Source organism: Saccharopolyspora soli (genome assembly GCF_022678645.1).
GTDB classification, from domain to species: domain Bacteria; phylum Actinomycetota; class Actinomycetes; order Mycobacteriales; family Pseudonocardiaceae; genus Saccharopolyspora; species Saccharopolyspora soli.
In genome coordinates this window covers 173,014-225,366 of the sequence record NZ_JALBWV010000005.1, presented here as the reverse complement: position 1 = coordinate 225,366, position 52,353 = coordinate 173,014, and the positions used below count along the sequence as shown (strand labels likewise).

Genomic DNA, 52,353 nt, shown 5'->3' with positions numbered 1-52,353 from the left:
GTTTAACCCCCCCCCCCCCCCCCCCCCCCGGGGGGGGGGCCCCCCCCCGGGGGGGGGGGGGCGCCCCCCCCCCCCCCCGACCCCGTTTGCAGCGGAGCGACCGGTGACGGGGTGCGCGACCCAGGGGCTGGGTGTGCGGTCACTTCCGGGTGGCGGTGATCAGGTGGCGTGCTCCTTGGCGGAGGAGGTCCGCGGCGACCCATGCGCCGAGGCTGGCCGGGTCGTCAGTGGGTCCCCAACTGTGGGAGCGGACCCATTGCGAGCCGTCGCGGTTGAAGACCATGCCGAAGAGGCTGAGCTGGTCGTCCGCCGTGGTGTGGGCGTGTCCGGCGATGGGGCTGTTGCAGTGGCCTCGGAGCATGTGCAGCATCGTTCGCTCGGCGGTGATGTGCTGGGCGGTGTCGGGGTCGTTGAGTTCGTCCAGCAGGGCCATGACCGGTTCGTCGGCGGTGCGAGCCTGGACCCCGATCACGGCCGCGCCCACGGCCGGGACCATCGCCGGGTTGTAGTCGTCGATCCACGCGGTGGGCAGGGTTTCGGTGATCCGGTGATCCAGGCCGACGCGTTGCAGTCCGGTGCGGGCCAGCAGGATTGCGTCGTATTCCCCGTCGTCGAGTTTCTTGATCCGGCTGTGCACGCTGCCCCGGATCCGTTCGATGATCAGGTCCGGGCGGAAGACGGACAGCTGGGCGCGTCGCCGGACAGCAGAGGTGCCGACTTTGGCACCGTCGGGCAGGTCGGCCAGCGGGCGGCCGTCGTGGGTGATCACGACGTCGTGGACGTCGCCGCGCGGTAGGTATGCGCCGAACGCGGTTCCCTTGGGCAGGGGCACGTCGCCGGGGACGTCCTTCATGGAGTGCACCGCGATATCGACTTTGCCGGAGATCAGCGCTCGGTCGATTTCCTTGGTGAAATTGCCTTTTCCGCCCAGCAGCGACAGGTCACCGGTCCACAGGTCGGCGGAGGTTTCGATCCCGACCGGTTCGATGGCCAGGTCGGGGACGTGGTGCTTGATGACGTCGGCGACCCGTTGGGTTTGCGCTTTTGCCAGCGGCGTCGTGCGGGTGCCGATGCGCAGCGGCGCGTCGGTGAACCGTTCCCGGATGTCGTCGATCATCATTCCAATTGCTGTGCTCATCGTGGTGGTGCGCTCCGATCGAAAAAGGCTGTGCGCATCTTCCCGCGCACTGGAAACACGTATTCACCGGGTAGTTGTTGGCAGTCCGGCCCGCAACGGTGGCTCTTGGCGTAATCGCGGACGGAGACCTCGACGCACTCCGCGCAGCCAGTGCGCGGCACCGGTCGGACGGCCAGGTTCGTGACCGGCTGTCCGCAGAAGGTGTTGTGGAGTCGAGGTGGGAAAGGAGGTGGAACCAACTCCCACCTCGTATCGACGGCCTGCCGTTGATCGATGGCTGCGCTGGTCAGGAGTCCAGCGGTCACGAGCAGGGAGACGCGAGGAGGAGTGATGGCACGTCAGTCGGAGGCGGTCATGGATCGGCGTCGTGCCCTCGGTGCAATGCTTGCGAAACAGCGGGAGTCTGCCGGTGTTCAGCAGAGCGAACTGGGCAGGAGGACTCACTACTCGCGAATTTCGATATCGCACATCGAAGCCGGTCGGCAGTTTCCGTCGCGCGACTTCTGGAAGACGGCGGACGAGACCTGCAAATGCGATGGGGCACTGCTTGCGGAGTACGATGCCGTTGTCGCGGAAGAGAATTCGAGCAAGATCGCGGACCTGATCGCCCGGCAGTCTTCGTCCCCCAGCTGCGGACGTCCCGTCGAACCACTGGCGAGCGCTGGAAGTCGTCAAGGCAGTGGAGTCGCGCCAACTCCGGGAGGCGCGTGATCTGCGCGAAGCCTACGAAGCGCTGCCGCGCCGTTAACTCGCGCCGTACTGCGCGCGACTATGCCCTGCGCAGGGCCTCCTCTGCGAAATGGCAGGCGGCGAGGCGGTTTTCAGTTCCGATTTCGCGCAGTGGTGGGGTTTCGTGGTTGCAGGTGTCCTGGGCCATCCAGCAGCGTGGGTTGAAACGGCAGCCGGTTGGCGGGTTCACCGGGGACGGCGGTTCGCCCGCCAGGATTCGGCGGTCCGCTAGCTGTCCCCGGTTCGATCTCTCCGATGGGGGCGCCGCCGACAGCAGGGCTTGCGTGTAGGGGTGGGCCGGGGCGTCGTAAATCGTTGCGGTGTCGCCGATTTCGGCGATGCGTCCGAGGTACATGACCGCTACCCGGTCGGCGATGTGGCGGACCACGGACAGGTCGTGCGCGATGAAGACGATGGTGACGCCCAGCCGCTTCTGCAGGTCGCTGAGCAGGTTGATGACCTGGGCCTGCACCGAGACGTCCAGCGCGGACACCGGTTCGTCGCAGACCAGGACGTCCGGGTGCAGTGCGAGGGCCCGCGCGATCCCGATGCGCTGCCGTTGACCGCCGGAGAACTGGTGCGGGTACCGGCTCATCATCTCCGTGGAAAGTCCCACCAACCCGAGTAATTCGGCAACCCGTTCCTGGCGTTCCGCGCGGGTTCCCGAGCCGGTGGCGGCGAGTGGCTCGGCGATGAGGTCCAGCACGGTCATCCGCGGGTCCAGCGAGGCGTACGGGTCCTGGAAGATCATCTGCACGCCCTCGCGCAGCCGCCGCCGATCGCGGCTCCGACCTGCCGTCACGTCCTCACCGCGGTAGATCAGTCGGCCGCGGTCCGGGCGTTCGAGGCCGACGAGCATGCGCGCCAGGGTCGACTTGCCGCAGCCGGATTCGCCGACGACGCCCAGCACTTCACCGCGTCGCAACCGCAGGCTGACGCCGTCGACGGCGGAAACCCGGCTCCGACGCGGGAACGAACCGACGGAGTAGGTGCGCGCGAGGTCTTCCGCCCGCAGGACGACGTCCTGGTCCTCCGCGACGGCTACGGGCGTTTTCCGGTCAACCGGCAGACTCACTGAGCATCACCTCCGACTGGTGGCACGCGGTGGCCCGCGCGGCACCGATGGGCACCAGGTCCGGCCGGATGGCCCGGCACTGGTCGACGACCCGGTGGCAGCGCGGGTGGAACGGGCAACCGGTTGGCACCCTGGTCGGGTTCGGCGGTGCACCGGGGATGGTGAGCAGGTCCTCGCCCCGGCGCTCGATCCGCGGGACCGAGTGCAGCAGCGCCTCGGTGTAGGGATGCGCCGGGTGGGTCAGCACCGCGTCCGCGTCGCCCTGCTCGACGATGCGGCCCGCGTACATCACCGCCAGCTCGTCCGCGACCTCGGTGACCACGGCCAGGTCGTGCGTGATCAGCAGCACGCCCATGTCCAGCCGCTCCCGCAACCGCCCCAGCAGGTCGAGGATCTGGGCCTGCACGGTGACGTCGAGCGCGGTCGTGGGTTCGTCGGCGATGAGCAGTTCCGGTTCGAGTGCGATCGCCATCGCGATCAGGATGCGTTGCCGCATGCCGCCGGAGAACTGGTGCGGGTAGTCGCCGACCCGGCGTCGCGGGGCGGGTATCCCGACCAATCCGAGCAGGTCCACCGCGCGGGCCGCGGCAGCCTTCCTGGATGCTCCACTGTGGACCCGGAACAACTCGCCGAGCTGGTCACCGATGGTCAGCACCGGGTTGAGCGCGGACAACGCGTCCTGCAACACCAGGCTCATTCGCTGTCCGCGCAGGTCGCGCAGCCGCCGTTCGCCGAGCTCGCGGAGATCGGTGCCGCCCAGCGAGATCTCGTCGGCATCGACCCGCGCGCCGGGGCCGCTGAGCCCCATGACGGCGCGTGCCGTCACCGACTTGCCCGAGCCCGACTCGCCCAGCAACGCGACGAGCTTGCCGCGGGCGACGTCGAGGTCCACCCCGCGCACTGCGGGTACTACGCCGCGCCCCGCGGTGAAGGAGACCGAGAGACCCCGGACCCGGAGCGCGGGTCGGGCCGGGGTGTCGTCACGACGGGTCGGCTGCGCTTGCACGGTGCCATCTCACATGACTCGTGTTGCCGATAAGTTTCATCTATTCGCCAAATCTGCCGTGATTGAACATAGTCGTTGACATCGGCGCCGAATAATGATGACACTCTGCGGGATCAAACCGGACTGAGTCAACCGCCGAGTCCCCCCGAAGCGTCGGCTCGCGGCACCGAGAACCGGTCCTCGCGAACACGAATGGAGAGCCACGTGCTCGAACCCGCCGCCCGATACACCGGCTACACGGCCTACGAGTACCTCGAAGCAGGCAAGGACTACCGCGAGTTCGCCTACGCCACGCAGATCGGCCGCGTCCCCGAGTACGCCGGTCTCGAACTCACCACCGAGCAGGCCGAGCGCACCCGCCGCCTGCTGCGGGAGGAAACGGTCATCTCGCTGCACGAGCACGTCCAGGTCTTCCCGGAAGACATGGGCGAACTGCGCGAGCACATCAAGCAGGGCCGCGAACCCACCGGGTACCAGGGGCTGTCCCGCTCCGGCCTGACCGCGGTGTTCGACAACGGGATGGACGGCACCTGCTGCATCAGCTCCGACGCGGGCTGGAAGTACCAGGACGTGCTGTTCGACCTCGGGGTGCGGATGGCCGACCTCGCGCACCAGGACTTCGTGATCAAGGCCGAGAGCGTCGCCGACATCGAGCACGCCCAGCAGACCGGTCGGATCGCGCACATCTTCGCGCTGGAGGCCGCGACGCCGATCGAGAACGAGATCGACCGGCTGGACGTGCTGTACGGCTTCGGCGTGCGGCAGATGGGCATCGCCTACTCCGAGGCGAACCTGCTCGGCAGCGGGCTGAAGGAACGCGGCGACGGCGGCCTGACCTACCTCGGCGATCGCGCCGTCGAGCGGATGAACAAGCTCGGCATCGCCATCGACATCTCGCACTCCGGCGACCGGACCGGCCTGGACGTGATCCGGCGGTCCAAGACACCGGTGTTCATCACCCACGCGGGCGCCCGTTCGGTGTGGCCGACCAACCGGATGAAGGACGACGAGACGATCAAGTCCTGCGCCGAACGCGGTGGCGTGATCGGCATCGAAGCGGCCCCGCACACCACGCTGTCCAAGCAGCACCCGCTGCACTCCATCGACTCGGTGATGGACCACTTCACCTACTGCGTGGAACTGGTCGGCATCGAGCACGTCAGCTTCGGGCCGGACACCCTCTTCGGCGACCACGTCGGTCTGCACGACGCGTTCGCGGCCAACCTCTCGCTCGGCCAGGCGCACGGGTCGGTGGAGTACCAGAAGGTGCCGTACGTGGACGGTTTGGAGAACCCGGCCGAGGGCTTCTACAACATCATCGGCTGGCTGGTGAAGCACGGCTACAGCGACGACGAGATCCGCCTGGTCGTCGGGGGCAACACGATGCGGGTCCTCAAGGAGGTCTGGGTCTGATGCCCCGGTTACCGATAGCGGCTCTCGCCGCGGCGGCGCTGGCGGGCGCACTGCTCGCGGGCTGCGCGCCCAGCAGGCCGGAGTCCGGTGGCCAGCCCGCCACCGACGCGACGATGACGATCGCCACCACCACCGACGTGGTCAACTACAACCCGCTGATCGGCAACAGCCGCAGCGACAACTGGATCACCAACCTGATGTACCCGCACCTGCTGAGCATCGGCGCGGACGGCAAGAAGGAGCCGCAGCTCGCGCAGCGCTGGGGGTACACCGATCCGACCACCGGCTACTACGAGATCCGACCGGACATGAAGTGGTCCGACGGCACCCCGCTGACCGCCAAGGACGTCGCGTACACGCTCAACGCGGTCAAGCGGGACGCGCCGTCCGGCACGCTGTACGGCCAGTTGACGAACCTCGCCGCGGCGACTGCGGTGTCCGACACCCGCGTCGAGGTCAAGCTCAGCCAGCCGGACTCCTCGCTCATCCCGGAAGTCGGCTTCTGGGGCAACATCGTCCCGCAGCACGTGTTCGAACCCGCCGGTTCGGTGGCGAAGTTCGCCAACGACGGCAGCGGCGGCGGCTGGGTGAGCGCGGGGCCGTACAAGCTCACCAACGTCCAACATGGACAGAGCTACACGCTGGACCGGGTCGACAACTACCCGTTGGTGCCCGGCGGCAAGCCGAAGTCGGCCAAGATCGTCTACCGGGTCTACCCCGACATCAACACCGAGATCCTGGCCCTGAAGAACGGCGACGTGGACGTGATCGCCAACGCGCTGCCACCGGCCCAGGTCAAGGAGCTGCAGAACACCTCCGGGATCAAGGTGGAACAGGTGCCCGGTCTCGGGTACGCGCAAATGGCCTACAACATGGACCGGCCCGACCTCGCCAAGAAGGACGTCCGGCTCGCGCTCGCGCACGCGGTCGACTACGACGCGATCCGCCGGGTGGTGTTGCAGGGCCAGGCCGTCTCCACCGGCTCCAACCAATTGATTCCGGTGCTCTCGGAGTTCCACGACAAGTCGATCACGGAGTACGAGCACAACCCGGAGCTGTCCCGCCAGCTGCTGACCGGAGCCGGGTACCAGGCCGACGCCGCGGGCAACTTCCCGCTGCGCTTCCGGCTCATCTACTCGTTGCAGGATCCGGTCACCGCGCAGTGGGCGACGCTGGTCAAGGACGGCGCGGCCAAGGCGGGGATCACGATCGACCTGCAGGGCCTGGAGCGCAACACCTACCTGTCCATGCGGGACAAGGGGGACTACGACATCTACGCCGGGAACTTCGCGATCATGGACGATCCGGCGACGAACATGGCGCTGGCCTACCTGCCGGACGGGTCGATCAACTACGGCCACGTGGACGATCCGCGGCTGACCGACTTGATCAACAAGCTGCGGGTGACCTTCGACCAGCAGGCGCAGATCCCCATCGCGCGGCAGGCCGCGAAGCTGGTCCGCGACGAGGTGTACGACAACATCATGTACACCCAGAACCTCTTCGTGGCGCATCGCGCCAACTGGCAGGGCTTCAGCGTCGAGCCCAGCGAGCTGCTGTCCATCGTCAACCCGGTGTCGGTCGCCTCGGCGACCAAGGTCGGCTAGTCGGGAGGCGCCCGGATGTCGCTGTCGTTGTTCGTGCTCAAGAGGTTGGGCCGGGGTGTTCTCACCATCTGGTTCGCGGTGACCGTGACGTTCCTGATGCTTCGGTTGCTGCCCGGTGACCCGGCACTGGCACTGGCGAGCCCGAACATGACACCCGAGATCCGGGCGACCATCCTCGCCCAGTACGGGCTGGACCAGCCGCTGCCGGTGCAGTACGTGGACTACCTGGGCCAGCTGGTGCAGGGCAACCTCGGGACGTCGTTCACCCAGGGCGTTCCGGTACTCGGCGTATTGCTGGACCGGCTGCCTTGGACGTTGTTGCTGGCCGGATCGTCGTTGCTGGTCACAGTGCTGCTCGGGATTCCGCTCGGGGTGCTGGCGGCGGCCCGGTCCGGCGGGTTGTGGGATCGGGCCGTGCAGGTCGTCTCGGTCACCGGGCAGTCGCTGTTCATCCCGAGCCTGGGCATCCTGCTGCTCTACGTGCTCGGCCTGCGGCTCGGTTGGTTCCCCATCGGGGGCGCTTTCACCGACGGCACCTACGAGATGGAGTGGTACCTGAGCGTGCTCCAGCACCTCGTGCTGCCCTGCCTGTCGCTGGTGGCCGCGCAACTGGGCGCTTACGTCCTGACGATGCGCTCCACGCTGATCGAATCGCTCGGCGCGGACTACGTCGTCCTCGCCCGCGCGAACGGTCTGCCCTACCGGCGGGTGCTGTGGAAGCACGCGCTGCGCAACGCCCTGCTGCCGACCACCACGCTGGTGGGCCTGCAACTGGGCTTCCTGGTCGGTGGCGCGGTGCTCATCGAGACGGTCTACGCCTATCCCGGAATCGGGCGCGGCATCTACGAAGCGGTCACGCAACTGGACTTCCCCGTGCTGCAGGGCGCTTTCCTGCTGCTCGCGGCGACGGTCGTGGCCGCCAACATGATCACCGACATCGTCTACGGCGTGCTTGATCCCAGGGTGAAGACGTCGTGAGGGGTGCAGAGATGACAACCTCCGAACCCGTGTCCGCGGACGCACCGCAACAGCAGGCGGCGGCTGGCGATATGCCCCGCGCCGCGCTGGCCACCTGGCGCGGTTTCCGCCGGGAGCCGCTGGGCCTGGTCGCCCTCGCCGTGCTCGTCCTGCTGGTGGTCGTGGCGCTCGCGGCGCCGCTGCTGGCCACCTATCCGGCCGGATACGGCGATGTCGTCCTCTCGCCGCCTTCCGCCCAGCACTGGTTCGGCACCGACAGCCTCGGACTGGACGTGTACGCCGAGGTGGTCTGGGGAGCCCGGCAGAGCCTGCTGGTGGCCGCGGCGGCTTCGCTGATCGCCATCCTGGTCGGCACGCTGCTGGCGGTCGTGGGCGCCTACTTCCCCCGGCTCGACGGGGCGATCGGGATGCTCGTCGACCTGATCCTGTCCCTGCCGATCCTGCCGCTGATGATCCTGGTCGCGGCGCTGGTCGGGCCGAGCACGATGACCATCATCGTGGTGATCGCGGCGTTCTCCTGGCCCGAGGTCACCAGGGTGGTGCGGTCGCAGGCCCTCGCCGTCGTGCGGCTGCCCTACGTGGACGCCGCGCGCCTGATGACGAACTCGCCGGTGTGGATCATCACGCGGCACATCGTTCCGGCGGTGACCCCGCTGATCCTGGTGTCGGTGGTGCTCACCGCGTCACGAGCCGTGCTGTCCGCCGCCGGGTTGGCTTTCCTGGGACTCGGTGACCCGAACACGTGGTCGTGGGGGCGTATCCTCTACGAGACGCAGCAGGCTGGTGCGATGTCCACCGCGTGGTGGCTGCCGCTGTTCCCGTCCCTGGCGATCTTCCTGCTGGTGCTCGCCTCGACCCTGCTTTCGACGGCGTACAACGACGCCCGAAACCCGCAGACCAGGCGTTGACCGGATGAGACTGTCTTCCGAACTCGTTTTGAGTTGCGGTGCGGGTAGCGGAACGTCAGACACCGTCTCGCTGTGGGATCCCCGACATCATGAATGCCAATTCACCACGTCGGGGCGGCTTCGCCGCTTCAAGAACAAGAGCAAAGACAGGCACTCGGACGAATCGGGAGCATGAATGTCCACACAGGACGGTTCGAAGGACGGGGTGTCGCCGGAGTTCGCCGCCGCCGACACGACCGCGCAGTTCGTCGAGATCAACGGCAACCGGCTGGCGGTCGAAGTGCTCGGCCCCGAGGACGCACCCGTGCTGATCGCGCACCACGGGGCGCCGGGTCTGGGGTCCCGAGCGGAGCCGCGGGCCAGCTTCGGCCGGCTCGCCGACACCTACCGGGTGGTGGTGTTCGACGCCCGCGGTTCCGGCGAGAGCGAAGGCAACGGGCCGTACAGCCACGAGCAGTGGGCCGCCGACATCGACGCGCTGCGCGAATGGATCGGGGCCGAGCAGATCATCATGGCCGGTGGCTCCTACGGCGGCTTCATGGCGATGGAGTACGCCACGCGCTATCCGCACCGGGTGCGTGCCCTGGTGTTGCGGGACACCTCTCCGGACAACTCGCACGAGGAGCAGGCGCGGGCCAACGCGCTCGCCTCCGCACGGGTGCAGGTCGACCAGGAGAAGCTGGACCGGATCTTCGAGGGGCAGGTCCGGGACGACGACGACCTCCGCGACTGCTGGCGCGAAATCCTCCCGCTGTACGACTTCCACTACGACCCGGCCACGGTCGAACAGCGGGTCCAGGCAACGCCGTACCGTTACGAGGCCCACAACTACGCGTTCTCGGTGAACATTCCGCAATACGATCTCAAACCGGTGCTCCCGTCCGTCACCTGTCCGACGTTGATCACCGTTGGCAGGACGGACTGGATCACCCCGGTGGCGTGCAGCGAGGCAATCGCCGGACTGGTACCCGGCGCCCGGCTGGTGGTCTTCGAGAAGTCGGGGCATTCACCGCAGATCGAGGAGGCGGAAACGTGGACGAGGACGGTGCGGGAATTCCTGGCCGAGGTCTGCCCGGTCCCGCCCGCCGCGAATCCCGCAAGTTGACCGGGCTCGACACGGTCGACGACCTCAGCAGGCGAATCGTCGTGGCGCTCCAGCAGGACGGGCGGGCGAGCTGGACGGCGATCGCCGCCGCCTGCGGCACCTCGGTGCCGACGGTGGCCCGGCGGGTCCAGCAGCTGGTCGCCGACGGGGTGGTCCGGGTCGCGGTGATGCCCAGGCTCGGCAGCACCGGTCCGGTGGAGACGTTCTTCGTCCGGATCGGTTGCCGACCCGGCACCCAGCTGGAGGTCGCCGCGCAGCTGGTGGCGCGCGACGACGTCCGGTGGGCGGCGCTGATCACCGGGCCGTACGACATCGCGGTCGAGCTGGTGGTCGACGCCGGGCCGACCCGGTACCCGAAGACCATGCTGGAGCTCCAGACGATTCCGGGGGTCGAGCGCTGGTACAGCGATCTGCTGTTGCACGTCTACAAGGTGTCGCACGACTGGAGCCGCCAGCTGCTCGGCGACGAGACCGGCGGCGGGTCCCAGGTCGCCGAGCCGACGTTGTGCGAGCCGTCGCACCTGGACCAGATCGACTGGGCGATCCTGGCCGTGCTGCGGGAGAACGGGCGGGCCAGCTTCAAATCCGTCGCGGACGTCCTGGAGCTCAACGAGAGCACCGTGCGGCGGCGGTTCGAACGGATGACCGGCGACGGCTGCGCCACGGTGGTCACCATCGTCCCGGCTGCGGCCCTCGGGCTGGAGGCCGAGACGGTGCTGACGGTGAGCGTCGAACCGGCCAAGCTCAACGAGGTCGCCGACGCCATGCGGCGGCACCGGTCCGTCCGCTACCTCGCCGCGACGCTGGACGGCAACTCGTTGCTCTGCGAGGTCATCGCCACCTCGACCAAGGGGCTGTTCGAATTCACCACCTCCACCCTGGCCAACCTGCCGGGTGTGGTCGGGTGGAGCGCGTCGGTGGAACTGCTGTCGCTGAAGCGGGGCTTCGTGGAGACGCCGTGGTGGCGCGACCAACTGGCCGAGCACCTGGCCGACGATGTCGCCTTCGAGGGGTTCGGCGTCGGATCGGCTGGCGCCGAGGTCGGGCCGCGCGGTCAGCGGGGCTGGTAGAGCGCGCTGCCCTTGACGTAGTCGTCCCACGGGATGGTCCAGTCGGCGATGTCGCCATCCGCCGGGGTCAGCGGCCGTTCCGAACCGATGATCTCCACCGGATCGCCCATCTGCACGAAGTCGAAGTACCACTTGCCGTTGGCCGGTGAGAGGTTGATACATCCGTGCGAAACGTTGGCCTCGCCCTGCACGCCGACGGTTGCCGGGTTGACGTGCACGAACTCCCCGTTGTTCGAGATCCGCACGGCGTGCGGGAGAACTTCGTCGTAGTAACCGGGTTGGCCCTTCTGCGGCCCGCCCCAGGTGTCCGAGCGCATCCGCACCGAGGTGTGCTTCTCGAAGGCCACGTGGATGCCGTACTGGGTCGGGTAGACGCTGCGGCCGTAGGAGGCGGGGAACTGCTGGACCTGCTGGCCGTCCTGGAAGACGGTGAACATGTGGGTGTTCACGTCGCCGACCGCGCGCTGGTCCCGCCCGATGACGAAGTTGGTCTCGTGGTCGGCGGTTCCCATCACGCCGCCACCGGTGTCCACGCCGTACAACTTCGCGCGCACGCGGACCTTGGTGCCCGGTTTCCAGTACTCCTTGGGACGCCAGTTGACCTGGTCATCGGCCATCCAGTGGAACGAACCCTCGGTCGGTACCGACGGCTCGACCGACAGGCGGCGTTCGACGGCGGCCCGGTCGGTCACCGGCTTGCTGAAGTAGATCGACACCGGCATGGCGATGCCGACCGTGTCGCCGTCGGTGGGTCGGGTCCGGTCGACGGTGACCGTGTCCACGGGCGTGGCGGTGCTGAAGGTGGAATTCAGCGGGATGGACAACCGCTGGTCCTCGTCCTGCGCCTGGGCCTGCACGTGGTAGGTCGTGCCGAACCCCAGCGGCGCGGTGCTGCTCCACCGGCGGCCACCGGGCTCCACCGCACCGGGCACCGGCGCGCCGTTCGCGGTCACGGTGACCGAGGTGAGTGTGCCCTGGTGAGCGTTGACGACCAGCGGCTCGCTGGGAGCGACCTGTGCGGCCCGATCGGGTATTGAGGCAGTCACCGTCGCAACGGACGGCTGCGGTCCGAAGCAAGCCGTCAGTGCGAAGGCGAGCACGCCCACGACGGTGATGCGCCACGCTGTTGCAAACCGCATCCCAGCCCCCAGTCCAGTAGCTCGACGTCGGAAACCACTGTCCGGGGCCAAGTGCAAGTTCTCAACACGATCATGTAACCCGATCCCGCGACCTCCCAGCCGCACCCCCGCAAACCCACCCGACAAGCCCCCACAGGGGTGACGTCACGGGGTGAGGGGCACCTGTGACCCAGTTACTCGGTCACAGGTGCCCCTCACCCTTCACCCGAACGGGGTCGTGAGCGGGCAACTGGGCTCCAAGTCCACCCGACCCCAGTCCACCTCCTGCGCCTCTGAACGCGGCATTCGCGGGGGTGGCCTAATTGGTCGCTGGGAGCGGACGGCTGCTGCTAGCTTGCGGCCGTGGATCTCTTCTCACCCTCCTGGGCAGCGTTGCGGACGGCGGTTGCCGAGCTCTCGGACGAGGACTTCGCGCAGCCGTCCGGTTGTGCGGGTTGGCTCGTGCGGGACCTGGTGTGCCACCTGGTCATCGACGCTCAGGACGTCCTGATCACCCTCGTGACACCCGCCGACGCGGAGCCCACCCGGAACGCGCTGACCTACTGGGACGTCGCTGAAACGCCGCCGACGGGCGACGACCCGCTGGACGCGCTGATCGTCCGGCTGGCCGCCGCGTACGAGGAGCCGTGGCTGCTCAAGTTCCACCTCGACGACGTCGGCTCCGCCGCTGGCCGCGCCGCCGAACTCGCCGATCCGGGGCTGCGGGTCAGCACCCGTGATCAGGTCCTCACGGCGGCCGACTACCTCGCCGCGTACGTCCTGGAGTGGACGCTGCACCACCTCGACCTGATTGCACACCTCCCGGACGCGGCGGAAGTGCCCGCGCAGGGGCTCGCTCGGTCACGCGAGATGCTGGAGAAGATCGCCGGAGCCGCGTTCCCCGCGTCGTTCTCCGACGAGGACGCGCTGCTGGTCGGCACCGGACGGCGTGCCCCGACCGACGCGGAGAAGGCCGAGCTGGGCGAGCTGGCCGCGAGACTCCCGTTCGTCCTCGGATGATCGTGTAGCGGAACCTTCGGCGCGTGGCGATTTCGCGAGAATCAGCGAAAACCACAGCCTTCCCTCGCGGCTTCGGGCACAGAAGTCGCACCAACACGATTGCACCTACTCCTAGCAAATCTGTCCATATAGGACAACCTGCGCTGGCCACTGCCTCGCCCAGCACCGTTGGGCACGTGCGAAGCTGGACCGGTGCGCGTTCAGGAGGTTCGGGTCGGGTTGGTGGCGAGTTGGCGGACTACCGCGGCGAAGGTCATGATCAGGGGGTCCGAGGTTTCGGCTGGTGTGCACAGCGCGATTCGCAGGGGTGCGATGTCGGTGATGAGGCGCCAGGCAATGTCGGCGCGGCCGTAGTTCGCGCTCATCGACTCCGGACTGATGCAGATCGCCGCACCCGAGGCCACGTGTTCGAGCATCTCCTCGACGTTGTCGTTCTCCGGGCCCCAGATCGGTTCACTGCCGTCTGGTCGAGGATTCACCGCCCACCAATCCACCCATTCCCTCGGTGCCCGTCGGGTCCACATGATCGGCTCCGCGGCGAGGTCCCTGATCGAGACGGCGTCGTGTTCGGCCAGCGGGTGCCATGCGGGTAGGCCGACCATGCGTTGCTCCACGCTCACGATCTCAGTGCGCAGTCCGATCGTTCGAGCGGGCAGCCACACGAACGCGACGTCGACCCACCCTTCGTGCAGCGCCAGGACCTCGCCGCCCCAGTCGAAGCGTTTCGGCTCGACGCGGACACTCGGTTGGCGGCGCATGAACTCGGCATACGCCTGGGTAGCCAGTGGTCCGGCTCCCGAAGCTGAGAATCCGACCCGCAGGGCGCGGGATCTGCCCGCAGCTCGGGCGGTCTGCTGCGCGGCATGCCAATCGGAGATCAGTTGCCGCGCCGCGATCAGAAATGCCTTGCCCGCAGGCGTCAACAGGACTTCGCGGCCGGTCCGCTCGAACAGCGGGGTTCGCAGGTCCTCCTCCAGGCGGCGGATCCGTCGACTCAGCGAGGGCTGCGAGATGAAGAGCCGTTCCGCGGCGCGGGTGAAGTTCAGCTGCTCCGCGAGTTCGACGAAGTACCGCAGGGTGCGGGTATCCACGTCCACGCGGCGGCCTCCTGCCTGGTCGTGACCTATGCGTTCACTGTATGGCCAAAGGTCTTGGACTCGTGGTGGCAGCGCCGGTTTCCTGGATTTCGCGGGGTTTTCCCGATTCGACGTCGTCTCAGGAAGGAGCACCAATGGCTGGAGTCTCTCGTGCGGCGCTGCTGCGCGCGGCCGGGTTTTCGGCGGCCGGTCTCGCCGTCGGAGCCGTTGCGGGCCCAGCGGCTGCCGCCAGCGGACGTGAGCATCCCAACGTCACGCTGATCAGGGAGTATTACGCCGCCTACGCCGAGGGCGACCTCGACGCGCTGCGCGATCGGTTCTTCGCCGCCGACATCTCGTGGACCATCCCCGGCCACCACCCGCTGGCGGGCACGAAGCGCGGAGTGGACGAGGTCATCGCGTTCTTCACCCAACTCGGCCGTGCCGGGATGCGGGCGGAGACGTACTTCCTCGCCGCGGACGGCGAGTGGGTCGTGGACCTGCACCGCGGCTGGAGCACCGCGCCGGAGGGGCTGGACACCACCTGGGCACTGGCGTTCCGGATCCGGGACGGTCGCATCGTCGAGGCGGTCAACTACCCCGGCGACCAGCACGCGGCGGACGCGTTCTTCTGGAACAACTTCCCATTGGCCCCGATACCGGATCGGCTCGACGTGAACTCATGAGGATCCGCGCGTCATCCGGGTGGGCCGGGTATCCAGCCCTCCTCGCGCGCGAGTCGGCACGCGGTTTCGACGAGGGCGCGCGTTGCCGGTTGTGGTGGCCGCCGCCAGGCGATGTCCAGGTTTACCGGTAGGTCGTGGGGGATCGGGAGGCACGCGACGCCGCCCGGCAGGTGGTCCCGCAGCGACAGCGGGAGGAACATGAATCCTCGATCCTTCAGGTGGACGTTGAGGTTTCGCAGCCCCGGCAGGGGGTTCTCCCAGATCTCGAAGGTTTCGCCGGTGCTGTGCAGGGCGGCGAGCGTCGCATCGTAGTAGCGGGGTGCGAATGTGCGGGGGAAGAAGCGGACGGTCTCACCGCGCAGGTCGCTGAGCGAAACCGCGTCGCGCCCGGCGAGCGGGTGCGCGCTGCCCACCACGACGGCGAAGCGGTCGCGCCGCAGCGTGGTGCGCTGGCACGTCGGCGGTGTCGCAACGTAGCGGCCCAGGACGACGTCGAGTTCGTCGTTCTCCGCGGCCGCGGAGAGTTCGGAGTCCCACGCCTCGCGGGCGTCGACGCGGATGCCGGGATGCTGCTCGCGCATCGCGTCGAACAGCTTCGGCATCTCGGCGAACGCCGCCGTCACCGTGTAGCCGACCCGCACGGTGCCGGTCCGGGCACGTCCGGCGTGGCGGGTGCGCTCGACGGTCCGTTCGGCGGCGGCGAGGACCTCGCGGGCCGACTCGACGAACACCCGACCGGCCTCGGTCAGCCGAGTCGGACGGCGGTGGAAGAGTTCGACGCCCAACTCCCGTTCGAGATCGCGGATCTGACGGCTCAGCGGCGGTTGCGTCATGTGCAGGCGCTCGGCAGCGGCCTCGAAGCTGCCCGCCTCGGAAACCACGATCACGTACCGCATCAGCCGCAGATCGATCGCCATACCCCGAAGGTATCTCGTCGGTCCCAACAGGTGTGGTCGCCCGCGCCGGGCTGCTGGAAGCCTTGGTGTTGATCGGAATGACACGCACCGGGCGCGGCGAAAGCCCCGGCGTCAGACGTGACGCCCTGCCAACAGGCGTCGGGAATGAAGAGGAGTTGAGGCTGTGCCAGCGGAACGCCAAGCCGGATCGTCCACGGCGACTCGGCGGCAAGTGCTCGCAGCCGCAGCACTCGGTGCTGCGGGGACCGTTCTCCCGGCCAGCGCCGCATCAGCGGAGCCGGGTGGAGCAGCGGGAGACCTGATCACGAGGCCGATTCCGGGGACGGATGAGCGCCTGAACGCGGTCGGGCTGGGAACGTTCATGACCTTCGACACCGTTCCCGGCGCGCCAACCGCCCACCTCCGCGAAGTTCTCCGGCGCTACTGGGAAATCGGCGGGCGGATCGTCGACACCTCCCCGCTGTACGGTGCCTCGGAGTCCAACCTCGCCGCCTTCGCGTCCGAGATGAACATCAAGTCCGAGATGTTCGTGACCAACAAGATCTGGGCTACCGGCGAATACCTCTGGGACGACGACGTGGCGGCACGCAGCCTCCGAAACTCGGTGGCACGGCTGTCCGACGACGGCAAGATCGAGGTCATCCAGTGCCACAACCTGGTGAACGTCGACTGCCACGTGCCGTTGTTCCACGCGTGGAAAAAAGAGGGCCGCGTCCGCTACATCGGGGTGACGCACCACGACGTGAACTACTACGGGCCGCTGGCCAACTGGTTGGAACGAGGCGAGTTGGACTTCGTCCAGGTCCGGTACTCGATCGCCACGCGGCAGGCCGAGGAGCGCATCCTGCCCGCGGCCGCTGAGCGCGGTGTCGCGGTGCTCGTCTGCATGCCGTTGGAGAAGGCGCGGCTGCACCACCTCGTGGCGGGCCGGGAGGTTCCGGGGTTCGCGCGCGAATTCGGCATCCGGACCTGGGCGGAGTTCTTCCTGAAGTGGATCATCTCGCATCCGGCGGTGACCTGTGCGCTGCCCGCGACGACGAACCCGGACCACCTCCTGGAGAACGTCGCGGCCATGCGCGGCCCACTGCCGGATCCGGAGATGCGGAACCGGATGCTGCGCCACATGGAGTCGGTACCGGGATTCGACCAACTGGAGTCGATACCGTGGTACCCCGGCAAACGTTTCAACGGCCTGGTTTCCCGCGCCCAAGCCGAAATCCGCAGACGCAGCCCCTGGTGGCCTTCGTAGGTGGTCATGGCGCCGTTCAGGTCGGCAGGGCGGATTCGAGGGCGCGGATGACTTGGGTGACGTGGCGTCGGGTGGCTTGTTCGGCGGCGGCGGTATCGCAGGCGAGCAGGGCGTCCACGATTTCCTCGTGCTCGTCGAGGCTCGCCTCGGGCCGTCCCGGCACCTTGATCGTCACGTTCTGGCCGAGTTGCAGCTGAGCGCCGAGCAGGTCCGCGATCGCCAGCAGTCGGCGGTTCGACGAGCCCCGCCAGATCAGCGCGTGGAACTCGCGGTCCAGTTCGGCGTAGCGTTCGACGTCGCCGCCGTTCAGTGCCCGGCGCTGCCCGTGGATCAGGTCGCGGAGCCGTTCCATCAGTTCCGGCGGCCGATTCCGGGCGATGTCCCGAGCCGCGAGCGTGTCCATGGCCGCGCGCAGCTCGTAGATGTCGCGCATGTCGGCTGCCGTCAGCTCGGCGACGAAGTAGCCGGAATGCTGGCGTGCCACCAGGAAGCCCTCGCGTTCGAGGATCGCCAGCGCGGCCTTCACCGGCGTCGGTGAGATGCCGAGCTGTTCCGCGAAGGGGCGCACCGTCACCCGCTGGCCAGGTAGCAACTGCCGGTTCAGCACCGCCTCGCGGACCGCGAAGTACGCGGCACGGACCAAACCGGCCGATTCGGGAGGCCGGTCACTCACCTGCTCGCGTCACCTCCGGATGCATCGGGACGAGCTCGTGCCGTTGCCAACTGCTCAGTTGATCAGCGTAATGCGCCGTGCCGGGCTGTCCGGAGGCTCCGCCGGGAATCACCCATCCCGACGAGTCCAACTCAGCGAGGTCGAGGACCTGCCGGTACACCGACAGGTTGGTGATGTCGAAGGCCGCGCCGGGTTCCCAGCCGTACGCGCCGTTCTGGATGGTCTCGTTGTCGCCGCCGAGTCCCACGCGCGGCGGGTCGAACTCGTCGCCCACCACCGGATGCAGCGGATGGCGGGCCGCCGTTCGGTGCACCTCGCCCCACGGCCGAAGCCCGGACCGGTTCGCCTGCCGCCAGGCCGCGGCGAGCGCGTCGGCGAGCAGTTCGTCATCCAGTTCCTGAGCTGGTAGGACGCCGTCACGCGGCCAGGTCAGGTGGGCGAACCAGCGCCGCAGCACCACCGGCATGCCCGGCAGTCCGCATTCCATCAGCCACGCCCGCGTCTCTGCGCCGATCTCGCGATCCAGCACCCGGCGCGCGACCTCCCGACGGAAGCACGCGTGCACCAAACCCACGGTCTTGCCGGGCCCCAGGTCGCCTTCGCCCGATGCGAGCAGCGCGCGAGCGTGCTCGGCGTCGCCCGTGAACGGCCCCCGCGCGGCCAGCAGCTCCGACCACCGCCGCGCCGCGACCGAGCGGGTGTCGCCCTGCCAGGCCCGCATGTCCGCGGCGGTCGCCGGACCGGATGCCGCCGCCAGCTCGTGGATGCGCTCGACGCGGTAGCAATCGTTGAGCGCGTGCGAGACGAACGGCCGCTCGTCGGCCGTCACCGTGTTGTTCGCCGTCACGATGATGTCATCAGGCGGATCTTCGGTCCGCGGCATCTCGTCGAAGGCCACGCGTCCGCGCCAGTGGTGCTCGCGCTTCCAGCCGGGCACCGGAACCTGAGCCGCCGCAAGGCTTTCGCGGGCAGGCAGCTGACCGCGCAGCAGGTAGCCGATGTGTCCATCGACGTCCGCGGCGACCAGGTTGTTGAGCGGGTCCACCCAGCCGTCCTGCGCGTCGAGCAGGGTGTGCACGTCGCCTGCCAACAACATCCGCCGCAGCACGCCGAACTGCTCGCAAGCGCCGTCGGTGGCCGTCCACCGCAACGACACCGCAGCGCCACTGGCCGGATCGCCGTGCACCACCGGACCGTTCGGCGTCAGCCAGCAGCGCTCGATGTGGTCTTCGCCGTCGCGCACGGCGATGCGCTCGTCGCGTACCTCAGCGACTTCCCAACCGTCCGCCGTCCGGACCTGTCCGTCGCGGAACTGCTCGACGAACAGGTCCTGCGCGTCACCTGCCGCGTTCGTGATCGCCCAGCCGACCCGGCCGTTGTGCCCGAAGTGCGGAAAGCCGGGGATGCCCGGGAACGTCGCGCCGGACGCGCTGAACTCCGGGCAGCTCAGGTGCGCCTGCCAGTAGGTGTTCGGCGCGTCGAGCGCGCGGTGGGAATCGTTGGCCAGCAACGGTTTTCCCGTCTTCGTGCGGCTGGGGCCGAGCACCCAGGCGTTCGAGCCGCCTTCCGACTCGGCGAGGAAACCCAGGTGCTCGGCCGCCGCCTCGACGTCCGCCCTGGCCTGCTCCAGCAGTTCGGCGCGCGGGTCGCGGTCCGGGATCCGGTCCAGCGGCGGCACCGTCACCCGCATGCCCGGCAGCGGCCGCGGGTTCAGCTTCTCAGCCACCTCCGCCCCGGCCCGTGCGCGCAGCACCGCACGGGCGATCTTGTACTGCCAGGTGCCCATCAGCACGTGACGGATCTTGAACGCCAGCACGGAATCCCGTGGAGTCCACGCCTCCCAGCCGATCCCACCGCGGTCGTACTCGACCGGTGTGCCGCGCTCGGCCACGTACGCGTTGATCCCGGCCGCGTACTGCTCGAAAGTGCCCAGCGTCTGCGGATCCATGGCCGCGACGTCCACCGCAGCCGCGTCGGCCAGCCGCAGCCTGCGCGCGAGCCGGTCGGCCGGTAGCCCGGCCGCACCGACCACCTCGGCCCATCGCCCGCGTGCCCGCCGCCGGTCGTATTCCAACTGCCACAGCCGGTCCTCGGCGGCGGCCCAGCCGAGCTCGAACCAGGCCCGCTGCTCGGTTTCGGCGACAACGGTGGGGATGCCGTACTCGTCGCGGGTGATCATGCTGCACCGACCTGTGCTGTCTCGGCGTAGTGGCAGGCTGCCGCGCGGTTGCCGGAAAGCGGTCGCAGTGCGGGATCTTCCGTGCGACAGCGGTCGGTTGCCAGCGGGCAGCGCGGCGCGAACGCGCACCCGGTGCGCTGCGCCAACGCGCCGGTGGGCTCGCCGATCTGCCGGATGGTGTCCGGACGGGCCTGTTCCCGCACGCGCGGCCGGGGTACGGCGGCGAGCAGCAGTTGCGTGTAGGGATGGCGCGGGTCGGCGAAGAGTTCTTCGGTGTCGCCCTCTTCGACGATCCGGCCGAGGTACATGACGGCGACCCGGTGCGCCAGGTACCGCACCAGCGCCAGGTCGTGGCTGATGAACAGGTACGTGATGCCCCGCTCGTCCTGCAGCCGCCGCAACAGGTTGACCACCTGCGCCTGCACGGAAACGTCCAATGCGGACACCGGTTCGTCGCACACCAGGAACTCCGGGTCCAACGCGATGGCCCGTGCGATCGCGACCCGTTGGCGCTGGCCGCCGGAGAGCTCGTGCGGATAGCGCTCGGCGAGCGCGGGGGACAGCGTGACCGCGTCCAGCAGCTCGCGCACCCGCGCCCCGATGTCGCCGGAGAACCGGTGCACCCGCAGCGGTTCGGCGACGATCTGCCCGACCGTCATCCGGCCGTTGAGCGAGTCGTACGGATCTTGGAACACCGGTTGCATGCTGCGCCGGAGCTGGCGGAGCTCGCGCTTGGCGATCGAGTGCACCGCGTGCCCGGACACCTCGACGGTGCCCTCGTCGGGACGTTCCAGCGCGAGCAGCAGCCGTCCGGTCGTGGATTTCCCGCAGCCGGACTCGCCGACCAGCGCCAACGTCGTGCCACGCGGGATGCGCAGCCCGACCCCGTCCACCGCGGCGACCGTGCCGCCGCGCACCGGGTAGCGCTTCACCAGTCCTTCCGCGACAACGAGATCCGTCATCACGCGACCTCCATCCCTGTCTCGGGGTGCCAACACGCCGACACATGGCTGTCACCGGAGAGTTCGGGCGCCGTGCCGCACGCGTCGTCGGCGCGGGCGCAGCGCGGCCGGAACGGGCAGCCTTCGATGCGTTCACCGACGGCCGGTACCTGTCCGGGAATGGTCGGCAGCTCACCGATGGGCGGCTGGTCCGGGTCGGGCACCGAACGCAGCAGCGCCGCGGTGTAGGGGTGGCTGGGCGATTCGAGCACCTCGCGCGCCGTTCCGGTCTCGACGACCTTGCCCGCGTACATCACCGCGACTCGATCCGCGATCTCCGCGACCACTCCCATGTCGTGCGTGATGAACAGCAGCGCCGTATCGCGGGTGCGCTCCCGCAGCAGTGCGAGCACCTGGGCCTGCACCGTCACGTCGAGCGCGGTGGTCGGCTCGTCGGCGATCAGCAGATCCGGCTGACCGGCGAGCGCGATGGAGATCATCACGCGCTGGCGCATCCCGCCGGAGAGCTCGTGCGGCATCTGCCTCGCCCGCGCCGCCGCGTCGGTGATGCCCACCGACTCCATCAGCTCCACCGCCCGTCGCAGCCGCGCGGACCGGCGCATCGGGGTGTGGATCGCGAGGACCTCGGCGATCTGGGCGCCGACCTTCGCAGTGGGGTTGAGCGAGCTCATCGGGTCCTGGAAGATCATCGACACCCGGTCGCCCCGGATCTTGCGCAGTTCCCGATCATCGCGGCCGATCAGCTCGGTGCCCGCCAACTTCGCGGACCCGGACACCCGAGCGGCCGGGGGCGTCAGACCGAGCAGCGCGAGCGCCGTGAGGCTCTTGCCGCAGCCCGATTCGCCCACCACGGCAAGGGTTTCCCCGCGCCCGATGCTCAGGTCGACGCCGCGCACGGCCTCGCGTCCGGCGCCGAAGTCGACGCGGAGGTCCCGCACGTCCAGCAGTTCAGTCATGCTCCGGCCTGCCCAACCGCTCAAGTGAAACGTCGTAGCCTTCGCCGTGCTTGCGGTGGTGCTCCGCCAGCTCGCGGACAGTCGGCATGCACACCGCGTGGTCTTCGACGACCGGTGCCAGCAGTGCTTCCAACGCGGCGACGCGAGCGGGTCGCCCCGATATCCACGGATGCACGGTGAGCATGCACAGGGTGCCGTGCTGCTTGGCCGCCGCGATCTCCGCGGCCCAACCGCCCCGCAGCGTCGGTGTCGTCGCTGGTGGCCGCGGATCACCGCCGACGTAGCGGTAGTACGGCGCGTCGTCGGTGGCCCAGTCCACCGGAACCTCGACCAGACCGTCCACGAGGTACGGCCGGTCGTCGCCCATCAGCGAGCTGTCGTAGTCGACGCCGAGTTCGTGCAGCACGGGGAAGATCGCGGCGTTCATGTCCCAGCTGGGCGAGCGGTAGCCGGTGGGCCGCTCGCCGGAGATGGCGCTGAGCGCGTCGGCGGCGCGCACCAGGGTGCGGTGCAGCTCGTCGCGGGCCAAGGTTGTCGGCGGTTCGTGGCACCAGCCGTGCAGCGCGAGTTCGTGCCCCCGGCGGTGCACCTCGGCGACCTGGTCGGGGTACCGATCCGTGATCCAACCCGGCACGAAGACCGTGGCGCGCAGCCCAAGGTTGTCCATCATGGACAGCAGGTTCATGATCCCGCGCCGCAGGCCGTACCGGCGCTGCTCCAGCTCGCCGACCGCGTCGCCGGGGTTGTTCCTGGTGCGCCACAGGTACGGCGACTCGCCGTCGAAGTCGAGCGTGAAGCACACGGCGGCACGCGCCCCACCGGGCCACGGATAGGTCATGATCCACCTCCTGTTGGGGTGAAGTCGCCCGCAGTGCGACCGCCGTCGACGTCCAGCGTGGTGCCGGTGACGAAGGAGGCCGCGTTCGAACACAGCCAGAGGATCGCCGACGGCGCGTCGCCCGGCCCGGACGTGCGGCCCAGCGGGATCGCCGCGCGCATCTTCGCGATGTGCTCGTCGGGCAGCTCGCTGACTTCGCTGCCGGGCGCGAAGCCGGGGCCGACGCAGTTGACGCGGATCCCGGCTTCGCCGGTTTCCAGCGCGAGCGAGCGGGTGAGCATTTCCAGCGCCGCTTTGCTCGCCGAGTACACCCCGCCGGTCCGGGTGGGCCGTTTGGCGGCGCCGGAGGAGATGTTGACGATGCAGCCCGTGGTGCCGGTCCGGGTCATCGCGGCGATCACGTGCTGGGCGAGCTGGTAGGGCGCGATGACGTTGATGTCGAAGATGCGCTCGACCATTGCTCTGTCCGTTGTGGACACGGGAGTGCGCGGGTAGACACCGGCGTTGTTGATGAGGATGTCGGCGGTTGGCCAACGCGCGTCGATCGCGTCCGTCAACGCCGTGACACCGTCCGCGGTGCTCAGATCGGCGACGACACCGTGCGCGCCAAGCTTTCCGGCGAGACTGGCCAACGGCTCGGACCTGTTGTCCGAGAGCAGCAACTCCGCACCCTGGGCGTGGAACGCCTCGGCGGTCCACGTGCCGATCAGTCCGGCCGCGCCGGTGATGACCACGCGCTTGCCGGTGAACTCGTCGCGGTAGTCGGGGATCATGCCGCCTTCCTCCGCATCGTGGCCCGCTGGAAGAGCCGGGAGCGCGGTAGCTCCGCGCGCTTGGCCGGGTCGAGCCGGTCGCGCGCCGCGTCGCCCAGCAGATTCGCCGCCAGCACCAGCAGGAACAGCGCGATGCCGGGGAACGTCGCCAGCCACCAGGCGGAGGCGATGTACTGCTGGCCATCGGAGAGGATCGAGCCCCAGGACGCCGTGGGTGGCTGCACCCCCAACCCGAGGAACGACAGCGACGCTTCGTAGATCACCATCAGCCCGAGCTCGAGCGTGCCGACGACGATGGCCACCGGCAGCACCTCGGGGAGCACGTGTCGCAGCACGATCCACCAGCCCGGCGCGCCGGTCGCCGTCGCCGCCCGGACGAAGCCGCGGCTGCGGGTCTGCAGGGTCGCGGAGTGCGCGACGCGGGCGTAGCGCGGCCAGCGCACCAGCGCCAGGCACACCACGACGTTGAGCAGACTCGGTCCGAGCACCGCCACGACGAGGATCGCGAGCAGGAAGAACGGCACCGAAAGCACGATGTCCACGAGCCGCATGAGCACGGCACCGACCTTCGCGCCGCGCCACGCCGCGATCATGCCGAGCGCGACTCCGACGACCCCGCCGACGAGCACCGCGCCCACCGCGACGAGCAGCGAGACCCGAGCGCCGTAGATGACGCGGGACAGCACGTCGCGGCCGAGCGCATCCGTGCCGAGCAGGTGGTGCGCGCCGGGCGGCAGCAGCCGTTGTGCCAGCGTGACAGCATTCGGGTCGTGCGGCGCGAGCAGTGGCGCGAAAATCGCGGCCAGCACGTAGATCGCGAGCACTACGAGCGGGATGAGCACGCCTCGCCGGTTCATGCCGCACCCCCGGTCAGGCCGCTGGCCACTCGCCGGTCGATCACGCAGTAGAGCAGATCGGTGAGCAGGTTGATCACGATGTAGACCGCCGAGGCGAACAGCACGATCGCCTGCACCACGGGGAAGTCCCGAGCGGCCACGGACTGGATGGTCAGCTGCCCGATGCCGGGCCAGGCGAAGATCACCTCGGTGACCACCGCGCCGCCGAGCAGATTCGCCAGCTCCAGCGCGGCGACGGTGAGCACCGGAATCGCGCTGTTGCGGGCCAGATGTCGCACGACCAGGCGGGTCGTCCCGGCGCCTTTGGCCCGCGCGGTGCGGACGTAGTCCTGCGAGAGCTGTTCCAGCACCGCGCCACGGGTCACGCGGGCGATCGCGGCGGCCGACAGCGACGCGAGGGTGACGCTGGGCAGCAGCAGCGAGAGCGGGCCGTCATAACCGGTCGAAGGCAGCCAGCGCAGTCCCACCGAGAACACCAGCACCAGCAGCAAGCCGGTCCAGAACGCTGGCATCGCCTGCCCGATCAGCACGATGGGCATGAGCACCCGTTCCTGCCAGCGACCGCGGTTGAGCGCGGTGATCACGCCGATCGAAACCCCGAAGAGGAGGGACAACAGCAGGGCGGCGACCGCGAGGTTGGCGGTGTAGGGCAGCCGTTCGGCGATGAGCGTCGTCGCGGGCCGGTTCTGCACGAAGGAGTAGCCGAGGTCGCCGCGCACCGCGTTGCCGAGGAACGAAAGGTATTGCTGCCAAAGGGAAGCGTTCAGCCCCAACTGGTCGCGGACGCGCTCGATGTCCTCGGCCGTGGCGCCTTCGGGCACCAGCAGCCGGGCGGGGTCGCCGGACAGGCGCAGCGCGAAGAAGACGATGGTGGTCACGCCGAAGAGCGCGAGCACGGCCTGCCCGATCCGGCCCGCGACGTAGCGCGGCGTGGCCGGGATGCTGCTGGTGCGCCGACGGGTGGGCATCGCGATCGCCGTCATGTCAGCTCACCTTCATCTGGTCGAGGAACAGGCTTTCCGAGGCGTCCGGTGTCCACTGCAGACGCGAGTTCGCGCCGTAGATCGCGTAGGACTGGAACAGGCCGATGCCGGGCAGGTCCCGGTTGAGCAGTTCGAACGCGGCGCGGTACAACGCCATGCGGTGCTGCGGATCGGTGACCTCGCGGGCCTGCTCGACGAGCCCGTCGAATTCCGGATTGCTGTAGGAACTCCAGATCTCGCCGGTGTGGAACAGCGGGTAGATGACGCCGTCGGAGTCCAGGCACGAGCAGGACCACCTGCCGAACCGGACCGAACCCCAGTTGTGCGCGGGGTCCTGCACCTTCTTGAGGTAGGTCGCCTGGTCGCTGTTCTGGATCTCGACCTGGAGCCCGACCGCGGCCAAGTCGGCCTGGATGGCCTGCACGACCTGCGGATCGAACGACGGCGACGTGGCCATGACCAGCTTCGCGCCGACCGCCCCGGCCTCCCGCAGCAGGCGCTTCGCGTCTTCCGGATCGTGTTTGTTGTTCGGCAGCGACGTGTCGTAACCGAAGGCCAGCGGCGTCGCCATCGAGTTGATCGGCTGGGCGTAGCCGCGTTGCAGGTTGTGGATCAGCGCGTCGTAGTCGATCGCTTCGGCGATGGCCTTGCGCACGCGCGGATCGTTGGTCGGCCCGCCGCCGATGGCGTTGAAGGCGACGTAGGCGACGCGCTCGGTGGGCGTGGACAGGATGGCGAGCTTCGGGTCGCGGCGGATCTGGTCGGCCGCGTCCGGGGTGAGCGTGGTGGCCAGATCCGCCTTGCGGGACTGCAGGTCGGCCACCCGACTGGCCATGTTGGGCACCGCGCGGAAGACGGCGGTGCGGATCTGCGTCGGCGGGCCCCACCAGCGCGGATTGGCCTGCAGCACCACTTCCGAACCGGCGGTGGCGGACTGCAGGACGAACGGGCCGGATCCGATCGGGGCGACGGCGAACTTCTTGTCGCCCACCCGCTGCACGTACGCCTGGGGGACCACGGACAGCGTCGTCAGGTAGCTCAGCAGCGTGGGGGAGGGGACCGACGTGCGCACCACCAGGTCCGCGCCGTCGGCGCTGGCCTGGCTGATAACGGAGAAGTTCGCGTACTGCTGGCTGCCGAACTTCTTGTCCAGGATCCGGTTGATGGAGAAGGCGGCGTCGTTCGCCGTCAGCGGGCTGCCGTCGCTGAAGGTGACGCCTTGCCGCATGGTGAACCGCCACGTGACCGGGTCGGTCTGCCGCCACGCCGTCGCGAGCCACGGCACGACGGCGTTCGTGCGGGAGTCCCGGCGGAGCAGTTGGTCGAAGATGTTGCGGTACACCGAGTAGGTGTCGGTGTCGTACTGCTTTCCTGGATCCAATGTGGATGGATAGTTCGCGGTGTCGATGACGACCGTGCCGGGGCCGCGGCTGGCGGTTGCCGGTTCGATGCCGCAGGCGGCCGTGCCGAGGCAGAGCGTGGCGATCAGGAGAATCAGGACTGCGCGGATACTTCGGTTCATTGGGCTCGATTCCGTCAGATCGCCTCGTTCGCTGGGGTGAAGCTATCAGATCAAATCCAATTCCTGCGGCAAAGATCGGCGCCGTGGAGTTAATGCACTGGCAACACGACCGGGATCGGCGCCGCCTTCATGACCAGGCGAAAGACGATGTCGATCACTTCGGGGAAGCCGCATCGGCGTGGGGTTTTTGCCGATTTCGCGCGAAATCGGCACGGAGTCAGCCGGGACTCCCCGCAAGCCGTCCACCCATCCAAGTCCTCGGAGGGCCGAGCCCGCGCTCCTCGGTCCCGGGGTCGAATTTGGATCCAAATTGGTCGATGGCGTGTTTCGGCCCGGCGGGCGGAGAGGTCACGAGCTGCGGTGCAGGTACGAACGGTCCTGGCAGACCGTTATTTTCATTTTGTTCGGTTTGCCGGGGTGTATCGAGGGGCGATGATCCCGCGCAGTCCGGCCAGATCGCGCAGTTCGTCCTGCAGGGCTGCGACCCGCTCCCACGCGGCGACGTCCTGCAGGGTCGGGATGCACACGAGTTCGCCCCGGTCGAGTCCGGAGAGCGCCGCGTCCACCAGTTCCTCGGCGGTGATGAAGGATTCGTCGGGGAATAGCGTGGCATCGCTCCCGGCCGCGTCGAAGAACTCGGTGCGGACCGGTCCCGGCAGGACGACCTGGACCTGTGTGCCGGTGTCGGCGGTCTCGCGTTGCAGCGCGCGGGAGAGGTGCAGCACGTACGCCTTGGACGCGCCGTAGGCCGCCCCACCGGGCGGCGCGCGGAAGGCGCCCAGCGAGCCGATGTTGACGAGCTGCCCACCACCGCGTGCGCGGAACGCCGACAAGGCCGCGCGCGACAGCCGAGTCAGCGCGAGCACGTTCAGCGTGACCAATTGCTCGACGTCGGCCACGTCGGCATCCACCAGGGGCCCCAGAGCGCCGATCCCGGCCGCGTTGACCACCACCGCGAGATCCGGATTCCCGGCGATCTCCGCTTCCACGGCCGCGATGCCATCGCCCACGGCCAGGTCCACCGGCAGCGCCTTGACGTGCACGGAGCGCAGGTCTGCGGCGAGTTCCGCCAACCGGTCCGCGCGCCTGGCCACCAGGACCAGGTCGTGGCCGCGCGCCGCGAGGCGTTGCGCGTAGGCCTGGCCGATGCCCGACGATGCCCCGGTGATCAAGGCCGTTGTCCGGTTGTCCATGAGCCGCCTTCCGAGAGATCAGGACTTCAGCAGTGGTTCGCTTCGCGCAACGCCGCAGCGGCGCAGGCTCATTCCCGCGCCGCAATCGGCCACCGCCGCCCAGATGGGCGCGATGTGCACGTTTTCACTGCTCACTGCTATTGGCTACCCGTCCGCGCGGTCTCGGACGCATGTGCCCGAAAGCCCGGCCGCGTCTTGAAAAACCACTGGCCGCCGCGGACCGCGCGGGTAAGCTCACCAGCCGTGACCAACGTGGACGAGCAGGGGCGACTGGATCCGCCCATCGCGGGCGACGAGACCGCCACCCTCCTGGGGTTCCTGGACTACCAGCGCGCGACCCTGGCGTGGAAGTGCGATGGGCTCGACGCGGCTGGCCTGGCAGTGACCGTCGGCCCCTCGCCGATGACCCTCGGCGGGATCCTCAAGCACCTGGCCTACGTGGAACACGGCTGGTTCGCCCGGCGGTTGCACGGGCTCGACGTGGCGTCCCCGTGGGACGCGGTGGACTGGAGCGCCGACCCTGACTGGGACTGGCACTCGGCCGCCGAGGACACCCCGGAGCAACTCCGCGAGCTCTGGCAGGACGCTGTGGCCCGTTCCCGTTCCCTGGTCGCGGAGGCGTTGGCCAACGGTGGCCTGGAGCAGCCGAGCAGGCGTCCCCGGTCGGACGGCAGGGCACCCAGCCTGCGCTGGATCCTGTGCCACATGATCGAGGAGTACGCGCGGCACAACGGCCATGCGGACCTCCTCCGGGAGTCGATCGACGGGCTCACCGGCGAGTAGCTGCCCCGCCTGGTGCGTCAAGCGCCGGGTTCTTCGGTGGGGAACAGGATCAGGCTCAGCAAGTGGGGTCTGCGCCCCGGCGCGGGTTCGTTGCTCGACCTCGTCGCGAGGACTTGGCGCAGCGCGTCGATCATCTCGGCGAGTTCGTCCGGGCTGAGCCAGAGGGTGCCCTGCCGGTAGCCCACCGAGTCGGCGGTCGGGTCGGCGCCCTCCCGGTCGAGGTAGGCGTTGAACTCGGCGAGCAGGGCGGCCATGCCCACGGCGAACCCGTGGCGGTGGTCGGCCAGGGACATCGACGCGGCGTCCTCGGCGTCGATCCTCGCCCGCTCGCGGCGCAGCCGGTAGTGGCGTTCGACGGCACCGTGCACGCGCTGTTCGTCGGCGACCTCCAGCACGCCCGCCTCGGCCAGCAGACCGACGTGCCGGTAGATGCTGGTCTTGGGGACGTCGGGCAGGCGGGCGCACAGGTCGGACGTGGTGTGCGTGCGCGCGCCGGACATGGCGTGCACGATGCGCAGCCGGACGGGGTGCAGGAGCAGATCAAGCGTGTCCACAGCACCACATTCCCACATCTGGTACCGCTCCCAAAACTGGAAACGAACCAAGGGGGAGCTGGGCGCGAACTGAATCCCCGCGGACGGCACTGGCGTTCCCGTTCGGGTGCGGAGTGAAGGGCACCAATTACTCAGCTACTTGGTAAAAGGTTCCCTTCGCCCGAATCGCTTGATACCCCCTAGCTGTATGGGGTACAAAATTTGGGGTTCGGCAGAACCGGTCGGATGGGTGGACGTCGAGGAGCGGGCTGATGTGTTCGGACAGGTACTTCACACGCGAGGGCGCGCGGATCGCCTACCAGTTCACCGGTTCCGGGTCGCCGGTCGGCTATGCGCACGGCGTCATGCTCAGCCGGGATGCCGTGCGGCGGCTGGATCTGTTCGATTTCGAGTCGTTGGCCGCTGACCACCGCCTGCTGACCTACGACCAGCGCGGCCACGGCCGGTCGACGGGGCGTCCGATCACCGAGGACTACCGGTTCGAGAATTTCGCCCGCGACCTCCTCGGACTGATCGACGCGTTGGACGTCGACGAGCCCCTGGACTTCGCGGGTTCCTCCCTGGGGTGCGACACGGCCCTGCGCGCCGCGCTCGCCGAGCCGTACCGCTTCCGCCGCCTGGCGCTGCTGATCCCACCCGTCGCTTGGGAAAGCGGCGCCGGACAGGCGAAGCAGTGGTACCTGGACGCCGCCGACGACATCGACGGACGCGGCGCTGCGGCATGGCGTCAGCAGTGGGCGCACGCGGAGCCGCTGCCGATCTTCGCCGAGTACCCGAAGTTCGACCTGACCCCCGATGTCGCTGACCACCTGCTCGCACCGATCCTCAGAGGTGTCGGCAGGTCGGATCTGCCGGAGCCCGAGGCGATCGCGACGTTGCGCCACCCGACCCTGATCCTGGCTTGGGACACCGATCCGCTGCACCCGGTATCAACGGCGGAACGGCTGCACGAACTGATTCCCGGCTCGACGCTGCACGTGTCGAGGTCGGTGGACGACATCCGGACCTGGACCGGCCGCATCACCGACTTCTTCGCCAACTGACTCGACCCGCCGCCCATGCGCGGCCATGGGCTTTGCGCTACCGGTGTCGCAGCACGCACAGCGGGCGTCGGGAACACGCCCGACGCCCGCTGTCGTGGTGGGGTCAGAATTCTTCGTCGCCTTCGAAGAAGTCGCCGACTTCGTCGATCACCTCGCCCGCGATCATGCCGCCGACGATCCCGGCACCGGCCCCCAGGGCGGCACCGGCGATCATGCCGCCCATCCCGGAGCCGTGGTGATGGTGGTCGTCGTGGTGGCCGTAGCCGTGGTGGCCGTGGCCGCCCATCGCGCCGCGTCGTTCGGCGGCTTGTTCCAGCCAGCCGTGGATCTGCCCGGCCCAGTCGGTGGTGAGTGCTTCTTCGTGGGTGACGTGGAAGCGGCCGAAGGCGTCGTGGCTGGGGGTGAAGAAGCCGCCGCGCTTGTCGGCCTCCAGCACCACGTCCAGGCCGTGCGGGCTGGCGATGAGGGTCAGCTCGACCTCGTTGATGCGCCCGGCGAACTGCGGCGGCGGGTAGAACTCGATCTCCTGGTAGAACGGCAGTTCCTGGTGGACGCCGTGCAGGTGGCCGTGTTCCAGGTCGGCGCTGCGGAAGTGGAAGCCGAGCTGGGAGAACGCTTCCAGCACCTTTTCCTGCGCGGGCAGCGGCTCCACCGAGATCGGGTCCAGGTCGCCCTTGTCGGCGACCTTGGCGATGGCCAGTTCGGTGCGCACGCCGAGGACCATGCCGTGCAGGTGTTGTCCGTAGACGCTGGTGATCGGGGTTTCCCACGGCACCGGGAGTTCGAACGGGATCGTGGTGTTCTCGCCTTCGGCGAGCTGGAAACGTCCGCCCACCACGACGCGGTGGAACTCCACCCCGGCGTGCCCTTCGTGGTCGCCGTGCTCGGTTTCGATCCGCGTCACCAGACCGAGTGCGATGTGTTCGATGGTGACGTCCTGGTTGCCACCGGTGATGCGGACTTCTCCGGCGAGGTGTTCGCCGGGGCGGACGTGCGAGTGCTGCAGCACGGTGTCCACCGACGGGCCGCCGACCCCGAGTGCGCCCAGAAGCTTCTTGAAGACCATCTGCTTGGCCCTTTCCCAATTCGATGTTGTCAGTTGATCGCGGTGGATGTAGCGGTTGGTGCGGCTCCTCCGTCGAAGTGGGGTGGCACCGCGGCCCGGCCAGCTTGGCACGGGCGGGACCGCGAGTCGGCCGGATTGACGATTCCCAGACGCAGACGGCGCGGAATGTGCGGATCGGCGGGCGAATTCAACTCATCTCGACGATCCACAAAGGACTCACTGCCTCCGGCGGCCTGACATGTGTCCCTGCGGGACCCGCGCCCCGCGAGAGCCGCGAGGCGCGGTGACTACTTCCCGGATCATCGTGCACGTCCATAGCAACGGAGCGGGGGACCGGCGAGGTTCCGGACAAACACGTCAAAAACAGTGATCAACACAACATGATCCGTTCGCCTGGACCGGAGTCGGTTGGACTGCTTGTCGATTCTGGATGTACTGTCCACGACATGGGTGATCTGGCTGCTCGGTGGGCGCCGGTTTGCGAGGCGATCGTGCGGCTGCTGTCGCCGCACGCCGAGGTCGTGCTGCACGATCCGCGGGACGACCGGGTGATCGGGATCTGGAACGGGTTTTCGGGCCGGGCACCAGGTGATCCCTCGCTGCTGGGCGAGCTCGATGGCCTGCGGCCGGCCGAGAAGGACGTGTACGGGCCGTATCCGAAGTCGCTACCCGATGGGCGGCGGCTGTCGAGCGTCAGCGCCGTCGTCCGGGACGAAGACGGGCGCGCCGAGGTCGTGCTGTGCGTGAACGTCGACCGCACCGCCTTCGACGAGGCAGCTCGGCTGCTCTCCGGGTTCGCCGCACCGTCGACGGGTCAGCCCCGGACCCTGTTCGAACACGACTGGACCGAGAGGCTCAACGAGGTGGTCGGCGAGTTCGTCCGCGACCACGCCACCCCGGTCGAGCAGCTGACCCGCCAGCAGCGGCTGGTGCTGCTGGCGCGGCTGGATGGCGCCGGGGTGTTCTCCCAGCGCAGATCCGTGCCAGTGGTGGCACGCGCGCTGCGGATGTCCCGTTCGGCGGCCTACCAGCTGCTCGCCGAAATCCGGAAGGAATCCGATGCCGACGCTTCCTGACTTCCGCCTGGAGACCTACTTCTCCCGCTGGGAGTTCACCGCTCGCTACCACCTCACCGCGTCAGACGTGCAGACCATGACGGTCTCGGAGCTGCTGGCGCTGGCCGACGACGACGGGAGGAAGCGGTGGGAGAACCTGTCGCTGGGCTACACCGAGACCTACGGCCTGCCAGCGCTGCGCGAGGAGATCGCCGCGACCTACGCGGAAGTCGAGTCCGGGGACGTCTTGTGCTTCGCGGGTGCGGAGGAAGGTCTGTACCTGGCGATGCGGACGTTGCTGGAGCCGTCGGACCACGCCGTCGTGATCACACCGAACTACCAGGCCGCCGAGACGATTCCGCTGTCGGTGTGCGAGGTTTCGGGTGTCGCGCTGCGACCGGACGAGGGCTGGGCCCTGGACGTCGCCGAGGTCGAGCGGCAACTGCGTCCCAACACCCGGCTCGTGTCGGTCAACTTCCCCAACAACCCGACCGGCGCGGTACCGGATCTTGAGACGTGGACGAGCTTGGTGCGGCTGTGCGAAGAGCGCGGCATCCTGCTGTTCAGCGACGAGGTGTACCGGGGGCTTGAGCTCGATGCGGTGGCGGCGCTTCCGCAGGCCGCGGACCTGTCCACCTCGGCGCTGTCGCTGAACGTGATGTCGAAGGCATACGGCTTGCCGGGCCTGCGGATCGGCTGGATCGCCTGCCGCGACAGGGAAATCCTCGGTCGGCTGGAACGGGCCAAGCACTACACGTCGATCTGCAACTCCGCACCGAGCGAGGTCCTGGCGCTGATCGCGCTGCGCGCCCGGACCCTGATCCTGGCGCGCAACCGGGCGATCATCGCCGACAACGTGCCGCGCTTCGACGCGTTCTTCCGCCGATACCCGGACCTCTTCGAGTGGGCGCCGCCGCGCGGCGGCTGCGTGTGCTTTCCGCGGTACCTCGGTGCTGACGGCGTCGAGGCGATGTGCACCGAACTCGTCGAACAGCGCGGTGTCCTCCTGCTGCCCGCGAACATCTACCGCTCGGAGCTCACGCCGACGCCGACGGACCGATTCCGCATCGGTGTGGGGCGCCGCGATCCGGACGAGGCGCTGGCGGTCTGGGCGGATTGGCTGCACAGCCGCTGATCCGAGCGTCCCTGAACATGGGGGCGCCGGAGAAGATCGCCGCGATCTTCGCGGACATACCATTGGGCCCGAGGAGTCGAGGAGGGCAAAACGGGGAGGTCCGGTGCCGGGAGCAGTAGGAGATCAGTCGTGCGTCCGCTCGCTCGAACTGGGCGGGACGAAGTTGACATACGTCGTTGACGGGGCCATGGCGATGTTCCCGTCCGAATTCTTCCCGGACGTGCCAGCCGAGTACTGGGCGAACCATCCGGAAGCGGTGGACGCGCGGGGCCGCGTCGCGATGTCGGCGGGCGGGCTGCTCGTCGAGCGAGACGGCCGGACGCTGCTCGTCGACGCCGGGTTGGGCGACTTCGACGGTCCCGTGCCGGTCGGCGACACCACGGTCGGCATCGGCGACTCAGGCGACCTGCCCGCCACCCTCACCGCGCTGGGCCGGTCGCCAGCGGACGTCGAGGCGGTGGCGTTCACGCATCTGCACATCGACCACACCGGTTGGGCGTTCGCGGCGAACGGGGACACCGGGCACCGCAAGTTCTTCCCGAACGCCCGCTACCTGGTGGCCGCCGAGGAGTGGGCACCGCACGGCCGAGGCGAGACGATCCCGGGTGCGCCGCCGCGCTCGGAGGTGATCGTGCCGCTCACCGGTGAGCACACGGTCATCGCCGACGGCGAGGAGATCTTCCCCGGCGTGCGCGCCCTCGTGACGCCGGGACACAGCCCAGGGCACACGTCGTTCGTCATCGCGGCGGGCGACGAGCGGGTGATCGTGTTCGGCGACGTCTTCCACATCCCCGCGCAGATCACGCATCCGGACTGGTCGTCGCGGCCGGACATCGACGCCGTGCGCGTGCTCGCCGCGCGTCGGCGGCTGGTCGCGGAGCTCGAACAGCCGGGCACGATGGGCTTCGGGTTCCACTTCGGCGATCAAGCGTTCGGCCGGGTGGTCCGAGGCGGCGACGGACTGCCGTCCTGGGAACCGGTGCCCGCCGAGGTCCTGCTGCCAGCGCCGCGCCTGCTGACCGAGTGAGCACCACTCGCCACGACCTGCGAACCAGGTTGTGACGGCACCAGCTGATCCCGAGCCCGACGTCACGGGTGCGTGGGGTGGTTGGTCCGCTGGTCGTAGTTGGCGCGGGCGTCGCAGATGGTGTCGAGATTGGCGTCCACCCAGGAGGCGAGGGCCTGCACGATCTCCAACAGGCTTCGGCCGGTGTCGGTCAGCGCGTATTCCACGCCCGGCGGAACCGTTGGGAAGACGGTGCGCGACACGATGCCGTCGCGTTCGAGATTGCGCAGCGTCGAGCTGAGCATCCGCTGCGTGATGCCGTCGCACAGGCGGCGCAGTTCGTTGAACCGCCGTGGCTGGCTGCCCAGCTTGCAGATGACGATGACGGACCACTTGTCGCCGATGCGCCCCAGGAGGCTGCGCACGAGTGCGGAGCGAGCCGCGTCGATGTCGCAGCCGGGGGCGGTTTCCCCCGAGGTACCAGGGGAGTTCGAAGTGCCTTCTTGAGCGGCAGCGGGGCCGGGCGGGATCCTCATCAGGACAGTATTCAACGAATACCTACCCGCTCGCCAGATACCGAATGGAACGTGATGAAGGCAGTAGCAGTGCCTGAGTACGGCGGCCCGGATGTGTTGCGCGTGGTCGAGATCCCCGAACCGCACGCTGGGCCTGGGCAGGTCCGGGTCCGGGTGCGCGCGGCGACGGTGAATCCCGCCGACACCCTGCTCCGGATCGGCGACATCGACTCGATGCTGGTCGGCAGGCTCACCCCGCCGTACCGACCCGGACTGGAGGCCGCCGGAATCCTCGACGAGATCGGCCCCGGCACCGCGACCGACCTGCGCATCGGGGACCGGGTGATGGCGATGGTCAGCCAGGTCGAGCCCTCGGGCGGTGCCTATGCGGAGTACCTGGTCCTGGCAGCCACCCAGGTCACCCGCGCCCCGGCCGGGACCAGCCACGTCGAGGCGGCGACCCTGCCGATGAACGGGCTCACCGCGCGCCGTGCCCTGGACCTGCTCGATCTCGCGCCCGGCGAATGGCTCGCGGTCACCGGAGCTGCCGGGGCGGTCGGTGGGTACGCGGTCGAGCTGGCCAAGGTGGCGGGCCTGCGCGTTGTTGCCGACGCGGCACCGGGGGACGAGGAACTGGTGCGCAAGCTCGGCGCCGACGCCGTCGTCCGCCGTGGGACCGGGGTGGGCGAGCGCTTCCGGGAGGCCGTTCCGGCTGGCGTCGCGGCAGTGCTCGACGCTGCGCTGCTCGGGGCCGATGTGGTGCCTGCCCTGCGCGACGGTGGGCAGGTGGCGATCGTCCGCCGTCCCGGAGAACGGGGCGCTGCCGCTGTCTTGACCGGTGTCACCGTCCGCGACGTGTGGGTTCCGGATTACCAACACGCCCGCGACAAGCTGGATGAGCTCCGCGTGCTGGTCGAGCGGGGACAGCTCTCGTTGCGGGTGGCCCAGGAGTTTCCCGCCGAGCAGGCCGCCGACGCGCACCGCCGACTCGAAGCTGGCGGCTCCCGCGGCCGACTCGTGCTGACCTTCTGACGCTCGGCTCGGCGGCGGAGGCCGCGGCGCACCTACGTTCCGCTGAGGATGTGCGTGTTGGCGCTGTGCTCGGTGTTGCGACCGCGGGCGGTCAGCGTGCGGATTCGGGTCGAATGGCGCGTCCTATCACGCGCGGTGCTATCGGACCGAAGCGTGCCCAGCTGAGCATGAAGGGAATGATCGCGACGATCTCGAACCCGGCTTCTTCGATGGCCGACACCGCGTCGCGGTTCGGGTGGCAGCCGCGGAAACAGCGTTGCCACAGGGGAGTAATGGTGTCCTGCATCCAGGCGGGGAACGGTCGGTCAGCTCGAACGTGTTCGTAGAACCGCAGTTCTCCTCCTGGGCGCAGCACCCGGTGCAGTTCCGCCAAGGCTTCGGCGGGCGAGGCGACCGTGCACAGCAGGAGCGAGATGACCGCGCCGTCCTTGCTGGCGTTCGGCGCGGGCAGCGAGTTCGCATGGCCGGGCACGACCTCTATTGGCACGTATGACATCGCCGCGGCTTTGACGGCTCTTCTGCGGTAGAGGGCGTTCGGCTCCACTGCGAGAACTTCGTCAACTCCGAACGGATAGTGCGAAAAGCTCACGCCGTTGCCCGAGCCCACTTCGATCACCTGTCCGCGCAGCCCCTCCAGCAGGCGTTCGAGCACCTCGGCTGGGCTGCTGGGTCTGTTGCGCGGGCGCGGTGGTCTGGAACGCGGTCGGGATGTGTAGAAGGAGAAAGCACCGTACGGCCACGGTGACCGGAGTTCGTCGAACAGGCCCGGCATGTCAATTCTCCACTGTTTCAAGGACTTCTCGGGTAGATCGCGGCCCGTGCTGATCCGCCGCCGAGATCTGTTGGATCGTCGACGATCAATGGTGGTTGCGAGCTGTGCGCCCGGAAATGCTGACCATCGGGCGAGATTCTCGACACCGGCTTTCTACTAACCACGATAGGGGTCGTGTGGTGTGGCGCAATGCGCTCGGCGTGAACCTTTGGCGCATTGGTGTTCTGGAGATCGCGAGCTTTCGGCACGCGGTGCGTGCGGCTGATGAATTTCCGCGAGCTGGAGCTGCGTCGGTCCGCGCCGCGGTGGGCGGCCATGGAGATTTCCCTTGTCCGCAGGTCGACTGTGAAACGCCGGGCGTGAAGATGGCGTGAGATCCGCGGGTACCCGCGCTGTCGGGTTCGTCGCTGGTATCGCATGGGCTGGTGGTGCGCACGACCCTGCAAGGGGTCGTTGTGCAACGTGTTCAGGTCTCGCGGGCTTCAGCACCCTAAACGGTCGGCTCGAACTCGCCTGTTGGCGCGCGAACGAGCCGGTGCGGCTAAGCGCGTGTCATCCGGCGACAGCACGTGCACCCCGATTTCGATGGCGTACTGCTGAGCCAGGTTCTCGACCTTCTGCCGGTAGTGCGCCGGAAACGGCTCGTCTCCGTGACACCGTCTGGGCCGGTCACCAGCCCAGGGGCTCGACGACACGATCACGGCATGGCTGGGACCCATCGTGCAGGACCTCCTCACCGGACCGGGCCGCAAGCCCGAAAGCTGACCGTTGTCACCGCGCCGGGCTCGGAATCTCGACGGCGTCACTTCGGGTCGGTGGGATGGAATTCGGTCAAGCGGTGGACCAGGGACGGCAGGGTGTTCATCACTCCGTCGCGGGCGGCGCGTTCGGCGTCTTCGGCTCCGGAGAGGATCGCTTCCTGCATCGCGGACTCGAACTGGTTGATCAGCAGTCGGGTCAGGTGCAGCGGGTCGATCAGGAAACGCAGGCCCACCGAGGCGAGCGCGGCTTGCACCATCGTGGCCAACTCGCGCTGGAAGGCGTGCGAACTCTCCAGGAACTGCGGCGCCACCGCCGGGTCGCGCATCGCCAACAACCGGAACTCGCTGTTGAGCAGGCACCATTGCCGGTTTTCCGGCTGGGCCGCCAGGATGTCGGCGATCACCTCTTCGATCAGCTCCGGATCGGGTTTCCGACCGGTGCGCCCGAGCATGGCGACCGCGTCGTCGAACCGCTCGCGCAGGTTCTCCAACCGAAGCCGGTTCTCCCGTTCGGCGAGGGCGAAGAACAGCTCCTCCTTGCTGGCGAAGTTGGAGTAGAACGCGCCGCGGGTGAACCCGGCGTCGTCGGTGACGGCCTCGATGGAGGTGCCGTTGATGCCGTGCTCGCTGAACTGCCGGTACGCGGCGTCCAGCAGCCGCTCCCGCGTCTTGGCCCGGCGCGCGGTCTTCCGCGTGCCACCTTCCGGCGCACCGGTGGCCTTGCTCGTGTTCACGCGAACTCTCCTCCTTGAGGGCTAAGCCCGGGACCAGCGGTTTCGACGCCGGAAGTGCAGCCAGGTGCGACAGCACCATGCTATCGGATACGCTCTTGTATCGGATACAGTGCTGTATCCAATTCCCCCGTCCCAGTGGCATGAGCCGGTCCGTCGCGTCCGGTGACAGGGAGTTCGGTGTGTCCTCGTTCCTCTACTCAGTCGGTCGCCGAGCGTTCGCCGCGCGCAAGACCGTGCTGGTGATCTGGCTGCTCGTGCTCGCTGTCGCCGGTGGCGGAGCGCTCCTGTTCAACAAGGGGCTGGACAACAGCGTCGCCATTCCGGGCACCGAGGCGCAGCAGGCGCTGGACCGGCTGTCGGTCACGTTCCCGCAGACCAGCGGCGCTTCCGCGCAGATCATCGCGGTGGCTCCGGAAGGGGTGCGGGATCCCGCCGTGCGCGCGGCCATCGATCATGCCGTCGACGAGCTCAACGGCATGCCCGAGGTCGCCTCGGTCATCTCGCCCTATGACGCGAACCTCGGCGGCGCGATCAGCGAAGACGGCCGGGCGGCCATCATCATGGCCCAGCTCGACGGTGAGGTGTCCACGATCGGTGAGCCCACCAAGGAGCACATCGGCGAGATCTCCCACGATCTCCAGGACCGCTTGCCGGAAGGGGCGCGGGCGTCCTACGGCGGGCCGCTGTTCGCGCAGGAATTCCCCGGCGTGAGCGTCACCGAGGCGCTGGGGCTGGTGATCGCGATCGTGGTGCTGACGATCACGCTCGGCTCGTTCCTGGCTGCGGGGATGCCGCTGATCAACGCGCTGATCGGGGTGGGCGTCTCCACCGCGCTGATCTTCCTCGCCACCGTGCTCGGGCCGATCACCGCCACCACGCCGCTGCTGGGGCTGATGCTGGGCTTGGCGGTGGGCATCGACTACGCGCTGTTCATCGTCGCCCGCCACCAGCAGGAGCTGACCCGTGGTGTGCCGCCGCAGGAAGCCGCCGCGCGGGCTACGGCTATCGCCGGATCAGCGGTCATCTTCGCCGGGCTTACCGTGATGATCGCGCTGGCCGGGCTCGGCGTGGCGGGCATTCCCTTCCTGACCACGATGGGCATCGCGGGCGCCGTCGGGGTCGGCATCGCCGTGCTGGTGTCGGTGACGCTGATGCCCGCGCTGCTGGGTTTCGCCCGCAACCGACTCCGGCCGCGACAGCCCATGAAGCGGGCCAAACGTCCGTTCGGTGAGCGCTTGTTCAGCCGTTGGGTGGGCGTGCTGACCCGCTTCCCGCTGGTGACCGTGCTGGTGGTGGTCGGTGTCCTGGGCATTGCGACCCTGCCTGCCGCCGGGTTGCGGCTCGCGCTGCCCGATTCCGGGGCGCTGCCGAAGGAAGACCCGGCCCGAGTCACCTACGACCTGATCTCCGAGCACTTCCCGAAGGGCTTCAACGGCCCGCTGATCGTCACCGGCAACATCGTCACCAGCACCGACCCGCTCGGGCTGATGAACGACCTCAAAGCCGAGATCGAGAAGCTGCCCGGCGTGGCCGACGTGCCGCTGGCGACGCCGAACCCGACCGCCGACACCGGCATCGTGCAGGTCATCCCGGAAGGTGCGCCGGACTCCGAGCAGACCAAGCAGCTCGTCGACGAGATCCGTTCGCTGCGCGGGCACTTCCTGCAGACCTACGGCGTGGACATCTCGGTGACCGGCTTCACCGCCGTCGGCATCGACGTCTCGGACAAGCTCGGTGCCGCGCTGCTGCCGTTCGCCGTGGTCGTGGTCGGGCTGTCGCTGATCCTGCTGACGATGGTGTTCCGCTCCATCGCGGTGCCGATCAAGGCGACGCTCGGCTACCTGCTCAGCATCGGCGCTTCGCTGGGCATCGTCACGTTGGTGTTCCAGCACGGCTGGCTGGCCGACTGGTTCGGCGTGGCCCGCACCGGCCCGGTGATCAGCTTCATGCCGATCGTGCTGATGGGCGTGCTGTTCGGGTTGGCCATGGACTACGAGGTCTTCCTGGTTTCGCGGATGCGCGAGGAGTTCGTGCGCACCCGCGACGCCCACGGCGCGATCAACAGCGGGTTCGTCTCCTCCGCCAAGGTCGTCACCGCCGCCGCGCTGATCATGTTCGCGGTGTTCATCGCGTTCGTGCCGGAAGGCGACGCGAACCTGAAACCGATCGCGCTCGGCCTCGCCGTCGGCGTTTTCGTCGATGCTTTCGTCGTGCGCATGACGCTGGTCCCGGCAGTGCTGGCGCTGCTGGGGGACCGGGCTTGGTGGATGCCGCGAAAGCTGGACCGCGCGCTGCCGTCCTTCGACGTGGAAGGCGAGAACCTGCGGGAGGAACTGGAATTGGCCGACTGGCCGCGTCCGGGCTCCGACGAGGCGATCGCCTGCGAAGGACTGCGGCTGGCCGACCCGGCCACCGGCGAACCGGTCTACCGCGACGTCGGATTCCTGGTGCCGCGCCACGGGGTGCACGTCGTGCGCGGCCCGCAGGAGTCGGCGATCAGCTCGCTGCTGCTGACCTTGTCGGGCCGGTTGAAACCGGACGCGGGCAAGCTGAAGGTCCTCGGCTACGTGTTGCCCGCGCGCGGCTCGTCCGTGCGCTCGCGCGTCGCTTACGTCGACGTCGGCGAAGGCGGTGCGGAGTCGGTGCGGCACGCGCTCGCGGAGAACCCCGCGATGCTCGTGCTCGATCGCACCGACCGGGTCGCCGATCCCGCCGAGCGGTTGGAGATCCGGGAGTTGCTCTCCAGCTCCCGCGCCGCCGTGCTGGCTGGCACCACCGGCCTGGCCGAGGTGCGCGACATCCTGCCCGCTGCCCGTTCGGTCACCGAGCTGCGCGATGACGCGGCCGACATGCCCGAACTCGTCTCCGGCGCGATCCGCTAGAAAGCAGAGGAAATCACTGTGCGCACGTCGCCGAAGGAGCGGTCGAGCCACCGCTCCCGCTTACTGCCCCTGCTCGGCCTGCTGCTGGTACCGCTGGCCATCGCGGGCCTGCTCACCTGGTCGCTGGGCAAACCCGAGGACCGGCTGAAGGACGTCAAGGCCGCGATCGTGAACAACGACGAACCGGTGCAGGTCAACGGCCAGCTCACCCCGCTGGGGCGGCAGTTGTCCGCGAAACTGGTCGGCGGCGAGATCAAGAGCAACTACACCTGGGAGTTCGCCACGCCGGAGACGGCGCGCGAAGGCTTGGCGGACGGCAGCTACGCCGCGGTGGTGACCATCCCGAAGAACTTCTCCGCGGCCGCCACTTCGTTCTCCGGCGATCCGGCGCAGGCCAAGCGCGCCACGATCGACGTCAGCACCGGGGACCGCAGCCGCCTCGCGGACGAGGCGATCAGCCGGGTGGTGACTGCCACGGCCGCGAACCTGCTCGGACAGCAGTTGACCACGACGTACCTGGACAACGTCTACGTCGGGTTCAACACGCTGGGCGACAAGCTCGGCGACGCCTCGAAGGGCGCGACCTCGCTGGCCGACGGCGCCAAGCAACTCGCTGGCGGAACCGACCAACTCGCGGGCGGCGCAGGCGAACTGGCGAATGGATCGCGGGCGCTCGCCGACGGGCTCGGCGCACTCGACGACGGCGCGGGGCAATTGGCTGCGGGCGCGGGCGCGTTGAGCGGCGGGCTCAACCAGATCCAGCAGCAGACCGCCCAATTGCCCGGCCAGGTCGGCACGTTGGCCGATGTCTCCGCGCAGCAGGCGCAGGGCATGCAGCAGCTCAACAGCGGGCTGCAAGGCATGTCGCAGAACCTCGCCGAGCTGTCCGAGCAGTGCCCGGTCGGCGTGCTGCCGATGTGCAACCAGCTCGCCGTCCAAGCGGCGACCGCGCACGCGCTCGCCGACGGCGGCGGGCAGTTGCAGCAGGCCAGCAACGGTGTTTCCGGTGGCCTGAGCGCAATGGCCGGGCGCACTCCGGAGTCCGGGGGCGGGCTGCCCGCGCTGGCGGGCGGCATCGATCAGCTCGCCGGGGGAGCCGAACAGCTGGGCAGCGGCGCAACGCAGCTCGCGGACGGGCTGTCGCAAACCAGGACTGGTGCCGACCAACTCGCCAGCGGCGCACAGCAACTCGCCAACGGCACGCAAGGGCTCGCCGACGGCGCGCGGCAACTCGGCGACGGCTCGGGACAGCTCTCGGACGGTTTGGGCCAAGCGGTGGGACAGCTTCCCAAGTACCCGGACGGGGACCGGGAGAAGCTGGCAGAGGCCGTGGCGAACCCGGTCACGACCGCCGGGGGCACCACCCTCGGGTTCGGCTCGTCCGGCCTGTCGCTGTACGCGGTGTTCGCGCTGTGGGTCGGCTCGGTGATCACATTCCTGGTGCTGCGCCCGCTGCCGGAGCGGACGTTGGAATCGACCAGGTCGTCCTTCCGGCTCGCACTAGCGCAATTCCGGCTGCCCACCGCGCTCGCGGTGGTGCAGGGTCTGCTGGTGGCCGTGGTTGTCGGCATCACCGGCGAGTTTTCGGCGGGCCAGTGGTTCGGTTGCGCCGGGTTGCTCGTGTTGACGGCGGTGGCGTTCAGCGCGGTCAACCAGGCGCTGGCGGCGGCGTTCGGCGGCATCGGGCGGTTCGCGGCGATGTTGGTGGGACTGATCGTCCTGGCCAACGGCTTCATCGCCGCAGTGCCCGCCGTCCTCGGGTCGCTGTCCGAGGCGCTGCCGGTCGGCCCCGCGCAGGACGCGCTGCGGGCGATCACCGGCGGGCTCAACCCGGACGGCGGGCCGATCGCACTGCTGGTCGTCTGGGCGCTCAGCGGCCTGGCGGTGACCTACCTGGCCATCGACCGCCGACGAACAGCCCGCGCCACCGAGCTCCGCCCGGCCTACCGCCTCCGGAAGGGCCTGGCGTGATCGGTCATTCCTGCTGATCCATTGTGGACGCGCCCACCGGCACAAGGCGCAGTTCTTCAAGTGGTTACTGCTGAATCCGGATGGAGGCCGTGTGCCGCGGCGCGCGGCCTCCACGCATCGCTCAGCGGCCGCCGGCCAGCTGTGTGGATTGGACGACTCCGGTGTGCTGGCCTGCGATTGGTTGTTGCTGCAGCCAGTTCGCCGTTACCTGCTGGAGCATTCGGTACTGCGACTCGTTGAGTGCGAAGTGCGAGCCGCAGTGCACCTGCAGGTACAGCTTCTCCCGCGAACCGAGGTCGTTGTAGAGCTGGTACACCGATTCCGGTGGCACGGTGCGGTCGAGGTCACCGGCGATCAGCAGCGTCGGGGCGGAAACCCGAGCCGCGGCCGCCTGGTTCCAACCGGTGTTCACCGACATCGGGCGGCGGATGAAACCCACACCCCAGGTCGCGGCGACCGGGTCCGCGGCGAGGTTCTGCTGCCACATCTGTTCCTGCGCGCCCGGATCGACTTGGCCGGGGCACTGCGCCGGGTCCACCTCGGCGTTCCAGCGGGTCAGGAACTGGTCGTGGTTGGACACCGTGTACGGCGCCCCGTCCGGCTGCTCGGCGGGCGGGGAGTCGGGCGAGGTGGGCGCGTACGCGGGTGCGAAGAGCACCAGCCGGTTCACCTTGTCCGGATGCGACGAGGCGTAGCCGCCGGTGCGCATGCCGCCCATCGACCAGCCGACGAGGTTGACCTTGTCCACGCCGTCGCGGGCGCGGACCCAGTCGACCACCGAATCGAGCGCGCTCCACTCGGCCTGGTTCGTGCTGAGCACCTTGGCGTAGCTCGGGTCGCCGCAGGGCTGCGGGGTGACCGGGCCGACCAGGTCCTGGTCGCTCGCGCTGAGGTTGCACGGATCCTCCATCGGCCACGGGCGCGATGAGGGGCCGTATCCCTCCATGTCCATCGTGTACACGTCAAAGCCTTGCCGGGCAAGGAAATCGGTGTAGCTGTAGTCCTGGTAGCGCAGGTTGAACGCGGTCTCGGTCGGGTATGTCGCGCCGTGCACGATCACGACCGCGCCGCGGCTGGCCCCCTTGTCCTCGGCAAGTCGGGTCTGCTGCACGTAGAGGTGGTCGACCTGGCCCTTGATCACCGGGATCTCGGATGTGTGCACCACGTAGTGGTCGGTGGTTTCCAGGGGCTCGGCATGCGCCTTCGGTGCCGCACCCGCCAACCCGGGCGTGCCGACCAAGGCGAATACCGTCAGAGCAAGTCCCGAAGCGACGGTGCGCAGTCTCCGCTGCATCTGGCCTTCTTCCGTGATATGGAGTTATGTTTCCGTGATGTTACGGCCTCGTGGTAGCAGTGTCAACGATCGCAGAAGTCCTGTTTGTCCTGCGGTTGCTGGGTTTTCACGGATATCTGTCTCATGTGGACGAGATCGGGGATGAGGTGTCGTCCTACCACTACGCTTCCGGAACGCTCCGCTGCACGAATGAGGTGTGGTCGCCGGTAGTCTCGGCGCGTGCCTGCTGACGTTCCGACGATTCTCGCCACCTCGGGTGGTTTTCGAGCCTCCGCGCGGCTGCAATGGGAGGTCGGCCCGTTGACCCGATACGCTGTCGATCTCGCCGGAGCAACCGGTCGGGCGCCGCGCGTGTGCTTCCTCGCAACCGCCTGTGGTGACGACAACCGCGTGATCGCGACCTTCTACGACAACGCATGGCGCGAGGGGTGGGCGGCCAGCCACCTCGCCCTGTTTCCAAGGCCGAACGTCAGCGACCTTCGCGAGCACCTGCTGGCCCAAGACCTGCTGTGGGTGTGGGGAGGCAGTGTCGCCGGACTGCTGGCGATGTGGCGTCTGCACGGCCTGGACACCGTCATCCGGGAAGCATGGCAGGCTGGCGTCGTCCTCACCGGCGTATCGGCTGGCTCGATCTGCTGGCACGTCGGCGGGACCACCGACTCATTCGGTCCCGCGCTCCAGCCGGTGACGAACGGGCTCGGCCTGCTCCCGTGGTCGAACGGCGTCCACTACGACAGCGAACCCGAACGCCGACCGCTGTTCCAGTCACTGGTCGCGTCCGGTGCGCTGCCTCCTGGTTACGCCACGGACGACGGCGTCGGCTTGCTCTACCGCGGCACGGAACTGGTCGAAGCACTTGCCGAGCACAACAACGTTGGTGCGTACCAGGTCGAACCCGGCCCTGACAACACTGCCGTTGAAACACCCCTCGACGTCCGCAGGATCAGTTGAGCTCGCGGGTCGTGCTGCTTGGATCAGGTGTACGGGGTGGGGTCCGGGAGTTGGCCGAGGAGGGTGTAGCGGCCTACTTCCACGCGTTTGTAGGCGACCGGGTCGTGCAGGCTGTGCGTGCGCAGGTTGCGCCAGTAGATGTCCAGGCCGACAGAATTGGCCGTGGCTCGGGCTCCGGTGAGTTCGTAGATGCGGGTGCTCGTTTCCAGTCCGACATCGATGGCGCGTTGTTTCGCGGCGGCGACGAGGACTGCGGCTTGGCCGCGTTGCTCGGCGGTGACGGATTGCCGGTCAGCGTGCAGCAACCGCGCGAGGTTCGCGCTCGCCGTGTCGGTCAGGGCTTCGGAGGCCCAGAGCTTCGCTTGCAGGTCGCCGTATCCGTCGAGGATGTAGAACTCTTCGGCTCCTGAGTTCTTGTTCTCCTTGCCGTAGGGCCAGGGGCGGGTGTGTCGGCGTGTGTAGGACGCTCCGGCGCGCAGGGCGGCTTGCGCGATGCCGAGGTAGAAGTTCGCGAACACCAGGTGCAGCGCGGGTACGTGGAGCGTGCCGTAGGCCGATGGCTGGAACTGCTTGTCGACATATCCTGCCGCCGCTGACCAGGGCACCCGCACCTCGTTGATCTCCACGCTGCCGGACTCGGTGAGTCGTTGCCCGAGGTTGTCCCAGTCGTCGCCGAAGACGATGCCGTCCTGCATGGAGGGCACGATCGCGAAGACGTTCTGGCCGCTGGTCTCCAGCACGCCTTCGAGCACGGTGAGGTCGGAGACCTTGCTCCCGGTGGAGAAGTACTTCTTGCCGCGGAAGACGAGTGCCTCGCCCTCATCGGTGACGGTCAGCTCGTGGTCGCGGGGATTGACCACACCGCCGAAGAAGTAGTTGTTGGTGGTGTAGAGCCGCTCGACCTCGGTGATCTGTTCGGGTGTGCCGACCAGTCGCATGGCCCACGACCAAACGTAGTGGTGACCGAGCAGCTGTCCGATGGAGCCATCGCCGACGGCGACCTCGCGGACCACGCGGTAGGCGGTGACCCAATCCTGCCCGGCGCCACCGAATTCGGTTGGACCGAGCAGCGTGACCAACCCGGCGTCTTTGAGCAGCTGGACCTCGTCGTACGGGGTGGCAGCGGCGCGGTCGCGAGCGACGGCGTCGGCGGCCAGGAGCGTGGCGACCTCGCGCGCGCGGCTGATCCATTCCTCGGCGGTGGCTGGAGCCGGTTGGTCGCTCCAGCGCGGCGGGGCGGTCTCAGTGCTGCTCAAGGTAATTCCTCCTGAAGAGATCCCGGATGCGTCCGGTAGCGAGAAAACCACCATCGAGCGAGACGCGTGCCAGTGGGTCCCGACTGCCACGAGAACTCCGTGAACGCGGCCGTTCAACTGCATGCCAACGACGTTCGCGGTGCCCGAGATCGACCGGCGGTTTGCCCAATGTGTGCCCAGTTGGCCGGTTGGCGGGCATTTTGGACGGTGTCGCCCCTGGCTTTGTGTCGATCTTTCCGGTCAAATGGAGCCCGTTGATCGGGCTGCTAGTTGGCCCGGCGCTGGCGGAAGGACCTCATGTGCGACCGTTGATCGGCCTTGGCGCAACCTGTTCGGTCATGCTCGCGACCCTGACGCTGCTCTCGCCCGCGGCGGTCGCCGCGACACCCCGAGCGGACTGCGTCGATCCCAGCGTCCAGCCCACCGTCGAGGAACAGCGGCTGACCGCGGAAGTTCCCCAGCAGATCCTGCGCGCGAGCGGGTTCGACGACGTCGGCCCCCGGTTCGCGGCGCGGCTGTGCTCGGTGACCGACCAGGACGACGCCGAGGAGCTGATCGCGACCGAAGGCGACCGGCTCTGGGAACGCGCCGTGGCGCAGGCCCAGGGGGACGCCGTGGGCGGGCTGCCCGCCGGGGACGATCGTCCGCTGTACTGGGCGCGGTTGACGATGACCAAGGCACTGCGGCAGTGGAAGTCGGAGTTCTCGCTGGACCAAGGGGAACGCGACGCCCTGCTGTGGTCGCTGGAACAGCACTCGCGCGGGCAGACCTCGATCGACTTCCCGCCCAGCGACGGGATCAAGCGGGTCCTGGTCAGCGGCTTCGACCCGTTCCAGTTGAACGACGACATCCGGCGGAGCAACCCGTCCGGCGCCTCCGCGCTCGCCCTCGACGGCACCGTCGTGATGACCGACGCAGGTCCGGCGCGGATCGAAACCGCGATGTTCCCAGTGCTCTGGACCCCGTTCGAACAGGGCATGGTGGAAAAGACCTTCCTGCCGCACCTGGTGCCCGGACCGCGTCAGGTCGACATCTTCGTCACGGTCAGCCAGGGTCGCCCGGACCGCTTCGACGTCGAGCACTGGAACGGGCGCTGGCACCAGGGCGTCGACAACAACGACGAGACCCGGCTGGGAACCATCAGCGTTCCGGAAGGCATCCCGACCGTCACCCCGGCGCCGGAGTTCGTTCCCACCACCCAGGCGTACGCCGACATCGTGCGGGCGGACACCGGGCGGTTCCCGGCATACCACAACACCGAGGTGACCGAGATCCCGGCGGGTCAGACGGAACCGGTCGACCAGCCGGACGGCCCGACGCCGGGCTCGGTGGCGCGAGCGGGTGGCGGCGGCTCCTACCTGTCCAACGAGATCGCGTACCGCACGACCCTGCTGCGGGATGCTCTCGGCGTGCAGCTGCGCGGCGGCCACGTGCATACACCGGTGCTCACCTTTGCGCCGGACAACCTGACCGAGGTCACCGACCCGGTCTTCGAGCAGAACCTGCATGACATCGTCTCGCAGGTGCGCAACATCGTCACGGTCGCGACCGGAGCCGATGGCACTGCCTCCGTCCTCGACCTGCCTCGGTCGCCGCGCGACCACACCGGTCGACTGCCGGAACCGTCCATGTGACGACGGGGATCCGATGCGGTGAGCGGCTCATGACAGTACCGCCCCTCCGCGATTTTCAGTGGTGGTCGCGTCCCCCCAACCTCCCGTTTCGCGGTTTCTTGTGGCTGGTTTGCGTCACGGTCCCCTGAGATGCGGTTGAGGAGGACTCGGGTTGACACAGGGCTACTCATGGCCCAAGCGGGCCATGAGCCGCTTTCCGTCGCGCTGGGCGTGCGTGGGCGGCACGTCGGTTTGTCATTTTCGTTCCTTCCCAGCACGCTGTCCGGGAACGACCGCGGGTGCCACTCGGACGTGCCGTGTTGGGGCTGTTCGGCGCAATGGCCGATAGGGCATTGGGTCACGGAGCCGATTTCGCGAGTTTCGTCCGGTTAACGGTGTATCCGCTGCGTTACGCCATATCCATTGTGGACATCCTGGTCCCGTTGTATCGGAACTGATCAGTTCGATAGCGATTTCCCAGGCATGCGGCGGGACTCCGAACGGCCCTGCGCGGTTGCCGCCGGTCGGGCAGCGGACATCCGGGCGACTTCGCGGATTTCACCTTGACTGCGCGGAAAACTGTTCGCTTACTCTGTGACGGACTTCATACGCTTCGTGCAAGAAGTGGGGTAGTCGGTGCAACCAGAGAACGCCCACCAAGCCCGCGTGCTCACCTCGTTGCGGTTCAACGGACCGCAAGCCGCGGCTGAGCTGGCCGCGCAGGTGTCGCTTTCCCGCTCCAAGATCGGCCAGGAGCTCGCCCGGCTGCAGGAGCTGGGATTCGTGGAGCGGGCGGGCAAAGCCGCATCGCAGGGCGGTCGGCGATCCGGGCTCGTGCAGTTGTCCCGGCGGCTGCGCTTCATCGGCGTCGACATCGGCGCCACCTCGCTGGACGTCGGCGTCACCGACGGTCGGCTCGAACTCGTCGCGCACACCAGCGAAGCCATCGACATCAAGGACGGGCCGGAGCCGATCCTGCGCCGCGCCGGGGATACGATCGACAAGCTGCGCGCCGACGGGCACCTGCCCGAACTCGACGGCGTCGGCATCGGCGTGCCCGGACCGGTGAGCTTCCGCGACGGTTTCACCGTCTCCCCGCCGATCATGCCCGGTTGGCACCGCTACCCGGTGCGCGAGCACTTCATGCAGCTCCTGGACTGCCCGGTGCTGGTCGACAACGACGTCAACCTGATGGCGGTCGGCGAGATGTACTGCGGGCTGGCCCGCTCGGTGCGGGACTTCCTGTTCGTCAAGATCGGCACCGGCATCGGCTGCGGAATCATCACCGGCAACCGGGTGCTGCGCGGCAGCAACGGCAGCGCTGGCGACATCGGGCACATCGCCGTGCACGACACCGGACCGGTGTGCAGTTGCGGCCGGACCGGTTGTCTGGAGGCCTGGTTCAGCGGTGCCGCCCTGTCCCGTGACGCCACCGCGCTCGCCCGCAGCGGCGAATCCCCTGGCCTGCAGGAACTTCTCGGGGACCGGGGGGTGCTCACCGCGCGCGAGGTGGATGTGGCGATGCGGGCCGGTGACCCGCAAGCCCTCGGACTGGTGCGGGACGGCGGTCGGCGGCTCGGCCGGGTGCTGGCTGGCCTGGTGAACTTCGTCAACCCCGCGATGATCGTGGTCGGTGGCGGCGTGGCCGGACTCGGGCACCCGCTGCTGGCCGAGGTGCGCAGCGAGTTGTACCGGCGGTCCACACCGCTGGCCACCAGCAATCTCCCGGTCGTGCTGTCGGAATTGGGCGAGCGCGCTGGAGTCGTCGGAGCGGCCGGACTGATCAGCGATCACGTGCTCGGCGTCAGCCCCGCGTCGTGACCAACGGCAGGAGGACGGGAATGAACACACTCGGTGTCGCCTTGGTGGGCCACGCCTTCATGGGAGCGGTCCACTCGCACGCGTGGCGAACCGTGGGCAGGGTCTTCGACCTCCCGGTCCGACCGGAGATGGTGGTGCTGTGCGGGCGGCGCAAGGACGCCGTGCACGAGGACGCCGCCCGCTTCGGGTGGGCCGAAGCCAGCGACGACTGGAAGGCGGTGCTGCTGCGCGACGACGTGCACGTGGTCGACATCTGCACACCGGGTGACAGCCACGCCGAGATCGCCACCAGCGCCTTGGAAGCTGGCAAGCACGTGCTGTGCGAGAAACCGCTGGCGAACTCGGTGGCCGAGGCGGTGGCGATGGCCGAAGCGGCGGATCGCGCGCGGCGCAGCGGGATCCAGGCGATGGTGGGCTTCAACTACCGGCGGGTGCCCGCGTTGGCACTGGCGCGCGAACTGATCGAGCAGGGCAGGCTGGGGCAGATCCGGCACGTGCGAGCCCAGTACCTGCAGGACTGGCTGGTCGATCCGCGGGCACCGCTGACCTGGCGGTTGCAGGCCGAGCGCGCCGGTTCCGGCGCGCTGGGCGACTTGGGCGCGCACTTGGTGGACCTCGCCCAGTTCCTGGTGGGCGACGACATCATCAGCGTCTGCGGGTTGGTCGACACCTTCGTGCCGGAACGCCCGCTGGTCGACGATGCCGAACGCACCGGACCGGTCACTGTGGACGATGCGGCGCTGTTCACCGCGCGGTTCCGGGATGGCGCGCTCGGGACCTTCGAGGCGACGCGCTACGCCACCGGCCGCAAGAACGGGCTGCGCATCGAGATCAACGGCAGCACCGGCAGCCTCGCGTTCGACTTCGAGTCGATGAACGAGCTGTCCTTCCACGATGCCACCGAACCGGCCGGTACCGCTGGATTCCGGCGCATCCTGGCCACCGAACCCGACCACCCGTACCTGAGCGCCTGGTACCCGCCGGGGCACCTGCTCGGCTACGAGCACACCTTCACCCACCAGCTGCGGGATCTGCTCATCGCGATCGCCAGCCGAACCACCCCGAGCCCGGACTTCGCCGCCGGACTGCGGGTGCAGCGGGTGCTGGACGCGGTGCAGCGCAGCGCCGCCCACCACAGCAGGTGGATACCGGTGGAGGAGGCGAGCAGATGACCCAGCTGCTGGAGATGACCGGCATCGTCAAGCTATTCCCGGGTGTGCGCGCGCTCGACGGGGTGGATCTGCGGGTGCGGGCCGGGGAAGTGCACTGCCTGCTCGGGCAGAACGGGGCTGGCAAGTCGACGCTGATCAAGGTGCTCTCCGGGGCGCACACCCCGGACGGTGGCACGATCCGCTGGCAGGGCGAGGTGATCGAGCTGCCCTCGCCCGCCGCCGCGCTGCGGCGCGGGATCGCGGCGATGTACCAGGAGTTGGACCTGGTCCCCGGCCTGAGCGTCGCGGAGAACATCTTCCTCGGGCACGAACGCGCCACCGCCGGGTTCAGCCGTCGCGGCCAATCTCGTGGTGCAGCGGCGCAACTGCTGGTCCGGCTCGGGCATTCGGAGATCGACCCGGATCGCGAGGTGGGCGCGCTGTCGGCCGCGCAGCGGCAGCTGGTGTCGATGGCTCGGGCGCTGGGCCACCGGGCGCGGCTGATCGTGATGGACGAGCCCACGGCCGCGCTGTCGGTGGGCGAGGTCGACAACCTGTTCCGAGTCATCGGCGAGCTCACCGCGGACGGCGTGGCGGTCATCTACATCTCCCACCGCATGGCGGAGATCCGGCGCATCGCCAACCGGGTCACGGTCCTCAAGGACGGCTGCACTGTCGCTGCCGGGTTGCCCGTCGCCGACACCACGACCGGTGAACTCGTCTCGCTGATGACCGGCGGTGCACCGCCGGAGGTGGCGGCGGTCGGCAGTTCGGCGACCGACCAGCCGGTGCTCGAAGTGCGCGGGCTGAGCCGCCGCGGCGAATTCGCGGACGTGGATTTCACCGTGCACGCTGGCGAGATCTTCGGGCTCGCCGGTCTGGTCGGCTGCGGCCGCAGCGAACTGCTGGAGGCGATTTTCGGCGCCC

The 52,353-nt window shown here is 68.7% G+C and carries 46 protein-coding genes (1 of these 46 only partly in view); 23 read left to right on the top strand and 23 right to left on the bottom strand.

Annotated features, from left to right (window positions below; translation table 11 throughout):
- Positions 1 to 139: 139 nt before the first annotated feature.
- Positions 140 to 1,138: a hydroxymethylbilane synthase gene (hemC, locus tag MOQ72_RS05985; protein ID WP_242181064.1), complete on the bottom strand. Its 999-nt coding sequence runs from the start codon at positions 1,136 to 1,138 to the stop codon at positions 140 to 142.
- A gap of 273 nt (positions 1,139 to 1,411) precedes the next feature.
- Here hemC and MOQ72_RS05980 point away from each other — a divergent pair, with 273 nt between their 5' ends.
- A complete protein-coding gene (locus MOQ72_RS05980) occupies positions 1,412 to 1,849 on the top strand; it encodes a helix-turn-helix domain-containing protein (RefSeq protein WP_308197850.1) in 438 nt (145 codons plus the stop codon).
- A 58-nt stretch (positions 1,850 to 1,907) separates the two neighbouring features.
- Here MOQ72_RS05980 and MOQ72_RS05975 read toward each other — a convergent pair whose 3' ends face one another.
- Together MOQ72_RS05975 and MOQ72_RS45105 are read right to left on the bottom strand one after the other, a co-directional pair.
- Complete coding sequence (locus tag MOQ72_RS05975) at positions 1,908 to 2,942, bottom strand: ABC transporter ATP-binding protein (protein WP_242181063.1); 1,035 nt, start codon at positions 2,940 to 2,942, stop codon at positions 1,908 to 1,910.
- The gene (locus tag MOQ72_RS45105) at positions 2,926 to 3,948 is read right to left on the bottom strand and encodes an ABC transporter ATP-binding protein (protein ID WP_242181062.1); all 1,023 of its coding nucleotides are present in this window, start codon (positions 3,946 to 3,948) and stop codon (positions 2,926 to 2,928) included. Before MOQ72_RS45105 ends, MOQ72_RS05975 begins: the two co-directional genes overlap by 17 nt.
- Before the next feature lie 204 nt (positions 3,949 to 4,152).
- Here MOQ72_RS45105 and MOQ72_RS05965 point away from each other — a divergent pair, with 204 nt between their 5' ends.
- The 6 genes from MOQ72_RS05965 (at position 4,153) to MOQ72_RS05940 (ending at position 11,029) form a co-directional block, all read left to right on the top strand.
- Complete coding sequence (locus MOQ72_RS05965; RefSeq protein ID WP_242181061.1) at positions 4,153 to 5,361, top strand: dipeptidase; 1,209 nt, start codon at positions 4,153 to 4,155, stop codon at positions 5,359 to 5,361.
- Positions 5,361 to 6,968 (top strand): ABC transporter substrate-binding protein, encoded by a 1,608-nt coding sequence (locus MOQ72_RS05960; RefSeq protein WP_242181060.1) that lies wholly within the window; start codon positions 5,361 to 5,363, stop codon positions 6,966 to 6,968. Before MOQ72_RS05965 ends, MOQ72_RS05960 begins: the two co-directional genes overlap by 1 nt.
- A gap of 15 nt (positions 6,969 to 6,983) precedes the next feature.
- Positions 6,984 to 7,946 carry an ABC transporter permease gene (locus MOQ72_RS05955; protein ID WP_242181059.1) on the top strand — a complete coding sequence of 321 codons (963 nt, stop codon included), beginning with the start codon at positions 6,984 to 6,986 and terminating at the stop codon, positions 7,944 to 7,946.
- A gap of 11 nt (positions 7,947 to 7,957) precedes the next feature.
- Complete coding sequence (locus tag MOQ72_RS05950; protein WP_242181058.1) at positions 7,958 to 8,854, top strand: ABC transporter permease; 897 nt, start codon at positions 7,958 to 7,960, stop codon at positions 8,852 to 8,854.
- A 175-nt stretch (positions 8,855 to 9,029) separates the two neighbouring features.
- Positions 9,030 to 9,959 (top strand): alpha/beta fold hydrolase, encoded by a 930-nt coding sequence (locus MOQ72_RS05945; RefSeq protein WP_242181057.1) that lies wholly within the window; start codon positions 9,030 to 9,032, stop codon positions 9,957 to 9,959.
- Complete coding sequence (locus MOQ72_RS05940) at positions 9,887 to 11,029, top strand: Lrp/AsnC family transcriptional regulator (RefSeq protein WP_242181056.1); 1,143 nt, start codon at positions 9,887 to 9,889, stop codon at positions 11,027 to 11,029. Before MOQ72_RS05945 ends, MOQ72_RS05940 begins: the two co-directional genes overlap by 73 nt.
- Here the strand turns inward: MOQ72_RS05940 and MOQ72_RS05935 are convergent.
- A complete protein-coding gene (locus tag MOQ72_RS05935; RefSeq protein WP_242181055.1) occupies positions 11,014 to 12,168 on the bottom strand; it encodes a L,D-transpeptidase in 1,155 nt (384 codons plus the stop codon). The two genes, MOQ72_RS05940 and MOQ72_RS05935, sit on opposite strands and share 16 nt — an antisense overlap.
- A gap of 342 nt (positions 12,169 to 12,510) precedes the next feature.
- On the opposite strand from MOQ72_RS05935, the gene MOQ72_RS05930 reads away from it, so the two are divergent.
- Positions 12,511 to 13,167, top strand: a complete 657-nt coding sequence (locus tag MOQ72_RS05930; RefSeq protein ID WP_242181054.1) for a maleylpyruvate isomerase N-terminal domain-containing protein — start codon at positions 12,511 to 12,513, stop codon at positions 13,165 to 13,167.
- 200 nt (positions 13,168 to 13,367) lie between these two features.
- Here the strand turns inward: MOQ72_RS05930 and MOQ72_RS05925 are convergent, their stop codons facing one another.
- Entirely contained in the window at positions 13,368 to 14,264 is an 897-nt protein-coding gene (locus MOQ72_RS05925; RefSeq protein ID WP_242181053.1) for a LysR family transcriptional regulator, read from the bottom strand.
- 134 nt (positions 14,265 to 14,398) lie between these two features.
- Here MOQ72_RS05925 and MOQ72_RS05920 point away from each other — a divergent pair, with 134 nt between their 5' ends.
- Positions 14,399 to 14,929, top strand: coding sequence for a nuclear transport factor 2 family protein (locus MOQ72_RS05920; RefSeq protein WP_242181052.1), 531 nt, complete (start codon positions 14,399 to 14,401; stop codon positions 14,927 to 14,929).
- A gap of 11 nt (positions 14,930 to 14,940) precedes the next feature.
- Here the strand turns inward: MOQ72_RS05920 and MOQ72_RS05915 are convergent, their stop codons facing one another.
- A complete protein-coding gene (locus tag MOQ72_RS05915; RefSeq protein WP_242181051.1) occupies positions 14,941 to 15,846 on the bottom strand; it encodes a LysR family transcriptional regulator in 906 nt (301 codons plus the stop codon).
- 163 nt (positions 15,847 to 16,009) lie between these two features.
- On the opposite strand from MOQ72_RS05915, the gene MOQ72_RS05910 reads away from it, so the two are divergent.
- Entirely contained in the window at positions 16,010 to 17,095 is a 1,086-nt protein-coding gene (locus MOQ72_RS05910) for an aldo/keto reductase (protein ID WP_242181050.1), read from the top strand.
- 16 nt (positions 17,096 to 17,111) lie between these two features.
- Here MOQ72_RS05910 and MOQ72_RS05905 read toward each other — a convergent pair whose 3' ends face one another.
- The 10 genes from MOQ72_RS05905 to MOQ72_RS05860 all read right to left on the bottom strand — a co-directional run bounded on the left by MOQ72_RS05905 (position 17,112) and on the right by MOQ72_RS05860 (position 28,031).
- Positions 17,112 to 17,768 carry a GntR family transcriptional regulator gene (locus tag MOQ72_RS05905; RefSeq protein ID WP_242181049.1) on the bottom strand — a complete coding sequence of 219 codons (657 nt, stop codon included), beginning with the start codon at positions 17,766 to 17,768 and terminating at the stop codon, positions 17,112 to 17,114.
- Positions 17,761 to 19,947 carry a penicillin acylase family protein gene (locus MOQ72_RS05900; protein ID WP_242181048.1) on the bottom strand — a complete coding sequence of 729 codons (2,187 nt, stop codon included), beginning with the start codon at positions 19,945 to 19,947 and terminating at the stop codon, positions 17,761 to 17,763. Before MOQ72_RS05900 ends, MOQ72_RS05905 begins: the two co-directional genes overlap by 8 nt.
- Entirely contained in the window at positions 19,944 to 20,909 is a 966-nt protein-coding gene (locus MOQ72_RS05895; RefSeq protein WP_242181047.1) for an ABC transporter ATP-binding protein, read from the bottom strand. The genes MOQ72_RS05900 and MOQ72_RS05895 overlap by 4 nt, the downstream gene beginning before the upstream one ends.
- Positions 20,909 to 21,865, bottom strand: coding sequence for an ABC transporter ATP-binding protein (locus tag MOQ72_RS05890; RefSeq protein WP_242181046.1), 957 nt, complete (start codon positions 21,863 to 21,865; stop codon positions 20,909 to 20,911). The genes MOQ72_RS05895 and MOQ72_RS05890 overlap by 1 nt, the downstream gene beginning before the upstream one ends.
- Positions 21,858 to 22,703, bottom strand: coding sequence for a polysaccharide deacetylase family protein (locus MOQ72_RS05885; RefSeq protein ID WP_242181045.1), 846 nt, complete (start codon positions 22,701 to 22,703; stop codon positions 21,858 to 21,860). The genes MOQ72_RS05890 and MOQ72_RS05885 overlap by 8 nt, the downstream gene beginning before the upstream one ends.
- Positions 22,700 to 23,476: an SDR family NAD(P)-dependent oxidoreductase gene (locus tag MOQ72_RS05880; RefSeq protein ID WP_242181044.1), complete on the bottom strand. Its 777-nt coding sequence runs from the start codon at positions 23,474 to 23,476 to the stop codon at positions 22,700 to 22,702. Before MOQ72_RS05880 ends, MOQ72_RS05885 begins: the two co-directional genes overlap by 4 nt.
- Positions 23,473 to 24,333, bottom strand: coding sequence for an ABC transporter permease (locus MOQ72_RS05875; protein ID WP_242181043.1), 861 nt, complete (start codon positions 24,331 to 24,333; stop codon positions 23,473 to 23,475). Before MOQ72_RS05875 ends, MOQ72_RS05880 begins: the two co-directional genes overlap by 4 nt.
- Positions 24,330 to 25,316 carry an ABC transporter permease gene (locus MOQ72_RS05870; RefSeq protein ID WP_242181042.1) on the bottom strand — a complete coding sequence of 329 codons (987 nt, stop codon included), beginning with the start codon at positions 25,314 to 25,316 and terminating at the stop codon, positions 24,330 to 24,332. The genes MOQ72_RS05875 and MOQ72_RS05870 overlap by 4 nt, the downstream gene beginning before the upstream one ends.
- Before the next feature lies 1 nt (position 25,317).
- The gene (locus MOQ72_RS05865; RefSeq protein ID WP_242181041.1) at positions 25,318 to 26,838 is read right to left on the bottom strand and encodes an ABC transporter substrate-binding protein; all 1,521 of its coding nucleotides are present in this window, start codon (positions 26,836 to 26,838) and stop codon (positions 25,318 to 25,320) included.
- Positions 26,839 to 27,233: 395 nt separating this feature from the next.
- Entirely contained in the window at positions 27,234 to 28,031 is a 798-nt protein-coding gene (locus MOQ72_RS05860) for an SDR family NAD(P)-dependent oxidoreductase (protein WP_242181040.1), read from the bottom strand.
- Positions 28,032 to 28,274: 243 nt separating this feature from the next.
- On the opposite strand from MOQ72_RS05860, the gene MOQ72_RS05855 reads away from it, so the two are divergent.
- Entirely contained in the window at positions 28,275 to 28,814 is a 540-nt protein-coding gene (locus MOQ72_RS05855; RefSeq protein ID WP_242181039.1) for a DinB family protein, read from the top strand.
- A 17-nt stretch (positions 28,815 to 28,831) separates the two neighbouring features.
- Here the strand turns inward: MOQ72_RS05855 and MOQ72_RS05850 are convergent, their stop codons facing one another.
- Positions 28,832 to 29,368: a helix-turn-helix domain-containing protein gene (locus MOQ72_RS05850; protein WP_242181038.1), complete on the bottom strand. Its 537-nt coding sequence runs from the start codon at positions 29,366 to 29,368 to the stop codon at positions 28,832 to 28,834.
- A gap of 251 nt (positions 29,369 to 29,619) precedes the next feature.
- Here MOQ72_RS05850 and MOQ72_RS05845 point away from each other — a divergent pair, with 251 nt between their 5' ends.
- Positions 29,620 to 30,411, top strand: coding sequence for an alpha/beta fold hydrolase (locus MOQ72_RS05845; RefSeq protein WP_242181037.1), 792 nt, complete (start codon positions 29,620 to 29,622; stop codon positions 30,409 to 30,411).
- Positions 30,412 to 30,514: 103 nt separating this feature from the next.
- Here MOQ72_RS05845 and MOQ72_RS05840 read toward each other — a convergent pair whose 3' ends face one another.
- Positions 30,515 to 31,477 carry a sporulation protein gene (locus MOQ72_RS05840; RefSeq protein ID WP_242181036.1) on the bottom strand — a complete coding sequence of 321 codons (963 nt, stop codon included), beginning with the start codon at positions 31,475 to 31,477 and terminating at the stop codon, positions 30,515 to 30,517.
- A 446-nt stretch (positions 31,478 to 31,923) separates the two neighbouring features.
- On the opposite strand from MOQ72_RS05840, the gene MOQ72_RS05835 reads away from it, so the two are divergent.
- From MOQ72_RS05835 to MOQ72_RS05825, 3 genes are all read left to right on the top strand, one after another.
- Positions 31,924 to 32,553, top strand: coding sequence for a helix-turn-helix transcriptional regulator (locus MOQ72_RS05835; protein ID WP_242181035.1), 630 nt, complete (start codon positions 31,924 to 31,926; stop codon positions 32,551 to 32,553).
- A complete protein-coding gene (locus tag MOQ72_RS05830; protein WP_242181034.1) occupies positions 32,537 to 33,667 on the top strand; it encodes an aminotransferase class I/II-fold pyridoxal phosphate-dependent enzyme in 1,131 nt (376 codons plus the stop codon). The genes MOQ72_RS05835 and MOQ72_RS05830 overlap by 17 nt, the downstream gene beginning before the upstream one ends.
- 103 nt (positions 33,668 to 33,770) lie before the next feature.
- On the top strand, positions 33,771 to 34,694 hold the full coding sequence (locus MOQ72_RS05825) for an MBL fold metallo-hydrolase (RefSeq protein ID WP_242181033.1): 924 nt from the start codon (positions 33,771 to 33,773) through the stop codon (positions 34,692 to 34,694).
- Between the two features lie 62 nt (positions 34,695 to 34,756).
- Here MOQ72_RS05825 and MOQ72_RS05820 read toward each other — a convergent pair whose 3' ends face one another.
- Positions 34,757 to 35,209: a winged helix-turn-helix transcriptional regulator gene (locus MOQ72_RS05820; RefSeq protein ID WP_242181032.1), complete on the bottom strand. Its 453-nt coding sequence runs from the start codon at positions 35,207 to 35,209 to the stop codon at positions 34,757 to 34,759.
- A gap of 54 nt (positions 35,210 to 35,263) precedes the next feature.
- Between MOQ72_RS05820 and MOQ72_RS05815 the strand changes: the two genes are divergently transcribed.
- A complete protein-coding gene (locus MOQ72_RS05815) occupies positions 35,264 to 36,220 on the top strand; it encodes an NADP-dependent oxidoreductase (protein WP_242181072.1) in 957 nt (318 codons plus the stop codon).
- Between the two features lie 91 nt (positions 36,221 to 36,311).
- Here MOQ72_RS05815 and MOQ72_RS05810 read toward each other — a convergent pair whose 3' ends face one another.
- Together MOQ72_RS05810 and MOQ72_RS05805 are read right to left on the bottom strand one after the other, a co-directional pair.
- On the bottom strand, positions 36,312 to 36,992 hold the full coding sequence (locus MOQ72_RS05810) for a class I SAM-dependent methyltransferase (RefSeq protein ID WP_277953593.1): 681 nt from the start codon (positions 36,990 to 36,992) through the stop codon (positions 36,312 to 36,314).
- 802 nt (positions 36,993 to 37,794) lie between these two features.
- Positions 37,795 to 38,487: a TetR/AcrR family transcriptional regulator gene (locus MOQ72_RS05805; protein ID WP_242181030.1), complete on the bottom strand. Its 693-nt coding sequence runs from the start codon at positions 38,485 to 38,487 to the stop codon at positions 37,795 to 37,797.
- Positions 38,488 to 38,666: 179 nt separating this feature from the next.
- Here MOQ72_RS05805 and MOQ72_RS05800 point away from each other — a divergent pair, with 179 nt between their 5' ends.
- Both MOQ72_RS05800 and MOQ72_RS45100 read left to right on the top strand, forming a co-directional pair.
- The gene (locus tag MOQ72_RS05800) at positions 38,667 to 41,369 is read left to right on the top strand and encodes an efflux RND transporter permease subunit (protein WP_242181029.1); all 2,703 of its coding nucleotides are present in this window, start codon (positions 38,667 to 38,669) and stop codon (positions 41,367 to 41,369) included.
- An 18-nt stretch (positions 41,370 to 41,387) separates the two neighbouring features.
- Complete coding sequence (locus tag MOQ72_RS45100) at positions 41,388 to 43,340, top strand: YhgE/Pip family protein (RefSeq protein ID WP_242181028.1); 1,953 nt, start codon at positions 41,388 to 41,390, stop codon at positions 43,338 to 43,340.
- Positions 43,341 to 43,461: 121 nt separating this feature from the next.
- Here the strand turns inward: MOQ72_RS45100 and MOQ72_RS05790 are convergent, their stop codons facing one another.
- The gene (locus tag MOQ72_RS05790) at positions 43,462 to 44,634 is read right to left on the bottom strand and encodes an alpha/beta hydrolase (RefSeq protein WP_242181027.1); all 1,173 of its coding nucleotides are present in this window, start codon (positions 44,632 to 44,634) and stop codon (positions 43,462 to 43,464) included.
- Between the two features lie 219 nt (positions 44,635 to 44,853).
- On the opposite strand from MOQ72_RS05790, the gene MOQ72_RS05785 reads away from it, so the two are divergent.
- Positions 44,854 to 45,585 (top strand): Type 1 glutamine amidotransferase-like domain-containing protein, encoded by a 732-nt coding sequence (locus MOQ72_RS05785; RefSeq protein ID WP_242181026.1) that lies wholly within the window; start codon positions 44,854 to 44,856, stop codon positions 45,583 to 45,585.
- Positions 45,586 to 45,608: 23 nt separating this feature from the next.
- Here the strand turns inward: MOQ72_RS05785 and MOQ72_RS05780 are convergent, their stop codons facing one another.
- Positions 45,609 to 46,841 (bottom strand): acyl-CoA dehydrogenase family protein, encoded by a 1,233-nt coding sequence (locus tag MOQ72_RS05780; RefSeq protein ID WP_242181025.1) that lies wholly within the window; start codon positions 46,839 to 46,841, stop codon positions 45,609 to 45,611.
- A 338-nt stretch (positions 46,842 to 47,179) separates the two neighbouring features.
- Here MOQ72_RS05780 and MOQ72_RS05775 point away from each other — a divergent pair, with 338 nt between their 5' ends.
- From MOQ72_RS05775 to MOQ72_RS05760, 4 genes are all read left to right on the top strand, one after another.
- Positions 47,180 to 48,475, top strand: a complete 1,296-nt coding sequence (locus MOQ72_RS05775; protein WP_242181024.1) for a PA0049 C-terminal domain-containing protein — start codon at positions 47,180 to 47,182, stop codon at positions 48,473 to 48,475.
- 615 nt (positions 48,476 to 49,090) lie between these two features.
- Positions 49,091 to 50,275: an ROK family transcriptional regulator gene (locus MOQ72_RS05770; RefSeq protein ID WP_242181023.1), complete on the top strand. Its 1,185-nt coding sequence runs from the start codon at positions 49,091 to 49,093 to the stop codon at positions 50,273 to 50,275.
- A gap of 20 nt (positions 50,276 to 50,295) precedes the next feature.
- On the top strand, positions 50,296 to 51,447 hold the full coding sequence (locus tag MOQ72_RS05765; protein ID WP_242181022.1) for a Gfo/Idh/MocA family protein: 1,152 nt from the start codon (positions 50,296 to 50,298) through the stop codon (positions 51,445 to 51,447).
- Positions 51,444 to 52,353, top strand: partial view of a sugar ABC transporter ATP-binding protein gene (locus MOQ72_RS05760; RefSeq protein WP_242181021.1) — the 5' portion only. The gene runs 584 nt beyond the window's last position; 910 of the gene's 1,494 nt are visible here — the first part of the coding sequence; its start codon is at positions 51,444 to 51,446; the stop codon falls past the right edge of the window. The genes MOQ72_RS05765 and MOQ72_RS05760 overlap by 4 nt, the downstream gene beginning before the upstream one ends.

Bases quoted from the DNA above. Each gene is read 5' to 3' on its own strand.
- hemC (WP_242181064.1), bottom strand. From the start codon at position 1,138: ATGAGCACAGCAATTGGAATGATGATCGACGACATCCGGGAACGGTTC.
- MOQ72_RS05980 (WP_308197850.1), top strand. From the start codon at position 1,412: ATGGCTGCGCTGGTCAGGAGTCCAGCGGTCACGAGCAGGGAGACGCGA.
- MOQ72_RS05960 (WP_242181060.1), top strand. From the start codon at position 5,361: ATGCCCCGGTTACCGATAGCGGCTCTCGCCGCGGCGGCGCTGGCGGGC.
- MOQ72_RS05955 (WP_242181059.1), top strand. From the start codon at position 6,984: ATGTCGCTGTCGTTGTTCGTGCTCAAGAGGTTGGGCCGGGGTGTTCTC.
- MOQ72_RS05950 (WP_242181058.1), top strand. From the start codon at position 7,958: ATGACAACCTCCGAACCCGTGTCCGCGGACGCACCGCAACAGCAGGCG.
- MOQ72_RS05945 (WP_242181057.1), top strand. From the start codon at position 9,030: ATGTCCACACAGGACGGTTCGAAGGACGGGGTGTCGCCGGAGTTCGCC.
- MOQ72_RS05935 (WP_242181055.1), bottom strand. From the start codon at position 12,168: ATGCGGTTTGCAACAGCGTGGCGCATCACCGTCGTGGGCGTGCTCGCC.
- MOQ72_RS05920 (WP_242181052.1), top strand. From the start codon at position 14,399: ATGGCTGGAGTCTCTCGTGCGGCGCTGCTGCGCGCGGCCGGGTTTTCG.
- MOQ72_RS05915 (WP_242181051.1), bottom strand. From the start codon at position 15,846: ATGGCGATCGATCTGCGGCTGATGCGGTACGTGATCGTGGTTTCCGAG.
- MOQ72_RS05900 (WP_242181048.1), bottom strand. From the start codon at position 19,947: ATGATCACCCGCGACGAGTACGGCATCCCCACCGTTGTCGCCGAAACC.
- MOQ72_RS05895 (WP_242181047.1), bottom strand. From the start codon at position 20,909: ATGACGGATCTCGTTGTCGCGGAAGGACTGGTGAAGCGCTACCCGGTG.
- MOQ72_RS05890 (WP_242181046.1), bottom strand. From the start codon at position 21,865: ATGACTGAACTGCTGGACGTGCGGGACCTCCGCGTCGACTTCGGCGCC.
- MOQ72_RS05885 (WP_242181045.1), bottom strand. From the start codon at position 22,703: ATGACCTATCCGTGGCCCGGTGGGGCGCGTGCCGCCGTGTGCTTCACG.
- MOQ72_RS05880 (WP_242181044.1), bottom strand. From the start codon at position 23,476: ATGATCCCCGACTACCGCGACGAGTTCACCGGCAAGCGCGTGGTCATC.
- MOQ72_RS05875 (WP_242181043.1), bottom strand. From the start codon at position 24,333: ATGAACCGGCGAGGCGTGCTCATCCCGCTCGTAGTGCTCGCGATCTAC.
- MOQ72_RS05870 (WP_242181042.1), bottom strand. From the start codon at position 25,316: ATGACGGCGATCGCGATGCCCACCCGTCGGCGCACCAGCAGCATCCCG.
- MOQ72_RS05865 (WP_242181041.1), bottom strand. From the start codon at position 26,838: ATGAACCGAAGTATCCGCGCAGTCCTGATTCTCCTGATCGCCACGCTC.
- MOQ72_RS05860 (WP_242181040.1), bottom strand. From the start codon at position 28,031: ATGGACAACCGGACAACGGCCTTGATCACCGGGGCATCGTCGGGCATC.
- MOQ72_RS05845 (WP_242181037.1), top strand. From the start codon at position 29,620: ATGTGTTCGGACAGGTACTTCACACGCGAGGGCGCGCGGATCGCCTAC.
- MOQ72_RS05840 (WP_242181036.1), bottom strand. From the start codon at position 31,477: ATGGTCTTCAAGAAGCTTCTGGGCGCACTCGGGGTCGGCGGCCCGTCG.
- MOQ72_RS05835 (WP_242181035.1), top strand. From the start codon at position 31,924: ATGGGTGATCTGGCTGCTCGGTGGGCGCCGGTTTGCGAGGCGATCGTG.
- MOQ72_RS05830 (WP_242181034.1), top strand. From the start codon at position 32,537: ATGCCGACGCTTCCTGACTTCCGCCTGGAGACCTACTTCTCCCGCTGG.
- MOQ72_RS05820 (WP_242181032.1), bottom strand. From the start codon at position 35,209: ATGAGGATCCCGCCCGGCCCCGCTGCCGCTCAAGAAGGCACTTCGAAC.
- MOQ72_RS05815 (WP_242181072.1), top strand. From the start codon at position 35,264: ATGAAGGCAGTAGCAGTGCCTGAGTACGGCGGCCCGGATGTGTTGCGC.
- MOQ72_RS05810 (WP_277953593.1), bottom strand. From the start codon at position 36,992: ATGCCGGGCCTGTTCGACGAACTCCGGTCACCGTGGCCGTACGGTGCT.
- MOQ72_RS05790 (WP_242181027.1), bottom strand. From the start codon at position 44,634: ATGCAGCGGAGACTGCGCACCGTCGCTTCGGGACTTGCTCTGACGGTA.
- MOQ72_RS05775 (WP_242181024.1), top strand. From the start codon at position 47,180: ATGCTCGCGACCCTGACGCTGCTCTCGCCCGCGGCGGTCGCCGCGACA.
- MOQ72_RS05765 (WP_242181022.1), top strand. From the start codon at position 50,296: ATGAACACACTCGGTGTCGCCTTGGTGGGCCACGCCTTCATGGGAGCG.